Annotated in this window: 54 protein-coding genes (2 of these 54 cut by a window edge); 23 read left to right on the top strand and 31 right to left on the bottom strand. The window is 73.7% G+C overall.

Translation table 11 applies throughout. The features are described 5' to 3' along the window. The 4 genes in view from ACFYPD_RS12030 to ACFYPD_RS12045 are tightly spaced (at most 25 nt apart) and all read right to left on the bottom strand, a layout consistent with a single transcriptional unit that may run on beyond the window. On the bottom strand, window positions 1-173 hold the 5' portion of the coding sequence (locus tag ACFYPD_RS12030) for a flotillin family protein (RefSeq protein ID WP_387111831.1). Its footprint begins 1,333 nt before the window's first position; 173 of the gene's 1,506 nt are visible here — the first part of the coding sequence; its start codon is at window positions 171-173; the stop codon falls past the left edge of the window. Between the two features lie 25 nt (window positions 174-198). Beyond that, window positions 199-741: a hypothetical protein gene (locus tag ACFYPD_RS12035; RefSeq protein ID WP_387111834.1), complete on the bottom strand. Its 543-nt coding sequence runs from the start codon at window positions 739-741 to the stop codon at window positions 199-201. Between the two features lie 17 nt (window positions 742-758). Next, entirely contained in the window at window positions 759-1,853 is a 1,095-nt protein-coding gene (locus ACFYPD_RS12040) for a TolB family protein (RefSeq protein WP_387111836.1), read from the bottom strand. Then, window positions 1,850-2,359 (bottom strand): SigE family RNA polymerase sigma factor, encoded by a 510-nt coding sequence (locus ACFYPD_RS12045; protein ID WP_387111839.1) that lies wholly within the window; start codon window positions 2,357-2,359, stop codon window positions 1,850-1,852. Before ACFYPD_RS12045 ends, ACFYPD_RS12040 begins: the two co-directional genes overlap by 4 nt. Window positions 2,360-2,429: 70 nt before the next feature. Here ACFYPD_RS12045 and ACFYPD_RS12050 point away from each other — a divergent pair, with 70 nt between their 5' ends. Then, the gene (locus ACFYPD_RS12050) at window positions 2,430-2,909 is read left to right on the top strand and encodes a methylated-DNA--[protein]-cysteine S-methyltransferase (RefSeq protein ID WP_387111842.1); all 480 of its coding nucleotides are present in this window, start codon (window positions 2,430-2,432) and stop codon (window positions 2,907-2,909) included. A 62-nt stretch (window positions 2,910-2,971) separates the two neighbouring features. Here ACFYPD_RS12050 and ACFYPD_RS12055 read toward each other — a convergent pair whose 3' ends face one another. After that, window positions 2,972-4,051: an inositol-3-phosphate synthase gene (locus ACFYPD_RS12055; protein WP_387111845.1), complete on the bottom strand. Its 1,080-nt coding sequence runs from the start codon at window positions 4,049-4,051 to the stop codon at window positions 2,972-2,974. Window positions 4,052-4,074: 23 nt separating this feature from the next. Then, the gene (locus ACFYPD_RS12060) at window positions 4,075-4,713 is read right to left on the bottom strand and encodes a PadR family transcriptional regulator (protein ID WP_387111847.1); all 639 of its coding nucleotides are present in this window, start codon (window positions 4,711-4,713) and stop codon (window positions 4,075-4,077) included. Window positions 4,714-4,886: 173 nt separating this feature from the next. Between ACFYPD_RS12060 and ACFYPD_RS12065 the strand changes: the two genes are divergently transcribed. The 3 genes from ACFYPD_RS12065 (at window position 4,887) to ACFYPD_RS12075 (ending at window position 10,057) form a co-directional block, all read left to right on the top strand. Next, the gene (locus tag ACFYPD_RS12065) at window positions 4,887-5,333 is read left to right on the top strand and encodes a DUF5318 domain-containing protein (protein ID WP_387111850.1); all 447 of its coding nucleotides are present in this window, start codon (window positions 4,887-4,889) and stop codon (window positions 5,331-5,333) included. A 194-nt stretch (window positions 5,334-5,527) separates the two neighbouring features. Beyond that, entirely contained in the window at window positions 5,528-8,374 is a 2,847-nt protein-coding gene (locus ACFYPD_RS12070; RefSeq protein ID WP_387111853.1) for a transglycosylase domain-containing protein, read from the top strand. Window positions 8,375-8,497: 123 nt separating this feature from the next. Then, the gene (locus ACFYPD_RS12075) at window positions 8,498-10,057 is read left to right on the top strand and encodes a glycosyltransferase family 87 protein (protein ID WP_387111855.1); all 1,560 of its coding nucleotides are present in this window, start codon (window positions 8,498-8,500) and stop codon (window positions 10,055-10,057) included. A gap of 13 nt (window positions 10,058-10,070) precedes the next feature. Here ACFYPD_RS12075 and ACFYPD_RS12080 read toward each other — a convergent pair whose 3' ends face one another. Next, entirely contained in the window at window positions 10,071-12,494 is a 2,424-nt protein-coding gene (locus ACFYPD_RS12080) for a hypothetical protein (protein WP_387111858.1), read from the bottom strand. Continuing rightward, window positions 12,491-13,273, bottom strand: coding sequence for a deoxyribonuclease IV (locus ACFYPD_RS12085; protein ID WP_387111860.1), 783 nt, complete (start codon window positions 13,271-13,273; stop codon window positions 12,491-12,493). Before ACFYPD_RS12085 ends, ACFYPD_RS12080 begins: the two co-directional genes overlap by 4 nt. Before the next feature lie 645 nt (window positions 13,274-13,918). Here ACFYPD_RS12085 and rpsF point away from each other — a divergent pair. The 4 genes from rpsF to rplI all read left to right on the top strand — a co-directional run bounded on the left by rpsF (window position 13,919) and on the right by rplI (window position 15,568). Beyond that, window positions 13,919-14,209: a 30S ribosomal protein S6 gene (gene rpsF, locus ACFYPD_RS12090; protein WP_067301247.1), complete on the top strand. Its 291-nt coding sequence runs from the start codon at window positions 13,919-13,921 to the stop codon at window positions 14,207-14,209. A gap of 80 nt (window positions 14,210-14,289) precedes the next feature. Beyond that, window positions 14,290-14,826, top strand: a complete 537-nt coding sequence (locus tag ACFYPD_RS12095; RefSeq protein ID WP_387111863.1) for a single-stranded DNA-binding protein — start codon at window positions 14,290-14,292, stop codon at window positions 14,824-14,826. 41 nt (window positions 14,827-14,867) lie between these two features. Then, the gene (gene rpsR, locus ACFYPD_RS12100; protein WP_007073789.1) at window positions 14,868-15,107 is read left to right on the top strand and encodes a 30S ribosomal protein S18; all 240 of its coding nucleotides are present in this window, start codon (window positions 14,868-14,870) and stop codon (window positions 15,105-15,107) included. 14 nt (window positions 15,108-15,121) lie between these two features. Beyond that, the gene (gene rplI / locus ACFYPD_RS12105) at window positions 15,122-15,568 is read left to right on the top strand and encodes a 50S ribosomal protein L9 (protein WP_387111866.1); all 447 of its coding nucleotides are present in this window, start codon (window positions 15,122-15,124) and stop codon (window positions 15,566-15,568) included. A gap of 84 nt (window positions 15,569-15,652) precedes the next feature. Here the strand turns inward: rplI and ACFYPD_RS12110 are convergent, their stop codons facing one another. After that, window positions 15,653-17,197 carry a hypothetical protein gene (locus ACFYPD_RS12110; protein ID WP_387111868.1) on the bottom strand — a complete coding sequence of 515 codons (1,545 nt, stop codon included), beginning with the start codon at window positions 17,195-17,197 and terminating at the stop codon, window positions 15,653-15,655. Window positions 17,198-17,592: 395 nt separating this feature from the next. Between ACFYPD_RS12110 and dnaB the strand changes: the two genes are divergently transcribed. Then, window positions 17,593-18,996 carry a replicative DNA helicase gene (gene dnaB, locus ACFYPD_RS12115; RefSeq protein ID WP_387111871.1) on the top strand — a complete coding sequence of 468 codons (1,404 nt, stop codon included), beginning with the start codon at window positions 17,593-17,595 and terminating at the stop codon, window positions 18,994-18,996. An 84-nt stretch (window positions 18,997-19,080) separates the two neighbouring features. Here the strand turns inward: dnaB and ACFYPD_RS12120 are convergent, their stop codons facing one another. The 5 genes from ACFYPD_RS12120 to ACFYPD_RS12140 all read right to left on the bottom strand — a co-directional run bounded on the left by ACFYPD_RS12120 (window position 19,081) and on the right by ACFYPD_RS12140 (window position 24,814). Continuing rightward, complete coding sequence (locus tag ACFYPD_RS12120) at window positions 19,081-19,764, bottom strand: maleylpyruvate isomerase N-terminal domain-containing protein (RefSeq protein ID WP_387111873.1); 684 nt, start codon at window positions 19,762-19,764, stop codon at window positions 19,081-19,083. An 82-nt stretch (window positions 19,765-19,846) separates the two neighbouring features. Further along, the gene (locus ACFYPD_RS12125) at window positions 19,847-20,227 is read right to left on the bottom strand and encodes a zf-TFIIB domain-containing protein (RefSeq protein ID WP_387111876.1); all 381 of its coding nucleotides are present in this window, start codon (window positions 20,225-20,227) and stop codon (window positions 19,847-19,849) included. Window positions 20,228-20,250: 23 nt separating this feature from the next. Next, on the bottom strand, window positions 20,251-20,883 hold the full coding sequence (locus ACFYPD_RS12130; RefSeq protein ID WP_387111879.1) for a phosphoribosyltransferase: 633 nt from the start codon (window positions 20,881-20,883) through the stop codon (window positions 20,251-20,253). After that, on the bottom strand, window positions 20,880-22,235 hold the full coding sequence (locus ACFYPD_RS12135) for a glycosyltransferase 87 family protein (protein ID WP_387111882.1): 1,356 nt from the start codon (window positions 22,233-22,235) through the stop codon (window positions 20,880-20,882). The genes ACFYPD_RS12130 and ACFYPD_RS12135 overlap by 4 nt, the downstream gene beginning before the upstream one ends. Before the next feature lie 62 nt (window positions 22,236-22,297). After that, window positions 22,298-24,814 (bottom strand): putative bifunctional diguanylate cyclase/phosphodiesterase, encoded by a 2,517-nt coding sequence (locus ACFYPD_RS12140; RefSeq protein ID WP_387111884.1) that lies wholly within the window; start codon window positions 24,812-24,814, stop codon window positions 22,298-22,300. Between the two features lie 588 nt (window positions 24,815-25,402). On the opposite strand from ACFYPD_RS12140, the gene moaC reads away from it, so the two are divergent. From moaC to ACFYPD_RS12160, 4 genes are all read left to right on the top strand, one after another. Further along, window positions 25,403-25,894 carry a cyclic pyranopterin monophosphate synthase MoaC gene (gene moaC, locus ACFYPD_RS12145; RefSeq protein ID WP_189197574.1) on the top strand — a complete coding sequence of 164 codons (492 nt, stop codon included), beginning with the start codon at window positions 25,403-25,405 and terminating at the stop codon, window positions 25,892-25,894. Next, complete coding sequence (locus ACFYPD_RS12150; RefSeq protein ID WP_387111887.1) at window positions 25,891-26,361, top strand: molybdenum cofactor biosynthesis protein B; 471 nt, start codon at window positions 25,891-25,893, stop codon at window positions 26,359-26,361. The genes moaC and ACFYPD_RS12150 overlap by 4 nt, the downstream gene beginning before the upstream one ends. A gap of 59 nt (window positions 26,362-26,420) precedes the next feature. Further along, on the top strand, window positions 26,421-27,680 hold the full coding sequence (locus ACFYPD_RS12155; RefSeq protein ID WP_387111890.1) for a molybdopterin molybdotransferase MoeA: 1,260 nt from the start codon (window positions 26,421-26,423) through the stop codon (window positions 27,678-27,680). Between the two features lie 94 nt (window positions 27,681-27,774). Next, complete coding sequence (locus ACFYPD_RS12160) at window positions 27,775-28,194, top strand: molybdenum cofactor biosynthesis protein MoaE (RefSeq protein WP_387112385.1); 420 nt, start codon at window positions 27,775-27,777, stop codon at window positions 28,192-28,194. Window positions 28,195-28,198: 4 nt separating this feature from the next. Here ACFYPD_RS12160 and ACFYPD_RS12165 read toward each other — a convergent pair whose 3' ends face one another. After that, complete coding sequence (locus tag ACFYPD_RS12165; protein ID WP_387111893.1) at window positions 28,199-29,635, bottom strand: glycosyltransferase 87 family protein; 1,437 nt, start codon at window positions 29,633-29,635, stop codon at window positions 28,199-28,201. 204 nt (window positions 29,636-29,839) lie between these two features. Beyond that, entirely contained in the window at window positions 29,840-30,385 is a 546-nt protein-coding gene (locus ACFYPD_RS12170; RefSeq protein ID WP_151464465.1) for a DoxX family protein, read from the bottom strand. 135 nt (window positions 30,386-30,520) lie between these two features. Here ACFYPD_RS12170 and ACFYPD_RS12175 point away from each other — a divergent pair, with 135 nt between their 5' ends. After that, the gene (locus tag ACFYPD_RS12175) at window positions 30,521-31,066 is read left to right on the top strand and encodes a GNAT family N-acetyltransferase (RefSeq protein ID WP_387111896.1); all 546 of its coding nucleotides are present in this window, start codon (window positions 30,521-30,523) and stop codon (window positions 31,064-31,066) included. A gap of 7 nt (window positions 31,067-31,073) precedes the next feature. Here the strand turns inward: ACFYPD_RS12175 and ACFYPD_RS12180 are convergent, their stop codons facing one another. Both ACFYPD_RS12180 and ACFYPD_RS12185 read right to left on the bottom strand, forming a co-directional pair. After that, window positions 31,074-32,309, bottom strand: coding sequence for an AAA family ATPase (locus ACFYPD_RS12180; RefSeq protein ID WP_387111899.1), 1,236 nt, complete (start codon window positions 32,307-32,309; stop codon window positions 31,074-31,076). A 134-nt stretch (window positions 32,310-32,443) separates the two neighbouring features. Beyond that, window positions 32,444-33,241, bottom strand: coding sequence for a flagellar basal body protein FliL (locus tag ACFYPD_RS12185; RefSeq protein ID WP_387111902.1), 798 nt, complete (start codon window positions 33,239-33,241; stop codon window positions 32,444-32,446). A gap of 86 nt (window positions 33,242-33,327) precedes the next feature. Here ACFYPD_RS12185 and ACFYPD_RS12190 point away from each other — a divergent pair, with 86 nt between their 5' ends. Together ACFYPD_RS12190 and ACFYPD_RS12195 are read left to right on the top strand one after the other, a co-directional pair. Next, complete coding sequence (locus ACFYPD_RS12190) at window positions 33,328-34,335, top strand: EamA family transporter (RefSeq protein WP_387111905.1); 1,008 nt, start codon at window positions 33,328-33,330, stop codon at window positions 34,333-34,335. 11 nt (window positions 34,336-34,346) lie between these two features. Continuing rightward, window positions 34,347-34,985, top strand: a complete 639-nt coding sequence (locus ACFYPD_RS12195; protein WP_387111908.1) for a prepilin peptidase — start codon at window positions 34,347-34,349, stop codon at window positions 34,983-34,985. A 24-nt stretch (window positions 34,986-35,009) separates the two neighbouring features. Here ACFYPD_RS12195 and ACFYPD_RS12200 read toward each other — a convergent pair whose 3' ends face one another. From ACFYPD_RS12200 to ACFYPD_RS12220, 5 genes are all read right to left on the bottom strand, one after another. Continuing rightward, a complete protein-coding gene (locus ACFYPD_RS12200; RefSeq protein ID WP_387111910.1) occupies window positions 35,010-38,207 on the bottom strand; it encodes a UvrD-helicase domain-containing protein in 3,198 nt (1,065 codons plus the stop codon). A 94-nt stretch (window positions 38,208-38,301) separates the two neighbouring features. Next, window positions 38,302-39,681, bottom strand: a complete 1,380-nt coding sequence (locus ACFYPD_RS12205) for a metallophosphoesterase (protein ID WP_387111912.1) — start codon at window positions 39,679-39,681, stop codon at window positions 38,302-38,304. Between the two features lie 11 nt (window positions 39,682-39,692). Continuing rightward, the gene (locus tag ACFYPD_RS12210) at window positions 39,693-39,938 is read right to left on the bottom strand and encodes a MoaD/ThiS family protein (protein ID WP_387111915.1); all 246 of its coding nucleotides are present in this window, start codon (window positions 39,936-39,938) and stop codon (window positions 39,693-39,695) included. Window positions 39,939-39,941: 3 nt separating this feature from the next. Continuing rightward, window positions 39,942-40,958 (bottom strand): GTP 3',8-cyclase MoaA, encoded by a 1,017-nt coding sequence (moaA, locus tag ACFYPD_RS12215; protein ID WP_387111918.1) that lies wholly within the window; start codon window positions 40,956-40,958, stop codon window positions 39,942-39,944. Further along, window positions 40,955-41,869, bottom strand: a complete 915-nt coding sequence (locus tag ACFYPD_RS12220; RefSeq protein WP_387111921.1) for a fructosamine kinase family protein — start codon at window positions 41,867-41,869, stop codon at window positions 40,955-40,957. The genes moaA and ACFYPD_RS12220 overlap by 4 nt, the downstream gene beginning before the upstream one ends. 162 nt (window positions 41,870-42,031) lie before the next feature. On the opposite strand from ACFYPD_RS12220, the gene ACFYPD_RS12225 reads away from it, so the two are divergent. Beyond that, the gene (locus tag ACFYPD_RS12225) at window positions 42,032-43,210 is read left to right on the top strand and encodes a DUF4192 domain-containing protein (protein WP_387111924.1); all 1,179 of its coding nucleotides are present in this window, start codon (window positions 42,032-42,034) and stop codon (window positions 43,208-43,210) included. A 74-nt stretch (window positions 43,211-43,284) separates the two neighbouring features. Here the strand turns inward: ACFYPD_RS12225 and fdhD are convergent, their stop codons facing one another. Continuing rightward, window positions 43,285-44,139, bottom strand: coding sequence for a formate dehydrogenase accessory sulfurtransferase FdhD (fdhD, locus tag ACFYPD_RS12230; RefSeq protein ID WP_387111927.1), 855 nt, complete (start codon window positions 44,137-44,139; stop codon window positions 43,285-43,287). A gap of 66 nt (window positions 44,140-44,205) precedes the next feature. Between fdhD and ACFYPD_RS12235 the strand changes: the two genes are divergently transcribed. The 3 genes from ACFYPD_RS12235 to ACFYPD_RS12245 all read left to right on the top strand — a co-directional run bounded on the left by ACFYPD_RS12235 (window position 44,206) and on the right by ACFYPD_RS12245 (window position 46,247). Then, window positions 44,206-44,805, top strand: a complete 600-nt coding sequence (locus ACFYPD_RS12235) for a molybdenum cofactor guanylyltransferase (protein WP_387111929.1) — start codon at window positions 44,206-44,208, stop codon at window positions 44,803-44,805. Further along, window positions 44,802-45,059: a DUF6457 domain-containing protein gene (locus tag ACFYPD_RS12240; RefSeq protein ID WP_387111932.1), complete on the top strand. Its 258-nt coding sequence runs from the start codon at window positions 44,802-44,804 to the stop codon at window positions 45,057-45,059. Before ACFYPD_RS12235 ends, ACFYPD_RS12240 begins: the two co-directional genes overlap by 4 nt. An 87-nt stretch (window positions 45,060-45,146) precedes the next feature. Then, the gene (locus ACFYPD_RS12245; RefSeq protein ID WP_387111934.1) at window positions 45,147-46,247 is read left to right on the top strand and encodes a hypothetical protein; all 1,101 of its coding nucleotides are present in this window, start codon (window positions 45,147-45,149) and stop codon (window positions 46,245-46,247) included. Between the two features lie 31 nt (window positions 46,248-46,278). Here the strand turns inward: ACFYPD_RS12245 and ACFYPD_RS12250 are convergent, their stop codons facing one another. Both ACFYPD_RS12250 and ACFYPD_RS12255 read right to left on the bottom strand, forming a co-directional pair. After that, entirely contained in the window at window positions 46,279-47,235 is a 957-nt protein-coding gene (locus ACFYPD_RS12250; protein ID WP_387111936.1) for a zinc-binding dehydrogenase, read from the bottom strand. A 64-nt stretch (window positions 47,236-47,299) separates the two neighbouring features. Beyond that, the gene (locus ACFYPD_RS12255) at window positions 47,300-47,758 is read right to left on the bottom strand and encodes an Lrp/AsnC family transcriptional regulator (RefSeq protein WP_355054572.1); all 459 of its coding nucleotides are present in this window, start codon (window positions 47,756-47,758) and stop codon (window positions 47,300-47,302) included. Window positions 47,759-47,817: 59 nt separating this feature from the next. On the opposite strand from ACFYPD_RS12255, the gene ddaH reads away from it, so the two are divergent. Then, the gene (gene ddaH, locus ACFYPD_RS12260; RefSeq protein WP_387111939.1) at window positions 47,818-48,651 is read left to right on the top strand and encodes a dimethylargininase; all 834 of its coding nucleotides are present in this window, start codon (window positions 47,818-47,820) and stop codon (window positions 48,649-48,651) included. 60 nt (window positions 48,652-48,711) lie between these two features. Here ddaH and ACFYPD_RS12265 read toward each other — a convergent pair whose 3' ends face one another. Next, complete coding sequence (locus ACFYPD_RS12265) at window positions 48,712-49,935, bottom strand: ABC transporter substrate-binding protein (protein ID WP_387111942.1); 1,224 nt, start codon at window positions 49,933-49,935, stop codon at window positions 48,712-48,714. Window positions 49,936-49,984: 49 nt separating this feature from the next. After that, window positions 49,985-50,812 carry an alpha/beta hydrolase family protein gene (locus tag ACFYPD_RS12270; protein ID WP_387111944.1) on the bottom strand — a complete coding sequence of 276 codons (828 nt, stop codon included), beginning with the start codon at window positions 50,810-50,812 and terminating at the stop codon, window positions 49,985-49,987. Between the two features lie 84 nt (window positions 50,813-50,896). Here ACFYPD_RS12270 and ACFYPD_RS12275 point away from each other — a divergent pair, with 84 nt between their 5' ends. Further along, the gene (locus tag ACFYPD_RS12275) at window positions 50,897-51,493 is read left to right on the top strand and encodes a bacterial proteasome activator family protein (protein ID WP_387111947.1); all 597 of its coding nucleotides are present in this window, start codon (window positions 50,897-50,899) and stop codon (window positions 51,491-51,493) included. 30 nt (window positions 51,494-51,523) lie between these two features. On the opposite strand, the gene ACFYPD_RS12280 is transcribed toward ACFYPD_RS12275, so the two are convergent. The 3 genes from ACFYPD_RS12280 to ACFYPD_RS12290 all read right to left on the bottom strand — a co-directional run bounded on the left by ACFYPD_RS12280 (window position 51,524) and on the right by ACFYPD_RS12290 (window position 54,124). Beyond that, window positions 51,524-52,336, bottom strand: coding sequence for an HAD family hydrolase (locus tag ACFYPD_RS12280; protein WP_387111950.1), 813 nt, complete (start codon window positions 52,334-52,336; stop codon window positions 51,524-51,526). Next, on the bottom strand, window positions 52,336-53,157 hold the full coding sequence (locus ACFYPD_RS12285) for an HAD family hydrolase (RefSeq protein WP_387111952.1): 822 nt from the start codon (window positions 53,155-53,157) through the stop codon (window positions 52,336-52,338). The genes ACFYPD_RS12280 and ACFYPD_RS12285 overlap by 1 nt, the downstream gene beginning before the upstream one ends. Window positions 53,158-53,380: 223 nt before the next feature. Beyond that, the gene (locus ACFYPD_RS12290; protein WP_387111955.1) at window positions 53,381-54,124 is read right to left on the bottom strand and encodes a hypothetical protein; all 744 of its coding nucleotides are present in this window, start codon (window positions 54,122-54,124) and stop codon (window positions 53,381-53,383) included. Window positions 54,125-54,242: 118 nt separating this feature from the next. On the opposite strand from ACFYPD_RS12290, the gene ACFYPD_RS12295 reads away from it, so the two are divergent. Beyond that, on the top strand, window positions 54,243-54,393 hold the 5' end (the start) of the coding sequence (locus ACFYPD_RS12295) for an OsmC family protein (protein WP_387111958.1). It continues 278 nt past the right edge of the window; the window shows 151 of its 429 coding nt (coding positions 1-151); the start codon lies at window positions 54,243-54,245; the stop codon falls past the right edge of the window.

Consider the following 54,393-nt stretch of genomic DNA (forward strand, 5'->3'; position numbering starts at 1 on the left):
TGGCCGGACATGTCGGTGGAGCGTCCGCCGTCGGCGGTCTGGGTGGTCCGGCCCTTGCGGCCGGTGACGATGAACGCCTCGTTGGGGCCGGCCACCTTGATCCGGGAGAGCACGAAGAGGACGAGGACGACGGCGAGGAGGACCGCGCCGCCGATGGCGACGAGCAGGGGCATGGGAGTTCCCGTCTGTGCTGGAGTGTCAGTAGGTCTCGACGTGCACGCTGGTCTCGCTGAGCGCTTCGACCACGAAGATCCGTGCGCCGACCGGGATCGGATGGTCGGCGCGGGCGTTGAGTTTGACCGGCTGGCCGGCGAGGCGTACCCGGACCTCGCCGTAGCCGCCGGTGGGTACCGGGGTCACCACCAGGCCGATCGCGCCGACCAGGTGGTCCCGCGTCGGCGTGGCGTCCGTGCGCATGTTGCGGGCCGCGCGGCTGAGCCGGGCCGCCAGCCAGCCGGTGGGCACGGCGGCGAGCACGCCGCCGGCCGCCGCCGCCGCGATCATCCCGGGGGTACGCCCACCGAGCAGCTCGTTGACGATCGCGGCGCCGAAGCCAAACGCCCCGACGAACCCGGCAACCGCCTCCAGCGACACCGGCCCGTCGACGTCCGGATGGCCCAGGTGCAGCACGCCTGACCCGAGCAGGGCGAGCGTCAGCACCCCGACCCCGACCCCGCCGATGATCAGGAAGATGAACGTCCCCGTGGCCACGACCTGCACGGTATCGATGTCGTGCAACATCAACGACCGCTGAACGGTCAGCGCGGAGCGACACTCACCTCAAGATCGACCAGCTGCTTCGGCAGTGGCTGGCGGACCAGCTCCCGCCCGGACGGGTCCGCGAGGACGAAGTCTCCCGTCCCGAACGGTCGGCGGTACAGCAGCCGGTCGTCGGGGAGCCAGACCACCTCGGCGCTCGGCAAGGGGTGCACCACCCGGCCGGTCGCCGTCTCGACCAGTAGCGGCTCCTGCTGCCCTCGGACGACCACCAGCGTTCCGTCGGGCGACCAGGCCCACGGGCCGGCCGGGTCGCCGGGCACGGGGAGCAGCCTGGTGGGCCGGCCGTCGTCGGCGGAGAAGAGCTGGACGCCCCGCCGCTTGTCCCGGACGGCCTCGTTGTGGCCTCCCCCACCCGTCTGCGGCAGCACGACCTCCCGGCCGTCGCGGGTCCAGGTGAAGTCGCAGTAGTCGGTGCAGAAGTACGCCCGCCGATCCACCCGGTAGGTGTGCTTCGTGCCGTCGACCTCCATCACGATGAAGCCCTCGTTGTCGAGCTGGGTCGTGGTGAAGAGTAGCCGGCGGCCGTCCGGTGACCACCGCGGGACGGAGAGCGCCCGGCCCACCACGTACCAGCGGGTCTTTCCGCTGGCCAGGTCGAACAGGCCGACCTCCCGGGGGCGGTCGTCGTCCCGGACCGCGACGAGGGAGCCGGTCGGCGCCGGGAAGATGCCGTCGTAGCGGTCGGTCGCGAAGTAGCGTCCACGGCCGCGATCCAGCAGGAAGCCGTTGCCGGATCCGCCGCTGACCTGCGCCCTGGTCACCACCCAGCCACCTGGTAGCACGAGTGGCTTCGTCGTCCAGTCCGGCCCGGGCGGGGGCAGCAGGGTCGGCGACGGAGTGGCGGTCGCGGGCGGCGTGGCGGGGGGCGGGGCCGCAGCGGGCCGCAGCAGCACGAACGGCAGGGTCACGGCGACGACCGCGACCAGCGCGGCACCGGCCGCGGCCACCCGCCGCCGGCGGCGCAGCCGGCGACCCCGACCGAGCGCCCGGGCGGCCAGGTCCGGCGCGGGGCCGGCGTGGTCCGCCAGCTCGCGTACGGCCGCCCGGAGGGTCTCGTCCTGCGACGTGCTCATCGGGTCACCTCCGCTCGACTGGTCCGCTCGTCCAGCCCCGGCACCAACTGGCGGAGCTTGGCCAGCGCCTTGGCGCTCTGGCTGGCCACCGTGCCGGTCCGGCAACCGAGCAGCGCGGCGGTCTGTTCGACGCTCAGGTCCTCCAGGTAGCGCAGGGTCAGCACGGCCCGCTGCCGGGGCGGCAGCGCCCGCAGCGCGTCCCGCAGCAGCATCCGCAGGTCACTGTCCTCGCCGGTGGCGGCCCGCTCCGGCAGCTCCGCCAGCGGCACCTCCGGGCGCCGCGCGCGGCGCCGCCAGCCGGAGACCTGGTCGTGGTAGAGGATCCGTTTCACGTACGGTTCCGCGTCGCCGCGGATCCGGGGCCAGCGGGCGTACGCCTTGGCCAGCGCGTTCTGGAGCAGGTCCTCCGCCGCGTGCTGGTTCCCGGCCAGCGCGTACGCGACGCGCAGCAGCGCCGCTCCCCGTTCGTTGACGAACGCGGTGAACTCCCCGTCGACCTCTGCCACCGCCCACCTCCGTAGCTCAGACGCCCGGGGCGGGAGGAACTTTGCCTCATGGCGCGGGACAATGGGCGACATGCGTTGGACCGTGCTCGACTCGCCGATCGGGGAGTTCTCCGTCGGCACCGACGCGGACGCCGTCCGCGGGGCGCACTTCGGCAGGGTGGCGTCGGCGACCGAGGAGCCCGGCGACGAGGTCGCCCGGCTGGCGGTGGCCGAGCTGCGGGCGTACTTCGCCGGTGAGCTGACCGGGTTCACCGTGCCGGTGGTGGCGCCACGTGGGTCGGAGTTCGAGCGTGCGGTCTGGCGGGAGATGACCCTCATCCCGTACGGGGAGACGAAGACCTACGGCGAGGTGGCGAAGGCCGTCGGCGATCCGGGGGCGGCCCGGGCGGTCGGGGTGGCCTGCAACCGCAACCCGGTCCCGGTGATCGTGCCCTGCCACCGGATCGTCGGGGCGGGCGGCAAGCTGGTGGGCTTCGGCGGCGGGCTGCCGCGCAAGGTGACCCTGCTGGAACTCGAAGCGGCCGTGGCGCTGCGGCGAGCCTGGTCCTGACGTACGCCGACGAAGAAGGCCGGGTCCGTGCGGACCCGGCCTTCTTCGGTGTGCTCAGCGCGTCAGCGCTCGATCTCGCCGGCGATGAACGCCTCGACGGCGGCGTGCGCGTCGTGGTCGGCGTACTGCTTCGGCGGGGACTTCATGAAGTACGAGGAGGCGGAGAGGATCGGGCCACCGATCTTCCGGTCCAGCGCGATCTTCGCGGCCCGGACGGCGTCGATGATGACACCGGCCGAGTTCGGCGAGTCCCACACCTCGAGCTTGAGCTCGGCGTTGAGCGGGGTGTCACCGAAGGAGCGACCCTCCAGGCGGATGTACGCCCACTTGCGGTCGTCCAGCCACGGCACGTGGTCGGACGGGCCGATGTGCACGTCGCTCTTCTGCATCTCGTGCGGGATCTGGGAGGTCACCGACTGGGTCTTCGAGATCTTCTTCGAGACCAGGCGGTTGCGCTCCAGCATGTTCATGAAGTCCATGTTGCCGCCGAAGTTGAGCTGGTACGTGCGCAGCAGCTCGACCCCGCGGTCCTCGAAGAGCTTCGCCAGGGCGCGGTGCACGATGGTGGCACCGACCTGGCTCTTGATGTCGTCACCGACAATCGGCAGGCCCGCGTCCTCGAACTTCTTCGCCCACTCGGGGTCGGAGGCGATGAAGACCGGCAGGGCGTTCACGAACGCGCAGCCCGCGTCGATCGCGGCCTGGGCGTAGAACTTGTCGGCCTGCTCGGAGCCCACCGGCAGGTAGGAGACGACCACGTCGACCTGCGCGTCACGCAGCGCCTGGGCCACGTCGACCGGCTCGACGTCCGACTCCTCGATGATCTCGCGGTAGTACTGGCCCAGACCGTCGAAGGTCGGGCCGCGCTGCACGGTGATGCCGGTCGGCGGCACATCGCACAGCTTGATGGTGTTGTTTTCGCTGGCCACGATGGCCTCGGCGAGGTCCATGCCCACCTTCTTGGCGTCCACGTCGAACGCCGCGACGAACTTCACGTCGGAGACGTGGTAGTCGCCGAAGGTGACGTGCATGAGACCCGGGACGCGGTCGTTCGGGTCGGCGTTCCGGTAGTACTCCACGCCCTGCACGAGGGACGAGGCGCAGTTACCCACACCGACGATGGCGACGCGGACGGAGCCCATAACGTCTGCCTCCTTCTTCTTCATCACGGCCGCTCTTTCCTGGACTCTCCAGGCGGGGGCGGGCTGTCGTTTTCTCCTCGGCCGCCGGCCGTCCCGGGTTGGGGGACCGTCGGGGCCCGGCCGGAGCGCTCGTTGGCGATGAGCTCCTCCAGCCAGCGGACCTCGCGCTCACAGGCGTCGAGCCCGTGGCGTTGCAGTTCCAGGGTGTACGCGTCGAGCCGCTCGGCTGCCCGGCCGAGCACGTCACGAAGGCCTTCGCGACGCTCCTCGATCTTTCGACGACGACCTTCCAGGATCCGGAGCCGGGTGGCCTGGTCGGTCCGGGCGAAGAACGCGAAGTGCACGCCGAAGCCCGTGTCGTCGTACGTCTCGGGTCCAGCCTGCGCTATGAGCTGGGCGAAGCGTTCCTTGCCCTCGGCGGTAATGGTGTAGACCACCCGACCGCGTCGGCTGGTCAGCGCGGGAACCTCCTCGGCGGTGGCGGGTGTCTCGGCGGCTTCGGTGATCCATCCCGCCGCCTGCAGCCGGCGCAGGGTCGGGTAGAGCGAGCCGTAGCTGATCGCCGCCCGGATCGCGCCGAGCTTGGCGGTCAACTCCTTGCGCAGCTCATAGCCGTGCATCGGAGCCTCCTGCAGGAGACCCAGGATGGCGAGCTCGAGCACGGGCCATCCCTTCTTACCCCTGGCGCGAAGTGGTAACCGCCGCGATGTATCGAACCGATACATCGCACGTTAGCGGAGACGCATGATCAGGGCAAACCTGGATTCTGCGGTTCTGCCGTCACGGATCGTGACCATGGTCGCCTCACCCCGCCGGACCGCGTACCCTTTCCCGCATGCGTACGCAGCGCCAGGTCGTCGACTACTCGCTCCAGAAGCGAGCGGTGCTGCGTGAACTCCTCACCGGGCGGATCGGCACCTACGACGTCTGCGACGCCTCGCCGTACCTGAAGAACGCCGCCCGCTTCCACGGCGAGCCCACCGACGAGCGCTGCCCGATCTGCCGCAGTGAGAACCTCATCCACGTCCACTACATTTACGGCGACGAACTCAAGCAGTCGGCCGGCCAGGCGCGCACCCGGGCGGAGTTGCCGGTGCTGGCCATGACGCTGCGTGAGTTCCAGGTGTTCGTGGTGGAGGTGTGCCCCGGCTGCGACTGGAACCATCTCGTCGAGCAGTTCCTGCTCGGCCGGGACGGGCTGGCCGGCGGCACGGAGGACGCGGTGGAGCGGGAGACCGCGACCGGCTCCACCCCTCGGCGAAGGCGAGAGGCGCAACGGTGAACCTGGCTGTCCCGATCGATCCCGGCCCGACCCCAGGGCGGGACGACCGACAGTCACTAGGTCTGAATGGTCCGAATAGCTCGGATTTGACGCCTGCGCCCCGGCACACCCGGGGTGTAGCGTCTCGTGTTCCATCTCACGGCAACCCGGTGGCGGCGCGCCCGCGCCCCACCGCGACCGGCAGGGTGTGAGGAATGAACTACGGCGATCCCAGTTCTTCGCGTGGGCGGGCCCAGATCCCGGGCCCGAACGGCGAGCCCGGTTCTCCCGGGAGCCCGCACGGGAACGGCTGGTCCTCCGGGTCCGACGGCGCTGCCTCGGCCCGGGCCTCCGTGACGCCGCGCGGCTCCGCGTCCGGTGGCCGGGCCTCGGTCGGCGGCGCGGCCCCGGCACCTCGTGGCGCCGCCGGCTCGGCCTCGGTGGGCCGTGCCGGCCCGGGGCGCGCCTCCGTGCCCGTCTCGCCGGCCCCCGGCGGTGCATCGGGGCGGGCCGGCTCCGGGCGGGCCTCCGTGCCGGTGTCCCCGGCCGGCCCCGCCGGGCGGGCCTCCGTCGGCGCGGCGAGCGTCGGCACGGCCGGGCGGGCGAGCGTCGGTTCGGCGGCAGTGGGTGGCCGGGCCGCGGTGGCCCGCGCCGGGGTGCCCGGCATGGCCGGTGGCGGCCCCGGTGGGCCGGGCGGCCCGACCGGCCCGGGTCGCGGGGGTCGCGGCGGCCGCGGGGACGACCCGGCGTCGCGGGCGCGGGCGAAGAAGCGCCGGCGCATCAACATGATGATCGCCGGGTTCGCCGTCTTCATCATGCTCGCCGGCATGGGCGTGGTCGGCTTCACCTGGTACTCGCAGAAGGTGCTGCTGCCCGAGGACACCATCCCGCCGCTGTCGACCACCATTTACGACAAGACCGGCAAGACGGCCATCGCCAAGATCGGCGACCAGAACCGGCAGCTCGTCACCATCAACCAGATCCCGGAGTACGTCCAGCACGCCGTCGCCGCGGCCGAGGACCGGAACTTCTACCGGCACTCCGGTGTGGACTACAAGGGCATCGCCCGGGCCGCCTGGAACAACATCAGCGGCGGCGACAAGCAGGGCGCCTCGACGATCACCCAGCAGTACGCCCGCAACGCGTTCGACAACCTGAACCAGGACACGTACGGCCGCAAGGTGAAGGAGGCGATCCTCGCCTCCAAGCTGAACGACCGGTACGACAAGAAGACGATCATGCAGCACTACCTGAACGTGATCTACTTCGGTCGGGGCGCGTACGGCATCCAGGCGGCGGCGCAGACGTACTTCAACAAGGACGTCTCCAAGCTGACCGTGGCGGAGGCCGCCGTGCTGGCCGCGTTGATCAAGCAGCCCGAGCCGAGCACCACGCACAAGGGCTACGACCCGGCGATCAACCAGGAAGCCGCGCTGGACCGGTGGAACTACGTCATCAGGGGCATGATCACCGAGAAGTGGCTCGACGCGCCGAACATGCCGCCGCATCCCACCGAGTACCCGACCAAGACGCTCCAGAAGCCGAAGAAGAACAACGGTGGCGGCTTCGGCATCGACACCCCGTACGGCAACGTCGTCAACTACGTCGCGCAGGAGATGCGCGAGATGAACCTCTGCACCGACAACGAGGCCGAGGTCACGCTGAACAAGCCGCTCTGCGCGAAGGCGCTGAGCCGGGGCGGTTACCGGGTCACCACCACCATCGACACCAAGATCCAGGCGGCGGCGCTCGAGGCGGCGCAGCGGGCCAAGAAGGGATCCGAGCTCTACAAGCAGCCGGCGAATTTGATGGCGGCCATGGTGTCGATCGACCCGAGCAACGGCGAGGTGCGGGCCTACTACGGCGGTGACAACGGCACCGGCACCGACTACGCCGGTAAGAACTACGACAACGGCGTCGTCAGCGGCGGCCACTCACCGGGCTCAAGCTTCAAGATCTACACCCTGGCGGCGGCGCTCAAGGCCGGCATCTCCATCAAGTCGCGGTGGAAGGGCTCGGCGTTCACCCCGAAGGACACGAAGTTCAAGGTCAGCAACGCCGGTGCCGACCGGGTCTCCTGTGGCGACTCCTGCACCCTTGAGCTGTCGACGCTGAAGTCGCTGAACGTGCCGTTCTACTACATCACCGAGCAGATCGGCCCGGACAAGGTGCTTGACATGGCCAAGCAGGCCGGCGTCACCACCATGTGGCGCACCGACACCGATCCGGCCAAGGCGTACGACCTCACCAAGGCGGACCCGAAGGATCTGGCCCCCGCGCCGTTCTTCCACGTGATCGGCTACGGCCAGTACCCGATCACGGTCCTCGACCACGCCAACGGTGTCGCCACCTTCGCCAACCAGGGCGTCTACAACAAGGCGCACTTCATCAAGAAGGTGGAGAAGCAGAACCCGAACACCGGCAAGTGGGACCTCGTCGGGTCCCCCAAGCTGAAGTCGCAGCAGCGCATCCCGAAGGACATCGTCGCCGACGTCACCTCGGTGCTGGAGCAGTACCCGGCCAAGTCGTCCCACCGTCCGCTTGACGACGGTCGGAAGGTCGCTGAGAAGACCGGTACCTGGGAACTCAACGAGAAGACCACTGATAACGGTGACGCCTGGATGATCGGCTACACGCCGCAGCTCGCCACCGCCGTCTGGGTCGGTAACAAGGGCGACCGCAAGGCGATCGAGGACAAGGACGGCAACAAGATCAGCGGTGCGAGGATGCCCGGTGCCATCTTCCAGCGCTTCATGAACGACGCGCTGAAGGGCGAGGACAAGCTGGACTTCCCGCCGGCCGCGCACGTCGGCAAGGACGACGCCGGCAACGGCGAGCAGCCGCCGCCGGAGGTGCCGCTGCCTGGTCAGCCGGGCCAGCAGACCTGTGACCCGCTGGGCCTGTTCTGCTCGGACGGCAACAACGGTGGCGGCAACAACGGCGGCGGCAACAACGGCGGCGGCGGCAACACCGGGCCCGGCCTCCCGCCGGGACCGGGCGACACCGGTGGTCGCGGCGGCGGTCTGCTACCGAGCACACCACCGACCCGCCAGACATACTGACGACCACGGCCTCATGAACGGCGGCCGGACCACCCGGTCCGGCCGCCGTCGGCGTTTCGCGTAGCGGAATTTGTGTGCGCGAGACGGGACGGCGGGGCCCGGCGTACGGCAGGATGCCTCTCCATGAGCACCCAGTCGACGGCAGGCATCGACGAGAACGGGTCCGACCCACAACACCAGCTCGGCGCGTCCGCGGCCGCGCGACGACCTGGAGCCGTCGTGGACCACCCGTCCCGCTCGGACGGCTTCGTCCGCGGCGCCGCCGAACTGATCGGCGGCCCGCTGGGCGACCATGCCGTCGCCCTGGACCGGCCCGCCGGCCGGGAGGGCCGGTTCTGGACCGCGGCCCGGATCGTGCTGGCCCTGGTCTGCCTGACGCTGGCCCTGCACTGGGTGCAGAAGTCCCCCTGCCAGGACGGTGCCTGGCAGAACAACGTCCAGTACACCCGGATGTGCTACACGGACGTGCTGGCCCTCTACTACGCCGAGGGACTCAACGAGGGCAAGGTCCCCTACGCCGACCACCCGGTGGAGTATCCGGTGCTGACCGGCTACTTCATGGGCGCGATCGGCCTGCCGGTGCACGCCCTGGGTGTGGACAATCCCGGCATCAACCAGGGGCAGTGGTTCTACAACCTCAACGCGCTGGTGCTCAGCGCGCTCGCCGTCGCCACCGTCGCGGTCATCCTCAGCCTGCGCCGCCGACGACCATGGGACGCCGCCCTCTTCGCGCTCTCGCCGGCCCTGGTGCTCACCGCCACCGTCAACTGGGACCTGCTCGCCGTCGGGCTGGCCGCGTTCGGGCTGCTGGCCTGGGCGCGCCGCCACCCCGCCTCCGCCGGCGTGCTGCTCGGCCTGGCCGGGGCGGCGAAGATGTGGCCGCTCTTCCTGTTCGGCCCGATCCTCGTGCTCGCCCTGCGCGCCGGCCGCCTGCGGGCCGCGCTCACCGCCACGGCCACCGGCGCGGCGGCCCTGATCGCGGTCAACCTGCCGGTGGCGATCCCCTACCGGGAGAACTGGGAGCGCTTCTTCGATTTGAACACCACCCGGCCGATCGACTGGGGCACGCTCTGGTACATCGGCCGCTACCTGGACGGCAGGATCAGCCCCTCCGCGCCCGGTGACCTCGGGCCCTTCGAGTGGCTGAACGCGCACATCTCCGCCCTCAACTGGCTGTCGTACCTGCTCTTCGGGCTCGCCTGCCTCGGCGTGGCAGCGCTGGCGCTGCTCGCACCGCGCCGGCCCCGGCTCGCCCAGCTGGCGTTCCTGGTGGTCGCCGCCTTCCTGATCTTCAGCAAGGTCTGGTCCCAGCAGTTCGTGCTCTGGCTCCTGCCGCTGGCGGTGCTCGCCCGGCCCCGCTGGGGCGCCTTCCTGGCCTGGCAGTTCGCCGAGGTCTGCTACTTCGCCGCCTTCTACGGCGAGCTGCTCGGCGCGGCCACCACCCGGCCGGTGTTCCCCGAGGGCGTCTTCGTGCTGGCCGCCAGCCTGCGCCTGATCACCGTCGCGGTGCTCTGCGGGTTCGTGATCCGGGACATCCTGCGCCCCGAGCGGGACGCGGTGCGGGACACTTACGCGGACGACCCGGACGGCGGGGTGCTCGACGGCACGCAGGACGCGCCCTGGTACCAGCGCTGGCGGCACGGCGCCGCCGCCGACCGCCCCGCCGAGGCGGTCACCGCCTGACCGGTGGAACCGATCAGAGGCGGTAGACCACCGCGTCGCCGACCTCTTCCCGGGTCACGCCCAGCCCGTCGACCGGCCGGTCGAGCATCCCCTCCCACGGGGTGCCGCCGAGCCGGTCGCGGAGCACCACCACGTTCTTCACGCCCAGCCGCCGCAGGTAGTCGACGCTGCCGAAGTCGGGAAAGCTGACCGTGGCGTCGCGGACCTGGGCCTGGGAGTTCGGGGTGAAGCCGCTGCCGCCGTTGACCATCCGCTGGAACCGGTCGGTCGACCAGAGCATCACCGGCTGGTCCAGGTTCTGGCTGCTGGGCAGCACCAGCATGGGCCCGTCCACCGTCCGCATCACCGCCGGTTGCTGTGGCGCCACCGGATGCGGCGTCACGTTCAACCCCTCCACCACGACCAGCAGCAGCGGCACGAGGGTGGCCAGTCGCAGCCACGGGCCCGGCCACGGCGGGACCCGCTCGGCGGCGAGCTCGCGTACGCGGGCGCAGAACGCGGTGACCGCGCCGGCCGCGAGCAGGCCGAGCAGAAGGGTGGTCCAGAGCATCATCCGGCCCGGCGTCCGCAGCCCGTTCCAGCCCGGCAGGTGCTCGAAGAGCGGCACGTAGGTGAACCGGCCGCCGAGGAACCGGGTGCCCATGGCCAACGCCATCGTCAGCAGCACCCCGGCCAGCAGGAAGAGCCGGTGGCGGACCCGCCAGACCGAGAAGAAGAGGCCGCCGGCGGCCAGCGCGTAGAGCACGAAGCCGGGCAGCAACGTCATCTCCGGGTGCCAGGGCAGCACGGCGCGGGCGCCCTCGTGCAGCTCACCCCAGATCCGCGACTCCGCCGGGGCGGTGAAGAACCCGCTGGCTGGCGGCGAGTAGAGCTGGATCTCGCCCAGCGTCCGCGCCGCGTTCGGGTGCAGCTCGGCGACCTTGAAGTACGGCACGGCCAGCAGCGCGCCCACCGCGGCGAAGACCAGCCCGCCGAGCAGGTCGGCGAGGAACAGCCGCCAGCCGAACGGGCGCTTCACCCAGCGTCGCCGGACGAACCAGACGACCGCCGAGACCAGCACGACACCGGCCAGCAGGTACGCGAACGGCAGCCCGATGCCGAAGCCGAGGCTGAGCTGCCAGGCGGCCACCAGCCAGCCCGCGAACGCCCAGCCGGCGTGCCGGCGCCGCGGCCGGTAGCCGTGCCGCAGCGACCAGCCGTGGCCGCGGGCGAGCATGGCCAGCGCCAGCGGGATGCCGCCGTTGGAAAGAATGTGCAGGTGCCCGGCCTGGGCCAGCAGCCACGGGGCGTACGCGTAGCTCGCCCCGGCCACCGCGCCGCCGATCCGCCCCGCGCCGAGCTGCCGCGCCAGCGCGTACGCCCCGAAGGTGGCGAGGGCGTGCGCCAGCACGAACATGATGTTGTAGCGCAGCAGGGCGTCCTCGGGGCCGACCCCGATCATGCCGGCCGGGGCGTACCCGAGCAGAGTGTCGGAGAAGGCGAAGCTCCCCGACTCGGGGAAGAACGTGTTCGAGTTCCACAGCTGCGCCGGGTCGGTCAGCAGGATGTGGCCGGACCAGGCCAGCTGCCAGGACTGGAGGCTCGGGTCCCAGTAGTCCTGCGGCAGCGTGTAGCGCGGGTAGCGCAGCGTGGGCCAGGTCATCAGCACGGCCAGCGCCAGCGAGGCGACGGCGGCCAGGGTCCACTCGTGCACCAGGGCGCGGCCGACCGTGCGGACCACCCGGCGGGGCCGGCTGAGCACGGGATCGGGCGCGGGACCGAACGCCGTCCAGGGATCGGCCGGCTTGTCCCCGTCCTTGCCGTCGGCCCCGGTCTCGCCGTCCTTTCCCGCCGTGCCTGGCGCGGCCTCGCCGTCGATCTCGGCCCGGCTTTCGGGTCCGCTCTCGCCGGTCCCGGTGTCGGTCCCGGCCCTGTCGGTCCCGCTCTTGTCGGTCCCGGCCCTGTCGGTCCCGCTCTTGTCGGTCCCGGCCCTGTCGGTCCCGCTCTTGTCGGTCCCGGTCTCGTCGGTCCCGGCCTTTCCCGTCCCGGCCTTGGCGCTGCTTCCGGCCTTGTCGCGGTTCCTGGCCTTGCGGCCGGTCCTGGCCTTGCCGTTGGGTCGGGCCGCGTCGTCGGCTCGGGCCGCGCCGTCCGTTCCGGCCACCTCGGCGGCGTCCCCGGCGACCGTGCCAGTGCCGCCGGCGGTGGCGGTCGCGGCGGTCTCCGCCGCGGCGGCGCCCTCGGCGCGGTCACCGTTCCGGCCCACCTCGGCGGCCGGCGGCGGCGCGTCCCCCGGCCCGGTCGAGGTCGCCTCCGATGCACCGCCCGCCGTGGCGCCCTTCTTCCGACCCCGTCGACGGACGGTCGCCTTCGGCTTCGCGCCGGACGCGCTGTCGCCCGTGGCCGCGGCCGGGTCGCTGTCGGCCCGGCCGCCGGTCGCGTCGGACTGCTCGGTGGTCATGCCGTCGGACCCAGCTGCCCGCGCAGGAACGCGATGTCGGCCGCCTGACCCTCGGTGCCGCCGGGGGTCTCCACGATCACCGGCGCGCCCGCCGCCCGGATCACCGCGACCACCAGCTCCGGGTCGATGGTGCCGCCGGTGAGGTTGTCGTGCCGGTCCTGGCCGGAGTTGAACGTGCCCTTGGAGTTGTTCGCGTGGATCAGGTCGATCCGGCCGGTGATCGCCTTCACCCGGTCGACCAGCCCGAGCAGCTCCTCGCCCCCGGCGTGCGCGTGGCAGGTGTCGAGGCAGAAACCCACCTCGTAGTCGCCGAGCGCGTCCCAGAGCCGGGCCAGCGCGTCCAGGTGCCGGGCGCAGGCGTTGTCGCCGCCGGCGGTGTTCTCGATCAGGATCGGGAGCGGGAAGCCGCCGGAGTCCGCCGCGTACGCGAAGGTCTTCCGCCAGTTGTCGAAGCCGACGCCGAGGTCGTCGCCGGCGTTGACGTGGCCGCCGTGCACGATCAGCCCCTTGGCGCCGACCGTGGCCGCGGCGGCGGCGTGGCCGAGCAGCAGTTTGCGGCTGGGGATGCGGATCCGGTTGTTCAGCGTGGCCACGTTGATGACGTACGGCGCGTGCACGTAGAGGTCGACGTCGGCGGCCCGCAGGCGCTCGGCGTCCTCCCGCGGCTTCGGGGCCTTCCAGCCCTGGGGGTCGGCGAGGAAGAACTGCACCGCCTCGGCGTCCCGGGCGGCCGCCTCGGCCAGCGGGTCGGTCGGATCGACGTGGGCTCCGATTCGCATGCAGGGCAGCCTACGTCGCGCCCCTGACGAGCGGGGCTCCCGCGCGCGGGGGTTCCGTGGTACGGATCGCGTCACCACCCGGCCCGGTGGTCGTTGTCCGAGGTGGGATCGATGGTCGACGCTCCGGCCGGACGCGGGTCCACAGCGCGTACGACGAAGCGGAGGCCCCCGGCAACGGGACGCCCCGCCGTGCGGCCCGGCACGACGGGGCGGGATCCGGCTCGTCAGACCCGAAGGCTGGCCCTGGAGCCAGTCCGGCGAATTCCTCCATTTCCCCCAAGAGGTGACGAGAGCCGTTGTATGGTCAGACCAGGTAACAACACGATAAAGCTCCGCGGGGCGTCCTCGATCCAACCTCATCGGTGTGGTCGTTCCTCCCCAGGTCCCACCCAAGGAATGCGGACGGGACGCCCCGCGGCCCCGTGGACAGGGGTCCACCTTCCGGCACGCGACGCCGGAGGTGGGCCCCTGTCGCCGCGTCCGGACGCCGAGGGCGACCGGCCCGGGCATGATCGTCCGGACCGGGTATCCTGGTCCGGTTGTCCGCGTCCGGCCGGGTTCCCCCGGTACCGGCACGGGCCACGACGCACGACCTCCTGCCACGGAAGGACCGTGGCCGCTTAGCCCACAGGAGGTGAGCACGTCTTGCGTCATTACGAAGTCATGGTGATCCTCGACTCCAGCCTCGAGGAGCGCACCGTCGCCCCGTCGCTCGACACGTACCTGAACGTGATCCGGACCGCGGGTGGCTCGGTGGAGAAGACCGACGTGTGGGGCCGCAGGCGCCTCGCGTACGAGATCAACAAGAAGGCCGAGGGCATCTACGCCGTCATCGACCTCCAGGCGACGCCGGAGGCCGTGGCTGAGCTGGACCGTCAGCTCCGACTCAACGAGTCGGTGCTGCGCACCAAGGTCATTCGCCCGGAGATGCGCTGAGCATCTAGACCCGGCACGTCCGGATCAAGCCTCATCGACGCTGTCGGAGGGCTCTGAGAGCCTGTAGGGCACAGAGATGAGTGCGCGAGGAGATGGTCATGGCAGGAGACACCACCATCACGGTCATCGGCAACCTGACCGATGACCCCGAGTTGCGGTTCACCCCCTCCGGGGCGGCGGTCGCCAAGTTCCGGGTCGCCTCGACGCCCCGCTTCATGGACAAGGCGTCCAACGAGTGGAAGGACGGCGAGCCGCTGTTCCTCTCGTGCACGGTCTGGCGGCAGGCCGCCGAGAACGTCGCCGAGTCGCTGCAGCGCGGCGCCCGGGTGATCGTGTCCGGCCGGCTGCGTCAGCGGTCGTACGAGACGCGCGAGGGTGAGAAGCGCACCGTCATCGAGCTGGAGGTCGACGAGATCGGCCCGTCGCTGCGCTACGCCACGGCGAAGGTGCAGAAGATGTCCCGCTCCGGCGGCGGCGGAGGCGGCTTCGGTGGTGGCGGTGGTGGCGGCCAGGGTGGCGGCGGAGGCAACTTCGACGACCCCTGGGCCTCGGCTGCACCTGCTCCCTCGCGCGGTGGTTCGGGCGGCGGAAACTTCGACGAGGAGCCCCCGTTCTAATGGCGCCGAGCGCCCGCGATCGCAAACCAGGAGCAAGATCAATGGCCAAGGCTGCGGCACTTCGCAAGCCGAAGAAGAAGGTGAACCCGCTCGACAAGGACGGGATCACCTACATCGACTACAAGGACACCGCGCTGCTGCGCAAGTTCATCTCCGACCGCGGCAAGATCCGCGCTCGGCGGGTGACCGGCGTGACCTCGCAGCAGCAGCGGCAGATCGCCCGTGCGGTCAAGAACGCCCGCGAGATGGCGCTCCTGCCGTACACGGCCACGGCCCGCTGAGAGGAGGCACCGACATGAAGATCATCCTGACTCAGGAGGTGTCCGGCCTCGGTGCCCCGGGCGACATCGTCGAGGTTAAGGACGGCTACGGCCGTAACTACCTGCTGCCGCAGGGCTTCGCGATCGCCTGGACCAAGGGCGCGGAGAAGCAGGTCACGGTCATCCAGCGGGCCCGCGCGGCCCGCGAGATCCGCGACCTCGACCACGCCAACGAGGTCAAGGCCCAGATCGAGGGTCTGAAGGTCAGCCTGAAGGCCCGCGCCGGCGACGGCGGGCGGCTCTTCGGCTCGGTCACCCCGGCCGAGATCGTCGACGCCGTCAAGGCGGCCGGTGGTCCGACCCTGGACCGTCGTCGGCTGGAGCTGTCCAGCCACATCAAGTCGCTCGGCGCCTACCCGGTCAGCATCCGGCTGCACCCTGAGGTGACCGCCAAGTTCGACCTGAACGTGGTCAAGGGCTGACACCCGAGAGCACGACGGAAGGGCCCGCACCGACACCCGGTGCGGGCCCTTCCGCATGTCGGGGGGTGGACGCCGGTCGCGGCGTCACCCGATCGGCTGGCCCGTCACCGCGCTGATCACCACGGTGGAGAGCCCGCCGCCCACCACGGCCGACGCCAGCGCCACCGTCGCCGACCGCCACGTCGTGCCGACCCGACGCAGCACCACCGCCACCACGAGACTGCTCAGCAGCGCCAGCCCGAACCGCGGCGCCCCCGCCACCAACGAGGCGATGGCGTGTGCACGTGGCGAGTCACAACCGCCCCCGGTGATGTCGGTGACGCACCCCGCCGGGGGCTGGCCATCGAGGAACAGCAACCCGACGACGAGCAGCAACGCCGGCACCACGTAGCAGGCGGCCGTGTAGAACAGCGACCGCAGCGGCCCACCCGGATCCGGGTCGAGCAGGTCGTCCTCCAGCGGGCGGCCCCACGACCCGCCGCCGACCGTCTCCACCCGCCGTCGCAGCGTCGACGCCCCGGCCCGCCCTGCCACCACCGGCTCCACCGGCCGGCGGCGGGGCGCCGGACGCGGCGCGGTGGAGGCGACCATCGGCGACCGCGGGGCCGACGGCGGCGTCTCCGTCCAGCGGGGATCGTCACCGGCCAGCCGCGTCCCGGACCAGAACGCCTCGGCCCGCTCCGGCGACGCCCAGCCCTCCCGGGCCGGTAGCGGCGGCGCCGTCCGGTCCCAGTGGTCGACCTCCGCGTACCGGTCTCCGGCGCCGGTCTCCCGGACCCGGTCCCACGGGCCGGGGTCGGCCTGCCGGTCCCACTGGCCGGTGTCGGTGAAGCGGTCCCACTGGCCCGTGTGTTCCGTGCGGTCCCAGCGGCTCTCCGCCTGATCCCACCGGCTGGCGGTGGCGGAACGCCCCCACGCGTGCACGCCCGACGCGTCCCACGGGTCGACCGCCGGCTGTTCCGCCGGGTCCGGCTCGGCCGCCCGGCCGCGCTCCCACGGGTCCACGGCCGGCCGCGACCACGAATCCGCCGCCGCGCGCCGGCTCCGCCGGGTCGGCCGCTCGGCGTCCCACCGGTCACCGTCGTCGCCCGACTCGGGCGCCTCCTCCAGCCCCGACCAGGTCACCTGCGGCCGCCGTGTCGCCGCGCGACGCGGCCGGCTCCGCGGGGCCACCCCGGAAACCGGCTCGCCCTCGATCCCGTCGGCCCGCCGGCTCCCGACATAGCCCTGACCCTGCGGGGTGTCCAGAGTCCACTCGGCGGTGTGCTCGGACACCGGGCCGGCGCCGATGGCCCGCAGGTCGCGGCGGTCGTCGTCGCGGCGCCAGTCGGTCTCCGCCCGCCAGCCCCCACCCGAGTACGGCGGCTCGACGTCCTCGTCGTCGTCGCGAGCGGCGTGCCGACCCCCGCCGTCGGCCCGACGGATCCCGGATTCCAGCGCCCACCGGGGAAGATAGGCGTCGACGGGCTCGCCCTGGCCGCGCTCGACGGCGCGCCGACGGCTCGGCGTGCGGTAGCTCTCGGGGGTGGACGACTCGACCGGGAGCGGACCGGCGGGAGCGTCCCAGGAGGCGCTCGGCCGGCGCTCGCGCGGGCTGCCCTCCCCGCTTCCCCAGTCCCGGTTTCTCACGGCGGGAGAGTGACCCTTCTCAACCGAAAATGCAATCCGCTGTCCAGGTGTAGCCGTTCGCAGAGATAGTACGGGACGAACGGCGCCCAAGCTCGACCCGAAATCTTCCGTCCACAGGGTGGGGATCGCGAAACCCCAGGTCAACGTCGAGCGCGCCCAAATTCCCCATCACTTATCCACACCCTGTGCACACCCTGCGCACATGCCTGCCCACCGGCGTCCACAGGTTGTCCCGAGGCTCGTCCACCGGTGCTGTTGAGCGGCTGACCTCGGGTTCCGTATCGTGGTCCCCCGACCGTCCGGGCGATGGCCCCCGATCGACCGGAGGGTCGTCGGAACTTGTCACACCCTGGCGGTAGAGCTGGATCCGATCCGACGCAGCAAGGGGGGAACCCGTGTCGGTCACCGACGAGACGCGCTCGGAGCGGGCCGGGGGGCCACCGCCCGCGCCGGCGCAGCGGGACGGCCAGTTCGAGAAGACCCCGCCCCAGGACGTGGCCGCCGAGCAGTGCGTCCTCGGCGGGATGCTGCTCTCCAAGGACGCCATCGCGGACGTCGTCGAGATTCTCAAGTCGAACGACTTCTACCGCCCGGTGCACGCGACCGTCTTCGACGCGATCCTCGACATCTACGGTCGCGGTGAGCCGGCCGACCCGATCACCGTGGCCGCCGCGCTCGCCGACTCCGGCGACCTGGCCCGGATCGGCGGCGCGCCCTACCTGCACACGCTGATCGCCAGCGTCCCGACCGCCGCCAACGCGGCCTACTACGCCCGGATCGTCGGCGAGCGGGCGGTGCTGCGCCGGCTGGTCGAGGTCGGCACCCGGATCGTCCAGCTCGGCTACGGCACCGGCCAGGGCGGCAGCCGGGACGTCGACGACGTCGTCGACCTCGCCCAGCAGGCCGTCTACGAGGTGACCGAGAAGCGGGTCAGCGAGGACTTCGCCGTCCTGGCCGACATGCTCCAGCCGACGCTCGACGAGATCGAGGCGGTTGGCGCGCAGGGCGGGGTGATGACCGGTGTGCCGACCGGCTTCAGCGACCTCGACCGCCTGCTCAACGGCCTCCACCCCGGGCAGCTCATCATCGTGGCCGGCCGGCCTGGTTTGGGCAAATCGACCGCGTCTATGGACTTTGCCCGAAATGCTGCTATTCGGGCCAACCAGGCGGCGGCGATCTTCTCCCTGGAAATGAGCAAGGTCGAGATCGTCATGCGACTCCTCTCGGCCGAGGCGCGCGTGCCGCTGCACGTGCTGCGTAGCGGCCAGCTCTCCGACGACGACTGGACCAAGCTGGCCCGCTGCATGGGCGAGATCAGCGAGGCGCCGCTCTTCGTCGACGACACGCCGAGCATGAACCTCATGGAGATCCGGGCCAAGGCGCGGCGACTCAAGCAGAAGCACGACCTCAAGCTGATCGTGGTGGACTACCTCCAGCTGATGACCTCGCCGAAGCGCACCGAGAGCCGGCAGCAGGAGGTCGCGGACCTGTCCCGTGGCCTGAAGCTGCTGGCCAAGGAGGTCGAGTGCCCGGTGATCGCGGTCAGCCAGCTGAACCGTGGTCCCGAACAGCGCACCGACAAGCGACCCCAGCTGTCCGATCTGCGGGAATCCGGCTCGATCGAACAGGATGCCGACGTCGTCATTCTGTTGCATCGCGACGACTACTACGACAAGGAGTCGCCGCGCGCCGGGGAGGCGGACCTGATCGTTGCCAAGCACAGAAATGGACCGACTGACACGATCACGGTTGCCGCCCAATTGCATCTTTCGCGATTTGTCGACATGGCCATCGTCTGACCACGCCGGCTGGTCGCCTCTCCTGCTCGCGGAACGATTGCCGCCCGCCTACCTGCTGCTTGACCGCCGTGCCGAATGAAGCCGTCAGCCGAGCAGGGGGAACCAGCCGGCGGCCTCGCCCAACTCCAGCCGGTCGCGGTCGGTGAGCGGCACCCGGCCGGTGGCCTTGAGCAGGTAGTCCCGGTCGTCCCAGCCGGTCGGCCGGACAGCCTCGTCGCTGAGCAGCCCGTCCACCGTGGCCACCGCCACCCGGGTGGGGGCCTCCGCCGGGAGCGGGGCGTCGGGCAGGTCCACCACCAGGTCGAGGTGGTGGATGACCGCCTCGGTGATCAGGGTGGCGAGGAAATCGGGTACCCGCAGCACGTGCCCCTGCGTGGTCACGTGCCCGTCGGGATCGGCGGCGGCGGCCGCCCGGACGGCGGCGGGCGCGGTGTCGGACCAGATCCGCACCACCCCGCTGGGCCGGTCGAAGGCGGCGGCGGAGCGGCGCGCCCACCAGGCGTGCTTCACGCTCGCCTCGTCGTCGCCGCCGGGCGTGAACGCCCGCCAGTAGCTGACGTCGTCGACATCGGCCGGGCCGGATGCCGGGCTGGCGAGGGCGACCAGCGCCCGTTGCGCGTCGCAGAGCACGTGGAAGAGCAGGTCGGCGACGAGCCAGCCCCGGCAGCGGGTGGGCCGTTGCAGGCCGGCGTCGTCGAGTCGGGTGACGACGGCGGTGATGCCGTCGTACGCCTGCGCCAGCGCCTCGTGCGGCCGGATCGCGCTCATGCCGTGCAGCCTGCCACGGCGTGGCGGAGTCGGCACGACGGTGACGCCGGGCCGGTGGGTCGCCGGCCCGGCGTGGCGAGGGTCAGTCGAACAGTTCGCCGAGGAAGCCGCCGTGCTTCTTCTTGCGGCGGTAGTGGCCGTGGTAGCCGTAGTGCTGCTGGCCGTACGCGGGCTGCGCGTAGCCGTGGCCGGGCGGCGGCGGAGGCGGCGGGACGGCGCCGTAGCCGGGCTGGTGGGGAGCGGCGGCGGGCGGTGGCGGCGGGGGCGGGGTGTAGCCGCCTCCGGCCGGCGCGGCCTGCCGCGCGCCGTGCTGCTGGTTCCAGTTCGCCTCGGCCTCGAACAGCTTCTCGAGCTCGCCGCGGTCGAGGAAGATGCCGCGGCATTCGCCGCACTGGTCGATGATCACTCCGCTGCGCTCGTACTGGCGCATCTCTCCATGGCATTTGGGACAGGTGAGCTGCATGACACCGAAGGTACCCGGTGGAATCACGCGGTGGCGGTGAGCGCCTGTGTCACCTCGTCGTCGGCGACCTCGTGGAAGTCGTCGTAGTAGGCCCCGACGGCCATGAAGTCGGGCGGCACCTGGGGGCAGATCACCTGGTCGGCCTCGGCGGCGAGCATCTCGTACGCCTGGTCGGAGCCGACCGGGACGGCCACCACCACGCGGGCGGCGCCCAGGTGCCGGGCCACCTGCACGGCGGCGCGGGCGGTGGCGCCGGTTGCCAGCCCGTCGTCGACGATGACGGCGATGCGCCCGGCCAGGTCGAGCTGCGGGCGGGCACCCCGGTAGAGCTGCTCGCGGCGGTCCAGTTCAATCTGCTCGCGCCGGCGTACCTCGGCGCGTTCGTCCGCGTCGATCCGGTCGGCGACCATGTCGTTGAGCACCTGCACCCCGCCGGGGCCGAGCGCGCCGTACGCCACCTCGGGGGCCAAGGGCATGCCGAGCTTGCGGACCACCAGCACGTCCAGCGGCGCGCCGAGCCGTTCGGCGATCACCTGGGCGACGGGCACGCCGCCGCGGACCAGCCCGAGGACGATGACGTCGGGTCGCCCGGTGAGGTCGCCGAGCTGGTCGGCGAGCATGCGTCCCGCCTCGGCCCGGTCGCGGTAGGTGGTCATGCCTCAGGTCTACGCCCTCCGGCCGGGCCGCGCCGGCCAGTTGCCCGGAAAGGCGGTCCGGGAGCGACCTCGGGGCGGTGCTCCGCGAGCGCGAGGGCGGGGGCGAGGACCAGCAGGGCGATCGGGTAGAGCAGGTAGCCGAATCGGGTCGAGGGCATCAGCAGGATCGCGGCGAGCAGCCCGTACCCGCAGATCAAGGCTGTGGCGGCGGCGGTGCGCGGCGGGCGGCGCAGCAGCCGGGCGGCGATCGCGACCCCGACGGCGGCCAGCAGCGCGGCGGCGACCAGCCGGCCGGCGGGCAGCGCGCTCGCGATCAGGTGGCCGGGGAACGGGGACTGCGCGGGGCTGGTCACGAGGCCGTGCCCGAGCGGGAAGCGCAGCACGTTCTCCACCAGGGCGTCGCGGTCGACCAGCAGCACGGGGAGCAGCGCGAGGACCGGCAGGCCGAGGGCCCCCACGGCGGTGCGCAGGCCGGCCCGGCGGGTGGCGGCCCAGCAGACCAGCACGACCGCCACCGGCCAGGCGAACAGCTTCAACGCGCCGGCCGCGCCCACCGCGAGCCCTGCGCGGCCGGGCCGGCCGGCGGCGGCGAGGGCGAGGGCGAGGAGGCAGAGCGCGAGTACGGGGAGGTCGTCGCCGCCGGTGGCCAGGGTGAGCGCGCAGATCGGCAGGACGGTGGCCGCCTGCGCGGCACGCAGCACGGCGGCGGCGGGCCGGGGTGCGGTGGAGCGGGCGGTGGTCCGCACGGTGCTCACGGCGGCGGCCAGCGCCAGCGCGGTGACCAGGGCGAACCAGACCCGCGCGTCGGTCCACCAGACGTCGACGGCGGCCCGGGGCAGCCCGAACAGCGCCATCCCGGGCTGGTAGGGGGTGTAGCCGAGCAGTTGCTCGCCGGGGGGCAGGGCGGCGATCGCGTCGTGCCCGAGGTAGGGGGTGCCGTGCTCGGCGAGCCGCGCGCCGGCGTGCTCGACCACGACCACCTCCTCCTGCGCCCGGTCGGTCCGGCCGCCGGCCCGCTGGATGCTCTGGGCGACCACCGGCAGCAGGGCGGTGCTGGCCCAGGCGAAGCCGGTGACCGCCCAGCGGGCGGGCAGCCCGGCGAGGGGGGTGCCGGGATGCCGGCGTCGGGTCAGGAGTTGGACGGTCGCGGCGAGCGCCGCCAGGGCGTAGCCGATGGTGGCGAGGGTGCCCCAGGCGCGGTGCGGCAGCAGCGTGGAGGTGGCGGCGGTGACCGCGGCGAACAGCGCGGAGACGGCGTAGAGGCCCACGTCGAGGGCGAGGCCGCCGGCGGCGGTGTCGATCGCCTGCCAGCGGCGGAAGGCGGGGGCGGTCCGGTCGGCGTCGGCGGTCACGCGGGCCAGTCTGGCAGACCGGGACCGCGTCCCGGCCTGCGGATCTTGGCCGACGCCGATGGTCAGGAGGTGGCGGTGCGGCTGCGACCACCGCCGGCGCGGCGGCCGGGCAGGCGGATCACCGCGCCCGCGTCGTGCAGCGGCGGCGCGAGGGCGCCCGGCCGCCCACCGGCGCCCCGCTGGAGGGCGGCGAGGAGCGTGCCGGACGGCAGTGGCCGGGCGAACAGGTGGCCCTGCCCGGCGGCACAGCCCAGCTCCCAGAGCGCCCGCCGCTGCGGCTCGCTCTCCACGCCCTCGGCCACCACGGTCAGGTCGAGGCTGCGGCCCAGGTCCAGCGTGGAGCGGATCACCGCGGCGGCCTCGGTGGCGCTCTCCATCGCGGTGACGAAGCTCCGGTCGATCTTCAGTTCGTGCACCGGGATCCGGGAGAGCAGCGAGAGCGAGGAGTAGCCGGTGCCGAAGTCGTCCAGGGCCAGTCGTACGCCGGAGTCGCGGAGCCGGCTGAGCACCCGGTCGACCACGTCGAGCTGGCTGAGCGTCAGCGTTTCGGTCAGCTCCAGCACCAGCCGGTCCGGCGGCAGGTCGTGCGCCCGCAGCCGGGCCAGCACCGCCCCGGGGAAGCGGGCGTCGAGGAGGCTGCGCGGCGACACGTTCACCGAGACCGGCAGGTCGAAGCCGGCGTCCCGCCAGGAGCCGGCGGCGATCAGCGCCTGGTCGAGGATCGCCTCGGCGAACGCGGGCAGCAGCCCGGAGCGCTCGACCGCCTCCAGGAAGCGCAGCGGGTCGATCATGCCGTGTGTCGGGTGGTGCCAGCGCGCCAGCGCCTCCGCGCCGATCACCTCGCCGCTGCCCAGGTCGACGATCGGCTGGAAGTTGACGGTGAACTCGTGGTCGGCGACCGCCCGGGGCAGCTCACCGCCGAGGGTGAGCCGGCCCAGGTCGGCGGTGTCGCGGGTCGGGGCGTACGTGGCGATCCGCTGGCCGGCCCGCTTGGCCTGGTACATCGCCACGTCGGCGCGGCGTAGCAGCTCGGGCATCCCCCCGCTGGCCGGGGCGACCGCGATGCCGCCGCTGGCCTCCACGCTGATCCGCATGCCGTCCAGGTCGAGCGGCTCGTGCAGCGCGGTCAGCAGCGCCTCGGCCCGGTGCGCGGCCACCGCCGGGGCGGGCAGGCCACGCAGCAGCACGGCGAACTCGTCGCCGCCGAGGCGGGCCACCAGGTCGTCCGGGCGGGCCGCGCCGCGCAGCCGGTCGGCGACCTGCGTCAGCACCCGGTCACCGGCGCCGTGCCCGAGGGTGTCGTTGACCTCCTTGAAGTGGTTGAGGTCGATCAGCACCAGGGCGGTGACGCCGTCGGCGTGCCGGTTGGTGAGCTGCTCGGTGCCCTCGTCGAGCAGGTGCCGCCGGTTCGAGAGCCCGGTGAGCGCGTCGTGGGTGGCGGCGTACGCGTGCTCGTCGGCGATCCGGGCCAGCTCGGCGTACGCCTGGGCGTTGCGCACGGCGGTGCAGAGCGCCGAGGCGAAGGTGCGCAGGGTGTACTGCTCGCGCTCGGACAGCTCGACCGGCCCGGCGAACCGCAGGCGCAGCACGCCGATGTCGGCGTTCTGGTCGTGCCCTTCGAGGCGCGTGGTGAGCACCGAGCCCTCGATCGCGCTGGGTGTGCCGGCCGGTCCCCGGAGGGTGATGGCGCCGCCGGCCCCCCGGACCAGGCGCCCCTCCTCGCGCAGCTCGATGTCGACCTCGTCGGCGGAGAAGAGTTCGGTGGCCTGGGTGACCGCGGTGGTGAGCACCTGGTCGAGATCGACCACGTTCAGCGCGTCGGTGGTGCGGGCAAGGCGCTGCCAGGCCTCCCGCTCGGCCCGGCTGCGCACCCGGCTGGAGTTGGCCAGGTGCAGGCTCAGGACGAGGGGCGGGACGACCACCAGGAAGGTCGGGTTGATCCGGAGGATGAGCAGGGTGGACAGGACCACCGAGAAGCGGGCGAGCACACTCGCCAACCGGAGGTCGAGCTGCTGCCGGAAGCGGTTGAGGATCGGCGTTCCGGTGGCGAACGCGAGGACCGGGAACATGAGCAGCTCGTCCAGCACCACGACCGTCAGGTAGGCCAGCACCAGGGCGGGCAGGGAGCGGCTGATCGACCCGGACCACGGCCAGGTCCAGCCGGCGGCGACCAGCACCAGTCCGCCGGCGGCGGCCAGCGTCATCTCCTTGGCGATGCCGAAGGCCAGTTTGATGGCGGGCAGCCGGGTGATCGTGCGGGCGATCGCGACGCCCAGGCCGGTGGCGACGATCACCCACGGCACGGGGGCGACGGCCAGCCCGATGACCGTCGCGGCGTCCGTCCAGGAGATGCCGTGGGTGGTGGCGCGGATGCGGATCCGGACATTGACGGTCGCCGCGACGGCGACAAAGAACGTGAGTGCGGCGGCCCGGGTGAGGTTGGGCTCGGTCACCAGGCCGCGGCTGTCAATCAGTCGGAGGCTGACCAGCGTCGAGACCCCGGCGGCAAACACGACGAGACCGACTAGCAGCAGCAGCCGCCGATCGGTCCCATTGTCGCGTGCAAGGGTGCGAGTCACGTAATGGCCTCCACCGCGCCCATCCCGTAGCGGTGCGTGCACCCGTACTGTACGGCGCGCTCAAGCGGCCGGGTAGGCCCTCACAGCCAGTCGTTGCCGCGCATCTGCTCTACCCTTCGCTCGATCCTGCGGAGCCGTTGTCGCCGACCCCCACCGACGCAGGACAGCTTATGGCGTTTAGGCCGAGTTGGTAACATTAGATGTCCATATGCGCAGAATGCGCGAATGACGCCGCCTCTTGTCACTCACTGTCTTTGCCTGAAGACTGAACGCATATTCGGGGCGACGTTCCAATGGGATTATCGAGTCCCCCATGCGCGATGTCTCTAGTCGTTCGGGCACTGGGTTGCATCACACGCCGCAGATCCACGGACCGGAAAAATGTCGTCGCTCTCTGATATCTTTTGAAGTCGTGCGGTGGATCGCGCACTATCTTCCGTTAAGACGTCTTCCGCATATATTGGCGGGAAATGCAATGGTATTCAATTCGGCACTGCGGAGGAAAGGCTTTGGCGGAGGTCCGGCGCCCGTCCCGCCGAGGGCACCGAAGCGGGCGTCCGGTCGTACCGGACGGATAGGCTCGCGGCCGTGACCGAACCCGCGCAGCTCACCCACGTCGACCCGGCCGGCGCGGCCCGGATGGTCGACGTCTCCGCCAAGCCGGTCTCCGGCCGGCTCGCGGTCGCCGCCGGCCGGCTCCGCACCACCGCCGAGGTGGTGGAGTTGCTGCGCCGCGACGGCCTGCCCAAGGGCGACGCCCTGGCCGTCGGCCGGCTCGCCGGGATCATGGGGGCGAAGCGGACCCCCGACCTGATCCCGCTCTGCCACCCGATCGCCCTGCACGGCGTCACGGTCGACCTGCGCCTCACCGACGACACGGTCGAGATCACCGCCACGGCGAGGACCGCCGACCGGACGGGGGTCGAGATGGAGGCGCTCACCGCGGTGGCCGTCGCCGGGCTCGCCCTGGTCGACATGGTCAAGGCGGTCGACCCGGCGGCCTCCGTGGACGCGGTCCGGGTGCTGCGCAAGGAGGGCGGCAAGACCGGCGAGTGGGTCCGGCCGGAGGACCGGCCGTGATCCGGGCCCGGGTGATCGTCGCCTCCAACCGGGCGGCCGCCGGGGTCTACGCGGACACCAGCGGCCCGCTGCTCGTCGCCGGCCTGCGGGAACTGGGCTGCGAGGTCGAGGAGCCGGTCGTGGTGCCCGACGGCGAGCCGGTCGGCGCGGCGCTGCGGGCGGCCCGCGACGAGGGCGTCGACGTGGTGCTGACCAGCGGCGGGACGGGCGTCACCCCGACCGACCGCACCCCCGAGGTGACCCGCGCCCTGCTCGACTACGAGATCCCCGGCATCGCCGAGGCGATCCGGGCGCACAGCCGCGACGCGGTGCCGACGGCCGCGCTGTCGCGCGGGCTGGCCGGGGTGGCCGGTCGGATGCTGGTGGTCAACCTGCCCGGGTCGCGGGGCGGGGCGAAGGACGGGTTGGCGGTCCTCGGGCCGATCCTGCGGCACACCGTCGACCAGCTCCGCGGCGGCGACCACTGACGAGGTTTCGCGAAGCGCCCCGGGGCCGTCGGCGGCCCGGCCGGGGATAGGCTCGGCCGATGAGCACGGAAGCCGCAGCCGCCACGGTCGAGGTCGCCGCGCCGCCGCCGGCCGGGTGGGACGAGGCCCGCTCCCGGGTGTACGCGGTGGGTCTCGCCGCCGCGCTCCCCACGGTCGGCCGGCCGCTCGCCGACGCCGACGGACACACCCTGGCCGAGCCGCTGACGACGCGTACCGACCTGCCCGCGTTCCCGACCTCCAGCGTGGACGGCTGGGCGGTGCGCGGGGACGGCCCGTGGCGGGTGGTCGGCCGGGTGCTCGCCGGGCAGACCCCGTCCCCGCTGGAGGCCGCCGGCAGCACGGTGGAGATCGCCACCGGTGCGATGGTCCCCGAGGGCACGACGGCGATCCTGCGGATCGAGGAGTCGACCCGGACCGCCGACGGCCGGGTGGCCGGCACGCCCCGCCCCGCGCCGGAGTGGCGGGAGCCGGGCGAGGAGGCGTACGCGGGGGAGGAGCTGCTGCCCGCCGGCACGCCCGTCGACCCGGCGGTGATCGGCCTGGCCGCCTCCTGCGGGCACGACACCCTGCGGGTCCGCCGCCGGCCCCGCGCCGCGCTGCTGGTCTTCGGCGACGAGCTGCTGACCGCTGGTCCGCCGGGGGCCGGCCGGGTCCGGGACGCGCTCGGCCCGGCCGTGCCCTCCTGGCTGCGCCGGTACGGCTGCCAGGTGCGCCCCGCCGACGTGGTCGGTCCGGTGGCCGACACCCTCCCCGCCCACGTGGCCGCGCTGCGCGCCGCGCTCGCCGACGCCGACCTGGTCTGCACCACCGGCGGCACCATGCACGGCCCGGTCGACCACCTGCACCCGACGCTGGAGACGCTCGGCGCCGACTACGTGGTGAACACCGTGGCGGTCCGGCCGGGCTTCCCGATGCTGCTGGCCCGGCTGGTCGACGGCGACGGCCGGGTCCGCTTCGTGGCCGGTCTGCCGGGCAACCCGCAGTCCGCGGTCGTCGCGCTGGTCTCGCTGGTCGCGCCGCTGCTCGCCGGCCTGCAGGGCCGGCCGATGCCGGTGCTGCCGCAGGTCACCCTGGCCGAGCCGGTCCCCGGGCGGGGCGACCACACCCACCTCGCCCTCGTGCGGTGGGACCGGGTGGCCGGCACCGTGCACCCGGTCCGCCACGTCGGCTCGGCGATGCTGCGCGGCCTGGCCGGCGCGGACGGCTTCGCGGTGATCCGGCCGGGCACCAGCGGCGCGGCGGGCGACCGCGTGCCGCTCGTACCGCTGCCGCTGACCCCCGGGGAGCGGGCATGGTGAGTGCGCGGAGTGAGCCGGTGTTGCGAGCCCCGCAGTCGCGAACCCGGGCGGAACAGTGAGCGCGAGCCCGGAGGTGGCGAACCAGGGTGGAACGGTGAGCGTGGTGCTCGGCGCGGTGACCGAGCGGCCGCTGGACCTGGCCGCGCACGAGGCGGCGGTCGCGGACCGCCGGGCCGGCGCGGTGGTCTCGTTCCAGGGCGTGGTCCGCGACCACGACCACGGCCGCACGGTCACCCTGCTGGAGTACGAGGGCCACCCGACCGCCGAGGCCGTGCTGCGCGAGGTGGCGGCCGAGATCGCCGCCGACCCCGAGGTGTACGCGGTCGCCGTGTCGCACCGGATCGGCCCGCTGGAGATCGGCGACGTGGCCCTGGTGGCGGCGGTCAGCACCGCCCACCGGGCGGCGGCCTTCGCGGCCTGCGCGCGGCTGGTCGACGAGGTGAAGGCGCGGCTGCCGATCTGGAAGCGGCAGGTGTTCGCCGACGGCACCGAGGAGTGGGTGAACTGCCCCTGACTCCTCAGCGCCGGGCCGCGGGCTGAACCGCGCGGGCGAGCCGGTCGTGATAGAACGCGGGCTCCGCGCCGGGGCGCCAGGGCAGCGCCGCGACCAGCACGATCAGGGCGACGGCCAGGGAGTTCTCCATCAGCGCGCCGAACAGGCCGTCCTGGTAGTGCGACACCTCGGGGAGTTGGTGCTCGTACGGCCAGATCGGCGAGATCAGGAAGAGCAGGTAGAGCCCGAGCGCGCCGACCCCGTGCCGGAGCCCGGTGAGGGTCGGGTACCAGATCGGCGGGCGCAGCGCCGGCACCCCCGTGGCCGGTGGCGTGCCGGTGCCCCGGGGCAGCAGGCCGCGGCTGGCCTCGCGCCGGCGTACGGCGGCGTCGGCCAGCACGATGATCGCCGGGATGACCCAGACCAGGTGGTGCGACCAGGAGATCGGGCTGATCACGTTGGCGGTGAGCCCGACCAGCGTGAACGCGGTCAGCTCGTCGCCGTCGGCGCGCGCACTGGCCGCCCGGGACAGCCCGAGCGCCAGCATCAGCACCGCGAAGGCCAGCCAGAGCAGGCCGGGCGTCTCGATCGAGTCGTAGAGCCGGGCCAGCAGGCCGGCGAGCGACTGGTTGGCGGTCATGTCCGCCGCGCCGACCCGCTCGGTCTGCCAGAGCACGTCGGTGAAGTACGTCCGCGATTCCGCGCCGACCAGCCCGAACGTCGCCATGGTCACGCCGATGGTCGTGGCGACCGCGGTCAGCGCGGCCCGCCACTGCCGGGTGATCACCAGATATGCCAGGAACAGCGCCGGGGTGAGCTTGACCGCGGTGGCCAGTCCGATGCCGACCCCGGCCCAGGTGCCGCTGTAGACGAACCGGGCCAGCGCCGAGTCGGCGGTCTCGTAGTGGGTGCCGCGCCTGGCCCGCCAGCGCAGGCCGACCAGGTCCGCCATGATCAGCGCGAAGAGCAGCAGGTTGACCTGGCCGTAGCCGAGGGTCTCCCGGGACGGCTCGATGGCCACGGCCAGCGGGGTGGCGATGCCGACGGTGAACCAGAGCGACCAGCCCAGCCGGTCGACGATGGGGCGCAGCAGCGCGGCCAGCACGACGGCGAGCGCGGCGATGCTGGCCAGGACGTTGAGCCAGCCGGCGGCGTCGACCGGCAGCCAGGACATCGGCAGCATGGCGAGGCCGGCGAACGGCGGGTAGGTGAAGCCCAGGGTGGTGGAGGGGGCGATGAAGTCGTACAGTTCGTTGCCGCTCGCCCACCACACCACGGCACCGTGGTAGATCTTCATGTCGAAGAAGTTGTACGGCCGCCCGAAGGCGCCGATGGCGAGCCACGCGGCGTAGGCGACGGCGGCCACGGTGCCGGTCCGCACGACGGTTCGGCGATCGATCCCCCGCGTGGCCCGCTGGAGGGGAGCGAGGCGGCCCATCCGTCTACCGACTGTCGTCGGCATGGCGTGGCCACCCCCGTACCAAGGTCGTCCTGCCCGTCCAGGTCCAGCACGGAGCCTAGAACGGCGCCTCACGTTGCTGCCTCCCGCGTTACGCGACCGTGTCCGATCCCACACGTGTTTTTGACATTTCCACCGCGTTAACGGGTCTCGGGCGGTTCAGGTGATTGGTGGCCTTGCGGGGGGTGGAGGCCGTATTGATGCAGGTCAGCCGGGGATTCGGCGGGCGGTGGCCGCCGAGCGTACGGCGATCTTCGCCTCCCGGCGGGCGGTACGGACCGCGCGCTTCACGGAGCGGCGCGAGTGGTTGATCCGGTGGCCGGTGCGCCAGCGGAGCCCCGGCTTGCCCTCGGTGTCGGCGGCGGCGAGGAGGAGACCCCCGAAGAGCCCGAGGTTCTTCAGGAAGTGGATCTGGTTGTTGTTCCGCGCCGCCGGGTCGTCGTTGTTCCAGAAGGGATGGCCGGCCGCGGTGGTCGGCACGAGGGTGGCGGCGAGGACGAGCGCGGCCGGCCGGGTGAACCTGCCGGTCGCCAGCATCAGCCCGGCGACCAACTGGGTGGCCGAGTTGGCCCGGACCAGGGTCGCCGTGTCGGTGGGGATGCGGGGGTTGATGTTCTGGAGCAGCGGCGTGACCTTGTCGGTGATCGGCTGCGCGGCCGGGACCAGCCGTCCCGGATTCCGCAGGTTGCGGGCGCCGCTGACCACGAAGATGCCGCTCAACATGACGCGGGCGAGGGAGCGCACGGGCTTCATGGCTCAGTCATACCCTGTCGCGGCCCCCGCCACCCCTGCAACACCCGAAAGGGATCGGCCGACATGGACGTCCGGAGAGTACCGATTTCAGCGACCGTCGCGGATGGACCGGCTCTGGGCGGTAAGGTCGCGCGGGTGACGACCCTGCGACTCCGACCCGAGGACCCGGCGGACGAGGAGCCGGTCGCCCGGGTGCTGGCCACCGCTTTCGCCCGCCCCGACGTGGCCACCCCGCCCGAGGTGGGGCTGGTCGAGGACCTGCGGCGCAGCGACGCCTGGATCCCGGAGCTGGCCATCGTCGCCGAGTACGGCGGTGAGGTGGTGGGCTACGCGCTGCTCACCCGGGTGCGGGTGCGCACCGACGGTGGCGCGTGGCCGGCGCTGGCGCTCGGCCCGGTTGCGGTGGCCCCGCACCGGCAGCGGATCGGGCACGGCGGCGCGGCCGTGCAGGCCGCCCTCGACGCCGCGACCGAGCTGGGCGAGCGGCTCGTGGTGGTGCTGGGCGACCCGGCGTACTACCGCCGGTTCGGGTTCGGCCGGGCGGACCGGCTGGGGCTGACCAGCCCGTGGTCGGGCCTGGGTGAGCCGTGGCAGGCGCTGGTGCTGCCGCCGTCCACCAGCGACGAGCCGCCGCCCCCGGCCGGGGAGGTCGTCTTCCCGCCGCCCTGGTCGAAGGTCTGATCCGCGGTCAGGCCGGCTGGGTGCGCAGGTAGCGGCCGAAGTGCGGGACGGTGAAGGCGACCGTGCCCCGCTCGCCCGAGTAGATCAGGCCCTTCTTGATCAGCGCGTCCCGGGCCGGCGAGAGGCTGGCCGGCTTGCGACCGAGCGCCCGCGCGATCTCCGCGGTGGGCACCGCCGCGTCCATGTCGTCGCGGCCGCCCTCCTCCCCGTCCACCAGCGCGAGCGTCGCCATGGCACGCATGTACTCGCGCTCGGCCGGCGTGGCCCGCTCGAACCGCGAGCCGAAGAAGCCCACCGCCAGCTCCGCCTCCGCCTCGGGCGCGGCGACCCGGACGTCCGCGGCGGTGACCGGCGAGCGGGGCGCATGGTCCCAGGTGGCCTTCCCGTACGCCTGGACGAAGTACGGGTAGCCGCCGGACTTCTCGTAGAGCAGGTCGAGGGCCTTCTGCTCGTACTCGACCTCCTCCCGCTCGGCCGGGGCGCAGAGCGCCTGGTCGGCGGCGATCCGGTCGAGCCGGTCGATCCGCTGGTAGCGGAAGAGCCGCTCGGAGTACGACTTCGCGGCGCTCAGCACGGCCGGCAGGTGCGGCAGCCCGGCGCCCACCACGATCAGCGTCGCGCCGAGCTGGGACAGCTCGTGGCAGGCGGCGCAGAGCGCGGAGACGTCCTCCGCGCCGAGGTCCTGCATCTCGTCGATGAAGATCGCGACGCCGGTGCCCACGTCGGTGGCCACCGCGGCGGCGTCGGTGAGCAGCTCGACCAGGTCGATCTCAATGTCGCCGGAGTCGGCCCGGCCGCTGCTGGCCGGCACGTCGATGCCGGGCTGCCAGCGGTCGCGCAGCTTCGGGGCGGCACCGCCGCGCCCGGCCGGGGCGGCGCGCTGGGCGAACGCCTTCAGCACCCCGAGGAAGGCGTCGATCCGGTCGGGGGCGCGGTGTCGGGGGGCCAGCTCGCGGACCGCCATGTGCAGCGCGGCGGCGACCGGCCGGCGCAGCGACTGGTCGGGCCGGGCCTCGATCTTGCCGGTGCCCCACAGGTGATTGATGGCCTGCGAGCGCAGGGTGTTGAGCAGGACGGTCTTGCCGACGCCGCGCAGCCCGGTCAGCATCAGGCTGCGTTCCGGCCGGCCGCGGGCGATCCGCTCCAGCACCACGTCGAAGACGTCCAGCTCCCGCCCCCGCCCGGCGAGTTCGGGCGGGCGCTGACCGGCGCCGGGGGCGTACGGGTTGCGGACCGGATCCACGAATCGCACAGTATCGGGCCGTCTAGCGGCGGGGCTAGACATGCGTAGATGCGACTACCGCGTGTCGGGTGTCGAGACAAAACTAGGGCTGTCTAGCGTGGATGCTAGACAGCCCTAGTTTTGGCTACCGGGTCCTACCGGCGCTTGAGGCAGAGCACGAAGTCAAGGGTGTCGAGCCGGCTGTCGAAGAAGTACCAGTCGGTGTAGCCCTCGACCTTGGCGCACTTCGACTCGGCGTCCTTCTTGCCGCTGGTCGACCCGTCGATGCGGCGCAGCACCTGGTAGGTCTTCGCGGCGCACTCGGTGATCACCAGCTTCGGCTCGGCGGAGCCGCCCTCGTTGGCGACGCACTGGCCCGCCTTCACGAAGCGCGGGTCGGTCGAGGAGGCCGGGGCCGGCGGGGTGGTGGGCGCCTCGGCCGGCGCGCTCGCGGCCCCGGTCGGGCCGGCCGGTGCAGAGGTGGCGGCCGTCCCGCCCGTGCTCGCGTCGTCCCGGCCGAGCATCCAGTAGGCCCCCGCGCCGCCGAGCAGCAGCACCGCCAGCACGACCAGGACCACGAGCAGCGGCCCCTTGCCGCGCTTCGGCGGCGTCGGCTCGGCGTACGGCGGCTGGCTGCCGTAGCCCGGATCCGCCGGGTAGCCCTGGTAGGGCGGGGCGGCCGGCGGCGGGCCGGCGTTCCAGGCGGGGGCCGGCTCGTAGCGCTGGGTCGACTGGTCGTAGCGCTGGGCGGGCGGCTCGTAGTGCGGGCCGGGTGGCTCGTAGTGCGGGGCGGGCGGCTCGTACTGCCGGGTCGGCGGCTCGCCCCAGTCGCCCTGCTGCCCGCCGTAGCCCGGGTCGTAGCGCGGATCGGCCGGCGGAGCGTAGCCGTCGTCGGGGCGCCGTCCACCCCACGGCTCGGGGGAGCCGCCGCCCGGTGGTCCGAAGTTCGACATGAACGCCCTCCTGCGTACGCCAGTGCTGAGAGGCCGGCCACCAACAGGGGACGCCGACGCCGTGGTCACCGTAGCGTGGTCCACCGATGAGCTCACGCCCCACGAGTGCGACGCCCGCCGTCGACCACGCTGCCCCCCCGGCCCGGCCCGCCCTGATCTGGACGGCGCTGGTCCTGGTCTACGTGCTCTGGGGCTCGACGTACCTGGGCATCCGGGTCGCGGTCGAGTCCCTGCCGCCGCTCACCTCCGCCGCGATGCGGTTCGCCGCCGCCGCGGCGGTGCTCGCTCTGGTGCTGCGGCTGCGCCGCGGGCCGGGGGCGCTCCGCGTCGATTGGCGGCAGCTCGGCTCGGCCGCGCTGGTCGGGGTGCTGCTGCTGGCCGGCGGCAACGGCCTCGTGGTGCTCGCCGAGTCCGGCCCGGAGGGGACCGCGCTGCCCTCCGGCATTGCCGCACTGCTGGTGGCCACCGTCCCGCTCCTCGTGGTGCTGCTGCGGACGGTCGGCGGCGACCGGCCCCGGCCGTGGACCTTCGCCGGCGTCGCCCTCGGCTTCGTCGGTCTCGTGCTGCTCGTCCTGCCGAGCGGTGGGTCGGGGAGTGTGCCGCTGGCCGGCGCGCTGACCGTCGTGGCGGGGGCGGTCAGCTGGTCGGTCGGCTCCTACCTCTCCGGCCGGATCCGGATGCCGGACAACCCGTTCGTGGCCACCGTCTACGAGATGGTCGGCGGCGCGGTGGCGCTCGCCGTGATCGCCACCGTCCGGGGCGAGCTGCACGGCTTCTCCCCAGCCCAGGTGACCGGCCGCTCCTGGGCGGCGCTGGCCTACCTCATGGTGGCCGGCTCGCTGGTCGCCTTCACCGCGTACGTCTGGCTGCTGGCCCACGCCCCGATCTCCCTGGTCTCCACCTACGCGTACGTGAACCCGGCGGTCGCGGTGGCGCTCGGCGCGCTGTTCGTCGCCGAGCCGGTGACCGCGCAGGTGCTGCTCGGCGGCGCGGTGATCGTGGCCGGCGTCGCCGTGGTGGTGAGCACCGAGCGTCCGCGCCGGCCGGCGGCACGACCCGTCGACGGGGCAGCCGCGGAGCCGGCCCGCCGGTAACGTTCCGGCCCGTGTCGGCCGGGCTGGTGACGGGTGCCGCGCTCCTCGGCGCGCTGGCCGGCGGGGCCGCGGTTCCGCTGGCCCGGCTTTGTGGCGCGCCGACCGTTGCCGACCAGGGCAGCCGCGGCAGCAGGCTCGGGCTGACCCTGGCCGGAGCGTTGGTCTTCGGCGGGCTCGCCGCCGCGCGAGGCCGCGACCCGGCGTTGCCGGCGATCCTGGCGGTGGCGGCGGTCGGGCTGGTGCTCGCCCTCGTGGACCTCGACTGCCTGCGACTGCCCGACCCGCTGGTGGCCGCTGCGGCGGCAGCGGGCGGGCTCGGCCTGGTCGGGGCGGCGCTGGCCGCCGGCACACCCGGCCGGCTGCTGGCCGCCCTGGCGGGCGCCGCCGTCTCCCTCGCCGGCTACGTGCTGCTCGCCCTGCTCCCCCGGTCGCAGCTCGGCTTCGGCGACGTCAAGCTCGCCACCGCGCTCGGCCTGCCGCTCGGCTGGCTCGGCTGGCCGACCCTGGGCCTCGGGCTGCTCCTTCCGCACCTGCTGAACGGGGTGATCGTCGTCGCCCTGCTCGCCGCCCGCCGGGTCCGCCGGGACACCGCCGTCCCGTTCGGCCCGGCGATCCTCACCGGCGCCTGGCTGGCGGTCCTGCTCGCGTGACCGTTCCGCTCGCCACGCCGCCGTTCAGATCAGGCGGAGCTGGCGGTCGCGGGGGCGGCGGGGTTCGGTGTCGCCGAAGCGCTCGAACAGGCCCGGGTCGATCACGTCGAGGAACGGGGACGGGCGGCACTCGCGTTCCGACCCGTGCCGCGTACGCCGCGCCGCGTGGCTCACGTAGAGCCGGTCCTGGGCCCGGGTCAGCCCGACGAAGAAGAGCCGCCGTTCCTCGGCCACCGCGTCGTCGTCCGGTTCCTGCCCGGGCCAGCGCAGCGGCAGCAGCCCGTCCTCGGCGCCGACCAGGAAGACCGCCGGGAACTCCAGCCCCTTCGCCGCGTGCAGGGTGAGCAGGGTGACCGCCTCGGCGCGCGGGTCGAGGGCGTCCACCTCCGCGCCGGTCGCCAGTTGGGAGAGGAACAGCCCGAGGTCGTCGCCGCAGCGCCGGGCCAGCGGGGTGAGCAGGTCGACCGCGGTGCGGACGTCCTCGGGGCGTACCGCGCCGGAGCCGTCGAGGGTCGGCACGGCGAAGCGCTCCGCCAGCAGTTGACCGGCCAGCCGTACGCGGGCGGTCAGAGAACCGTCGAGCCCGGCGTGCCGCAACTCGCGGGCGATGGCGCTCACTCCCGGCCGGTCGCGCAGGCGGTCGTGCGAGCGCTTCTGCACGGGGATGTTCGCCCGGGCCAGCGCGTCCACGATCGGCGCGGCCTGCGAGTCGGTGCGGTAGAGCACCGCGATGTCGGAGAAGGACAGCGAGGTGGCCCGCCCGTCGATCCGACCCGAGTCGAGCGAACGGTGGGAGAGGCCGCCGACCAGGTCGTCGATGGTGCGTACCAGGAAATCGGCCTCGTCCGCGACGGAGGTCGCGGCGTAGCGACCGACCAGCGGGGCCTCCGGGTCGAGCCGGGCCGGGTCGAGGCGGCGGCCGCGGACCAGCGACGACGGCGCGATGGCCTGCACGGCGGCAGCAAGGATCGGCGCCGACGAGCGGTAGTTACGGTTCAGCCGGACCAGTCGGGCGTCGGTGAAGTCCTGGGAGAAGCGCAGGAAGTAGCCGACGTCCGCGCCCCGGAACGAGTAGATCGCCTGGTCGGGGTCGCCGATCGCGCAGAGGTTGCCGTCGGCGGGGCTGAGCAGCCGGAGCAGGTCGTACTGGACGGCGTCGACGTCCTGGTACTCGTCGACGAAAATCCACTTCCAGCGCTCGCGGTACTCCCGCACCAGCTTCCGGTCGGCCCTCAGCAGCGCCACCGGCAGGGTGAGCAGCTCGTCCAGGTCGACCAGGTCCCGCTTCCGCAGCAGCGCGGCGTACCGCTCGTCGTCCTCGCCGGCCTCCGCGCGGGCCGCGGCCCGCTCGGCGTCGTCGGCGATCCGGAAGTCCGCCGGCAACCCCGCGGCCTGCGCGTTCTCCCGCAGGATGGTCAGGCCCAGCGAGTGGAAGGTGCCGACGGTGACGTCCTCGGCCACCGGGCCGAGCAGCCCGTCCAGCCGGTGCCGCAGCTCCTCCGCGGCCCGCCGGGTGAAGGTGATCGCCAGGCACTGCTCCGGGAAGACGTTCAGCTCCGCGCAGAGGTACGCGATCCGGTGGGTCAGCGTCCGGGTCTTGCCGGTCCCCGGTCCGGCCACGATGAGCAGCGGGCCGCCCGGCGCCGAGGCGGCCACCCGCTGCATCGCGTCGAGCCGGTCCAGCAGCCCCGTGCCGACCTCCTCCATCCCGGCGAGCATCGGCTCGAACGGCTCGTGCGGGGAGGGCGCCGGCGCGATCGGTGGTGGGGGCGGCGTTGCGGGCTTGCGCTTCGGCTCGGCCTTGGCCGCCGCCGGGCGCCGGGCCTTGGGCTTCGGCGCCGGCTCCGCGGGCTTCCGCTGCGCGGGCACGGCCACGGGTACGTCGAAGAGCGTGTCCTGGCCGGCGCCCCCGCTCGACGACCCCAGCTCGGCCGGGTCGAAGAGGGTGATCACGCCGTACTCGCCGTCGTAGCCGGGGACCCGGCGCACCTCGCCGCGGCGCAGCCGGCCGATGCCCTCGGCCAGCAGCTCACCTCCGACCCGGCCGATCTCGTCCAGCGGGGTACGGGTGAGGATGTCCAGCTCCGGGCCGAGCGCGGCGACCAGCTCGTGGAGCTTCCCCTCGACCTTCTTGGAGCGGGCGCCCACCTTGTTCAGCTCGCCGAGGATCTCGGCCAGCGGCACCAGGTGGGTCACCTCCCGGGCGTGCGCCGGCCGGTGCCCCTCGGGCCGGTCGGCCAACTCCGCCACCCGGCTCAGTACGCCCACCGTCAGCGGCTTCCCGCACTCCGGGCAGCGCCCGCCGGCCTCCCGGGTGCGCTCCGGGGACCAGTTCACCCCGCAGAGCCGGTGCCCGTCGGCGTGGTACTTGCCCTCCTCCGGGAAGAACTCGATGGTGCCGGCCAGCCCGTCGCCGGTGCGCAGCGCCTCGCGGATGGCGAAGTAGTCGCGGGCCGAGTCGAGGACGGTGGCCTCCCGGGCCAGCGCCGGAGGTGAGTGCGCGTCCGAGTTCGACACCAGCTGGTAGCGGTCCAGGCTGCCGACCCGCCAGTTCATCTCGGGGTCGGAGGAGAGGCCGGTCTCCACTGCGAAGATGTGCTCGGCCAGGTCGGCGTAGCAGTCGGCGATGGCGTCGAAGCCGGACTTCGAGCCGAGCGCGGAGAACCAGGGCGTCCAGATGTGCGCCGGCACCAGGAAGCCGTCCGGGCTGGCCTCCAGGGTGATCTCCAGCAGGTCGCGGGAGTCCAGCCCGAGGATCGGCCGGCCGTCCGAGCCCAGGTTGCCGATCCGCCCCAGCGCGGCGTTGAACCGGGCCACCGCGTCCAGGTCCGGCAGGTAGATCAGGTGGTGCACCTTCCGGGTCCGGTCGTCCCGCTTGTAGATCGTGGAAATCTCCACGCTGAGCATGAACCGGACCGGGTCCGCCTCCGCCGCGCTGGCCAGCCGCGGCGGCAGCCGCCGGGCGATGTCCCGCTCCGCCTCGGGGCTCAGCCGGTAGAGGCCGGGCTCGGCCGGGTGCAGGGTCTCGCGCAGGTGGTCGTACCAGGCGGGGTGGGTGAAGTCGCCGGTGCCGAGCACGCCGATGCCCTTGCGTCGGGCCCACCAGCCGAGGTTCGGCAGGGTCAGGTCACGGCTGCACGCGCGCGAGTACTTCGAGTGGATGTGCAGATCCGCGACGAACGGCGGGAGGCCACCGGGGGGTACGGCGCTGAACGGAGGCACGCCGCATCCTGTCACGCCCGGTCCCCCGGCCGCCCGCCGCCACGCGTACGCGTGACGTGAGCAATGCGGTGCTGGACCGGGCTGCCGGGACGCGCTATGGGGCGCGCAGCTCGACCAGGGTCACCTGCGGCGGCGCGCCCACCCGGACCGGCGGGCCCCAGAAGCCGGCGCCGTTGGTCACGTAGACCTTGGTGCCGTCCACCTCGCCCAGACCGGAGACCACCGGCTGCTGGAGCTTCACCAGCAGGTTGAACGGCGCCATCTGGCCGCCGTGGGTGTGCCCGGAGAGCTGGAGGTCCACGCCGAACTTCGCCGCCTCGTGCGCGGCCACCGGCTGGTGGGCCAGCAGCACCACGGGGCGGCCCGGGTCGCGGTCGCCGAGGGCGGCGGCGTAGTCGGCGGGGGCGGCCAGCCCGGTGCCGGTGGCCGTGACGTCGTTGACCCCGGCCAGGTCGAGCACGCCGCCCCGGGCCCGGATCTCCTGGCGCTCGTTCTGGAGCACCCGCAGGCCGAGCCGGTCCACCTCGCGCACCCACTCCTCCACCCCGGAGTAGTACTCGTGGTTGCCGGTGACGAAGAAGCTGCCGTAACGGGAGCGCAGGTCGCGCAGCGGTTCCGCGGCCGTGCCCAACTCGGCCACCGAGCCGTCGACCAGGTCGCCGACGACCGCCACCAGGTCGGCGTCAAGCTTGTTGATCATCGCGACGATCCGCTCGGTGTGCGACCGGCCGCGCAGCGGCCCGAGGTGGATGTCCGAGACGGTGGCGATGCGCAGCCGGTCCATGGCGCGGGGCAGCCTGGCCAGCGGGATCTGCACCCGGTCCAGTCGGGGCGGTCCCATCGCGGTGCCGACGCCGTACCCGGTGACGCCCGCGGCGGTGAGCCCGGCGAAGATGGCGGCCCCCCGGGCCAGCAGCAACCGGCGGGACGGGTCGTGGTCCGGCGGGCCCCCGGCGGGGCTGCCGCCGTCCTGCGGAGCGCCGGCCGGCGGCTCGGCGGACCCGGCGGGCTCCGCCACCGCCACGGGCGACGGCTCCGCCAGCGCGACGGGTGACGTGGACGCGGGGCCGGCCGTCGCCGGTTCGGCGACGCCGGCGGCAGAGGCGTCCGCGCGGTTGGTGCCGCCCGCCGGCACCGGCGACGGCGCGATCGCCGCGCCGGTCGCGGCCCGCTCGCGGCGGCGCAGCACCAGCTTCGCCACCGCCATGGGCACTTCCAGCACCAGCAGCAGCACGAGCAGGTAGAACATCAGGGCCAGCCACAGATAGCCCGGCCAGGCCAGCCAGTCGGAGCCGCTGCGGGTGCCCGCCATGGTCGCCGGCACCAGCAGCGCCAGCAGCAGCGCGACCACCCCGCCGGCCTTCCGCAGCCGGCCCGGCCGGGTGGTGTCCCGCACCAGCCGCTTCCACAGGTAGAGGTGGATCAGGGCGATGACGAGCACAGCGAAGCCCAGGAACGACGCCATCGCCAACACGGGAGCCTCCCTCAGCCGCCCGCGAAGGGCGGCAGCACGTCGACCGTCGCCCCGGCCGGCAGCGGTGCCTGACGATCATGGCAGGCCACGCCGTCGACCAGGAAACTCGCCGCCTTCAGCACCATGGCCAGCCGCTCGCCGTGCCGCTCGGTCAGCTCGTCGAGGAGCGCGTCGAGCGACCGGCCGGCGGATGTCGTCTCCTCGGCGCGACCGGCCGCGGCCCGCGCGCCGGCGAAGTAGCGGACGGTGAGCTGCACCGGTCAGCCTCCGATCGCCGACATCGGACGGGCGGGTTGCAGGAAGGTGGGGTCGTCGATGCCGTGCCCGGCCCGCTTGCCCCACATCGCGGCACGCCAGCGCCGGGCCAGCTCCTCGTCGTCCGCCCCGGCGCGCAGCGCGGCGCGCAGGTCGGATTCCTCGGTGGCGAAGAGACAGTTGCGGACCTGGCCGTCGGCGGTGAGCCGGGTCCGGTCGCAGTCTCCGCAGAACGGCCGGGTCACGCTGGCGATCACACCGACCCGGGCCGGGCCGCCGTCCACCAGCCAGGTCTCGGCCGGGGCCGCGCCCCGCTCGCCGGGGTCGGCGGTCAACGTGAACTCGGCGCGCAGGGCGGCGAGGATCTCGTCGGCGACGACCATGGTCGACCGGTCCCAGCCGTGCTGGGCGTCCAGCGGCATCTGCTCGATGAACCGCAGCTGGTAGCCGTGGGTCAGGGCGAAGCGGAGCAGCGCGGGTGCCTCGTCGTCGTTGATCCCGCGCATCAGCACGGCGTTGACCTTCACCGGGGTCAGCCCGGCGGCCGCCGCGCCGGCAAGCCCGGCCAGCACGTCGGCGTGCCGGTCCCGCCGGGTCAGCCCGGCGAACCGCTCCCGGTCCAGGGTGTCCAGCGAGACGTTTACCCGGTCCAGCCCGGCGGCGCGCAGGGTGGGCGCGAGGCGGTCCAGACCGATGCCGTTGGTGGTCAGTGAGATGCGTGGGCGGGGCTCCAGAGCAGCCACCGCCGCGACGATGCGGGCCAGGCCGGGCCGGATCAGCGGCTCGCCGCCGGTGAAGCGGACCTCGGTGACGCCGAGCCGGTGCACCGCCACCCGGATCAGCCGGACGATCTCGTCGTCGTCGAGCAGTTGCGGCCCGGCCAGCCAGGGCAGCCCCTCGGCGGGCATGCAGTAGGTGCAGCGCAGGTTGCACTTGTCGGTCAGCGAGACCCGGAGGTCCCGGGCGACCCGGCCGTAGCGGTCGACGAGGACCCCGTCGGTCGTCGTCGGGGCGGCGGTCACCCGTCGACCGTAGCGCGTCCGGTGCCGCGCAGCGCGGCGCGGGCGACGGAGTCCACCGCTGCCCGGTACGCGGCCCCGAACAGCGCGGTGTGCACCAGCAACAGGTGGAGCTGGTGCAGCGGCACCCGCTCCCGCCAACCGTCGGCCAGCGGCCACGCCTCCCGGTAGGCGGCCGTGATCCGGTCGAGGTGCGGCGGGCCGCCGAAGAGGGCGAGCTGGGCCAGGTCGGTCTCCCGGTGGCCGCCGTGGGCGGCGGGGTCCACCAGCCAGACCCGGTCGTCGAGGCCCCAGAGCAGGTTGCCGGGCCAGAGGTCGCCGTGGATCCGGGCCGGCGGCTCGTCGCCGCCGAACTCGGCGATCCGGTCGATCAGCTCCTCGACCGGGCCGACCTCCGCGGTGGTGAGCGCGCCGTTGTCGACCGACATCCGCAGGTAGGGCTGCAGCCGCCGCCGGGCGAACCACTCCGACCACGGGCCCGGGTCGGGCGTGTTGTCCTGCGGGAGCGCGCCGATGAACCCGGGCCACTCGGCGCCGAGGGCGGGGGCCCCGGCGCGGTGCAGCCCGGCCAGCTCGCGGCCGAACAACTCGGCACCCTCCGGCGTCGGCTCGCCGGTCTCGACCCAGTCGAGCGCCAGCAGCTCCGGCAGCGCCACCACCACCTCCGGTACGGCGACCGTGCCGGCCTCGCGCAGCCAGCGCAGCCCGGCGGCCTCGGCGGTGAAGAAGCCGTCGGGCGCGGCCCGCTCGGCGTGCTCCGGCCAGGTCTTGGCGAAGACCGAGTGCCCGTCGTCCAGCGTGAGCCGGGACGCGGCGCAGATGTCCCCGCCGGAGACCGGCGTCTCCCGGATCCGTTGGTGGGTCAGGAAGGTCGGCAGGTGCTCCGGGTGTGCCCGCAGGTACGCCAGGTCCATGAGCGCAACGTAGCCGGTCCGGAGGGCCGGTGCGGGCCGTGCGCGGCCCCACGGCGTGCCGGTCCTCGCCGACCTGGCCCGATACTCTCCGTATCTGTGGACAACCCGCGTGTCGTCCACAGGGCCTGTCGCGCCGGCATCGCTGCGCCGCACGCTCCCGGCATGAACTCCATCGAGCGTCCCCGCCTCGCCGTCCGCTCGCCCGCCGACCTCGTCGCCGCCGTGCCGTACCTGCTCGGTTTCCATCCCGCCGACAGCGTCGTGGTGGTGGCGATGCGTGGCCGGCGGGTCGTCTTCGCCGCCCGGAGTGACCTGCCCGAGCCGGGCAGCGACCCGCGCCGGGCCGCCCGGCACCTGGCCGAGGTGGTGGCCCGGCAGCGCACCGACGCCGCCACCGTGCTCGGCTACGGTCCCGCTGCCCGCGTCACCGGCGCGGTCGACGCGGTCGGCGAGGCCCTGGACCAGGCCGGGCTGCTCGTCCTCGACGCGCTCCGGGTGACCGACGGGCGCTGGTGGTCCTACCTCTGCGCCGAGCCGGCCTGCTGCCCGCCCGAGGGCACCCCCTACGACGCGGCGGCCAGCCAGGTCAGCGCGGCGGCCGTCTTCGCCGGTCAGGTCGCCCTGCCCGACCGGGCCGCGCTGGCCGCGCAGGTGGCCCCGATCGACGGGCCGGTCAGGGTGGCCATGCGCCGGGCCACCGTCCGGGCCCGCCATCGCCTGATGGAGCTCGCCGGGAAGGCGACCGGACCGACCGGGAAAGCAGCCCGGCCGGCCGGGGATGCCGGACTCGCCGGGGAGGCAGCCCGGCTGGCCGGGGATGCCGGTCGGACCGGGGTGGCGGCCGGGCTTGCTGAGGAGGCGGCCGGGCGGGCCGGAGAGGCGGTCGGGAACGCGCCGGTGGACGGCCGCGCGGTCCGCTCGGCGGGGGTGGCGGCGGTGCGCACCGCGTTCCGGCGGCACCGGCGCGGTGAGCGGCTCGGCGATGACGAGGTGGCCTGGTTGACGGTGCTCCTCACCCACCTCCCGGTCCGCGACCACGCGTGGTCCCGCACCGACGGTCGGGACGCCGACATCAGCCTCTGGACGGATGTGCTGTGCCGGGCCGAGCCGGAGCTGATCGCCGCCCCAGGGTGCCTGCTGGCCTTCGCCGCCTGGCGGGCCGGTCACGGCGCGCTGGCCGCCGTCGCCCTGGAACGGGTGCTGGCCGCCCATCCCGGCTACTCGCTCGCCGTGCTCCTCGACGACGCGCTGCGCCGCGGGCTGGCCCCGTCCGAGCTCGACGGCTGGCCCGCGACCGCCGGCCCGCTGGTGCTCCGCCGCCGCCGGCGCCGCCCCCAATGACCGCAGGAACAGGCCGCTCAGCGCCGCGAGGACGCCGGTGACCGCGCACGCGATGCGCCTCGCCGGTGACCGGGTCAGCCGGGCACGCGCTGCGCCCCGGTGTAGACGTTCATGGTCCCGCCGCGCAGGAAGCCGACCAGCGTCATTCCGGCCTCCTCGGCCAGGTCGGCGGCGAGCGTGCTGGGCGCGGAGACCGCGGCGAGCAGCGGCACCCCGGCCATCCACGCCTTCTGGGTCAGCTCGAAGCTCGCCCGGCCGGAGACCAGCAGCACGTGCCCGGCCAGCGGCAGCCGGCGTTCCCGGACGGCCCAGCCGACCACCTTGTCCACCGCGTTGTGCCGGCCGACGTCCTCGCGCAGCACCACCAGCTCGCCGTCGGCGGTGAAGAGCCCCGCCGCGTGCAGGCCCCCGGTGCGGTCGAAGGCGCGCTGGGCGGCGCGCAGCCGGTCGGGCAGCCCGGCGAGCAGCTCGGCGGTCACCGTCAGCGGATCCTCGCGCACGTCGAACTGCGAGCGGGTCCGGACGGAGTCGATGCTCGCCTTGCCGCAGACCCCGCACGAGCTGGTGGTGTAGAAGTTCCGGGACGGATCGGTGACGGGCTCGGGCACGTCGGGGGCCAGCACCACGTCGACCACGTTGTACGTGTTGGGGGTCTCCGCCCCGGCGCAGAGCTGCGCGGTGCGCACGTCGTCGGCCGACCGGATCAGCCCCTCGGTGAGGAGGAAGCCGATCGCCAGGTCCAGGTCGTCGCCGGGGGTGCGCATGGTCACCGCGAGCGGCTTGCGCCGGCCGGGTCCCGCCGGGCCGACCCGGATCTCCAGCGGCTCCTCCACCGCCAGGGTGTCCTGCCGGCGTATCCGCGCCCGCCCGTCGGCCGCCGCGTCGAGGTCGATCCGGAGCACGCCCCGCCGGTCAGTCGCCCGTCCCATGCCGCCCATCCTGCCCCGCGCCCCTGGCGACCCGCACGGCGACGCCGCCGCGGTTACCGTGGGCCGGTGACGGCGTACGCGGCGGTGGTGCTCTCGGGCGGCGCGGCCCGCCGGATGGGTGGGGTGGACAAGCCGGCCCGGCCGGTCGGCGGCCGGCCCATGCTGCACCGGGTGCTGGCGGCGGTGGCCGACGCGGGCGCGCGGATCGTGGTCGGCCCGGCCGGCCCGGTGCCCGAGGGGGTCCGGGTGACCCGCGAGGAGCCTCCCGGCGGCGGCCCGGTGGCGGGGACCGCCGCGGGTCTGGCCCTGCTCGATCCCGGCACCACCACCGTCGCGCTGCTCGCGGCGGACCTGCCGCTGCTCACCGCCGCGGCGGTGGCCGAGCTGCGGGGCGCCCTCGACGGCTCGGCCGCCGGGGTGGCCTGCTACGTCGACGGCGACGGCCGCCGGCAGCATCTCTGCGCGGTGTGGCGGGTGGGCGCGCTCCGGGCCGCCCTGGACCGGCTCGCCGCCGAGCGCGGCGGCACGGTCGACGGGGCGCCGGTGCGCGGGCTGCTCGCCGGCACGACCGTACGGGAGGTGTCCTGGTCCGGGTCCGGGCCGCCACCCTGGTTCGACTGCGACACTGACGAGGACGTACGGCGGGCCGAGGAGTGGACGAGATGACGGCGATGGACGACTGGGTCACGGCGGCCTGCGCCGAGCTGGGGCTGGACCCGGCCGAGGTGCCGGTGCCGACCGTGCTCGACCTGGCCAGGGACGTGGCGCACCAGGTGCTGCGGCCGGGGGCGCCGGTCACCGCGTACCTCCTGGGGGTGGCCGTGGGGCGCGGCGCGGACCCGGCCGCGGCGGCCGCCCGGCTCGGCGCGTTGGCCGGCACGTGGCCCGTGGAGCTGGACGGGTCCGCCCCCGGCGAGTAGCGCCTCCGGTCGGCTGTCCGATGCCGGTCGGGGTGATTGGACCCCCATCGTCCGTGGGTAGGGTGGCGAGGACGGACGGAGGCGATCATGACGGCAGACCACCCCTCGGCGCCGGCTGGTGAGCCCGCCGGCGCGGCGCCGGAGCAGCACGAGTCGATCCTGCTGGACGAGCCGACCACGGCCGACCTGCGGGCCAAGGTGACCGAGGCCTGGCGGGAGTTCGCCCGCGCGCTGGCCGATCGGCTGCGCGGGCTGCCCGCCGGCGCGCACCTGGAGGTCACCCTCGACCCGACCGCCTCCGGCACCGGGGACGCCGTCTACTCGGTGAGCGTGGACGCCGGCGAGGAGAGCCGCCTCTCGGCGCGGGCGGTCGGCAACGCGACCCTGCCGCAGGGCTACCGGCTGGACCGGGCCGCGGTGGCCGACATGATCGCGCTCGGCTGGTCCCCGCCCGGGGTGGTGGCGGGCTCCGGTGAGCAGTTCGGCCTGGACTGCGTCGCCGACGAGGCCGTCCGGTTGTCGGCCGTGCTGTCCCGGACGCTGCGCGACGTCTACGGCGCCCCGCACCCCGCCTTCCTGGTCTACCTGGTGCACGACGCCGAGGGGGAGCCGCTGCCGGAGGAGCCGCTCGGCACCGCGCGCAGCGAGTTCGGCCCGGACCGCGACGTGGAGGCCGACCTCGACGAGGCGCTGGCGGCCGCCGCCACCGCCCAGGCCGGCGAGAACGACGTGCTGGCCCTGGAGGAGCGGGTGCGCACGGTCGTCTCCACGATGCTGAAGTCCAAGGCCGACCAGGTGCAGGTCGACTCGGACGGCGACATCAACATCCGCGCCGGCTCGGCGATGGTCTTCGTCCGGGTCCGGGACAACCCGCCCCTGGTCGACGTCTTCTCCCCGGTGCTCACCGAGGTCGAGCCGACCGAGCGTCTCTACGTGAAGCTCTCCGAGCTGACTAACCGGATGCCGATCGGCCGGCTCTACTGCGCCGACGACACGGTGTGGGCCTCGATCCCGGTGTTCGGCCGCAACTTCCAGGCCACCCACCTGATGCTCGCCGTGCAGGTGATGACGGGGCTGGCCGACGAGCTGGACGACCGGCTGCACGGGGAGTTCGGCGGCAAGCGCTTCTTCGGTGAGGGGGACAAGCCGGCGCGCCCGCAGGAGCACCGCACCGGCATGTACCTCTGACGGCGGCGGCGGGGGGCGGGGCCAGGCGGCGTCAGGGGACGTCGAGGAGGGTCTTGCCGACCGTGGCCCGGGACTGGATGGCGGCGTGCGCGTCGGCGGCCCGCTCCAGCGGGAAACGCTGCCCGATCAGCGGCCGGAGCCGGCCGGCGGCCCCCTCGGCGAGCGCCTGTTCGGTGAGGGCGCGCAGCTCGTCGGGCGTGCCGCCGGGGCGGACCAGGGTCACCCCGCGAGCGGCGGCCTCCGGCTCGGGCAGGTCCGCCCAGGCGCCGCCGGCCAGCCCGAAGCTGACCATCCGCCCGCCCCGGTCGAGCAGGTCGAAGGCCGCCCGGGCGAGCGATCCACCCACCCCGTCGAAGACCACGTCCACGCCGCCGACGGCCGCCCGGACCCGGTCGGCCCAGTCCGGCTCGCGGTAGTCGACCACCGGGTCGAGGCCGCGCTCGCGGAGCAGGGCGACCTTGCGGGGACCGCCGGCCGCGGCGACCACCCGGGCGCCGGCCGCGGTGGCGACCTGGGTGAGCAGTCCGCCCACCCCGCCGGCCGCCGCCTCGACCAACACCCGCTCGCCGGGCCGCAGCCCGGCCGCCCGCGCCAGCATGAGCGCGGTCCGGCCGTCGGCGAGCAGCGCCACGGCCGCGTCCAGCGGCAGCCCGTCCGGTACGGGGATCGGCATGCCCTGGTCCACCGCCACGCGCTCGGCGTACCCGCCGGCGCCGCCGGTGGTGCTGACCACCCGCCGGCCGAGCAGCGCCGGGTCCACCCCGGGGCCGACCTCGGCGATCGTCCCGCCGACGCCGTTGCCCGGTATCACCGGCAGCGCCGCGGTGAACGGGCCGAACCCGGTGGCCCGGAACATCGTCTCGACGAAGGTGATGTTCGCGTGCGCCACCTCGACGAGGACCTGTCCCGGGCCGGGCACCGGATCCGGCGCCGGTCCGGGGACCAGCACCTCCGGCCCGCCGAACTCCCGTAGCCACACCGCCCGCACGTCGCCTCCCGCTGTCGTCCTCGGAACGTCCCGGTCCAGTTGACGACCTGAAGCGCGGTTGAGGTCAAGCCGAGGAGGGGCCGACGCCGGGGGACTCGACCAGCCGGGAGAGGACGATGGTGCTGCGGGACGAGGTGACGAAGGACTCGGCCCGCAACCGCTCCAGCGCCTCCTCCAGGTGTGAGATGTCGGCGGCCCGCAGGTGCACCAGCGCGTCCGCCTCGCCGGAGACCGTGTACGCGCCGACCACCTCGGGATGGCGGCGGGCGGCGGCGCCGATCTGGGCCGGGGTGGTCCGGCCGGCGCAGAACAGCTCGACGAACGCCTCCGTGGTCCACCCGACGGCGGCCGGGTCGACGACCGCCGTGAAGCCCCGGATGACCCCCGCCGATCGGAGTCGGTCGACCCGGCGCTTGACGGCGGGGGCGGAGAGTGACACCCGCGTGCCGATGTCCGCGTACGAGGCGCGGGCATCCGCCACGAGCAACGCAATGATTCGCTGGTCGACCGCGTCTATCTGCAACGTTCCGCCTCTGGGAAGCAATGGTTGTGGCTGTTACCAAAGTTGTACCGTACCTACTCTTGGTGACCGTGAACCAGCAGCGAGTCCCGCGAAAGCGGACATATCTCATGTGCTCGCCCGAGCACTTCGCGGTCGAGTACGCGATCAACCCGTGGATGGACGTGACCGCCCCGGTCGACGCGGAGCTGGCGGTCAAGCAGTGGGACCGCCTGCGCGAAACCCTGGTCGGCCTCGGCCACGAGGTGCACCTGCTCACGCCCGGGCGCGGGCTGCCGGACATGGTCTTCGCCGCCAACGGCGCGTTCGTGGTGGACGGCACGGTCTACGGCGCCCAGTTCAAGCACGAGCAGCGGGCCGCCGAGGCCGCCGTGCACCGGGCGTTCTACGAGGAGAACGGCTGGCGGTTCATGGCGCCGAGCGAGACCAACGAGGGCGAGGGCGACTTCGCCTACCTGCCGGAGGCGCACGGCGGGCTGGTCCTCGCGGGCCACGGCTTCCGCACCGAACTGGCCGCGCACGCCGAGGCGCAGGAGGCGCTCGGTCGACCGGTGGTCTCGCTGCGCCTGGTCGACCCGCGCTTCTACCACCTGGACGTGGCCCTCGCCTCGATCGACGACGAGAACATCGTCTACTACCCGGGCGCCTTCTCGTCGGCCAGCCAGAAGGTGCTCACCCAGCTCTTCCCCGACGCGGTGGTCGCGGACGACGACGACGCCCTGGCCTTCGGCCTCAACCTGGTCAGCGACGGGCTCAACGTGGTGCTGAACAGTGAGGCGACCCGGCTGGCCGGCAAGCTCAAGACGGCCGGCTACCACCCGGTCCCGGTCGAGCTGGCCGAGCTGAAGAAGGGCGGCGGCAGCGTGAAGTGCTGCATCGCCGAGCTGCGCCACTGACGCACGGGAACGGGCGGCCTCCCCTCGGGGAGACCGCCCGTTTCGCGTACGTGGGGTGGATCAGCCGAGCGTGGCCAGCTCGTTGATCACGACGTTGGCGAGCATCCGGCCGTCGAGCTGGACCTGGCGCAGGTACCACTTCTGCTGCGGAGTGCGCGACTGGTTGAACTGCCAGGCGCCACGCGGGCTGTCGATCTGGCCGATCTTGCCGAGCGCCAGGTTGACCTGCTGCGGGGTCGGGTTCTCACCGACCAGCCGGATCGCCTTGTCCAGCACCTGCGCGGCGTCGTACGAGGCCATCGCGTAGGTGGTGGGGGAGACGTTGTACGTCTTGCGGTACGCCGAGGCGAACACCCGGTTGGCGGTGTTGTTCAGGTCGGCCGAGTAGTTCAGCGCGGTCTGGATGCCGTGCTTCTCGATCAGCCCCCGCTCCTCGCCCTTCTCGCCGTCGTCGAGCTGGCCGAGCACGGTGCCCTCGGTGAGGAAGCCCGGCGCGTAGATCGGGCCCTTGTATCCCTCGGCGTAGAGCTGCTTGACGAACTGGACCGCCTGCGCCCCGGCGTAGTGGCAGAAGACCGCGTCGGGCCGGCGGCCCAGGGCCCTGGCGATCGGGCCGGTGTAGACCCCCTTGCCCGGGTTGGGGTAGTCGGGGGTGAAGATCGGGTCATCGCTCAGCCGGCGGCCGCCCTGCTCGTAGCCGCGCCGGAGGCCGTCGATGACGTCCCGGCTGCTCTGGCCCTGGGTGCCGAAGATGGCGATCCGGCTGGACGCGTCGAGCGTCTGCCGCAGGTACTGCCCGAGCGCCTCGCCCGGCTCGTTCAGCACGTAGGAGGTGCGCCAGATGTAGACGACGCTCTGCAGGCTGATGGGGGAGGCGTTGGAGCCGACCAGCGGCATCCGCGCCTGCTCGACCGCGTCCCGGATGCCCAACATCACGGCGGAGCTGACCACGCCGGTGAGCGCCAGCACGCCCTCCTTGACCAGCCGGTCGACGGCGGCCTGGCCGGTCTTGGCGGTGTCGCCCTCCTCGGCCGGCACCAGCGTCACCGGGTGGCCGCCGAGTTGCCCCTCGTTGAGGGTGAGGAACATCTGGAACCCGTTGGTGATCTCGTCCCCGATGACCTTGTTCGGGCCGCTGCCCGGGACGATCAGCCCGATCTTGATCGGGCTGCCGGGCTTGGCCTCGTCCACGGTGTCGGTCCCGGAGCCGCAGCCCGCCGCCAGCCCGGTGGTACCCAGTGCGGCCAGCAGTTGTAGGGCCCGCCTGCGGTTCATCTGCGACACCGATTTCCTTTCCGATGGAGCGGCCAGGGTGCAACGCCCCCTCGGCGTTCTACCTGCTCCGCGACGCTGCGTCAATGCCAGGAAGATCATCGTGAAGCGACCGCAACGCGGCGACCACCCGCGGCCAGGCCGCCGAGTCCGGGGCGATTAGCCCGAAATGCTCACATTCGGGCAGTTCAATGAGCGTGGCGGGACTGCCGGCGGCCCGGGCGGCCGCCACCCAGGACCGGCTGATGGCGATCGGGACCTGCTGGTCGAGAAGCCCGTGCAGGACTACTGTGCGTGCCCGTATCGGCACCAACGACGATGGATCCGTGGCCGCGTACCGGTCCGGGACGTCGGCCGGGCCGCCGCCGAGCAGCGCGGCCACCGCGCCGGAGTCCAGGTCCAGCCGGTACGCCTCGGCGAGGTCCGCGACCGGCGCCAGCGCGAGCACGCCGCCGACGGTGGCCGGGGCGTGCGCGGCCACGTAGAGCGCCAGGTGCCCGCCGGCCGAGTGGCCGACGACGATCGGTGGGGCGGACGCCACCAGGCCGGGCAGCGCGGCCGCGGCCAACCCGGGCAGCGCCGCCACCCCGGCCAGCACGTCGGTGAGGGTGTGCGGCCAGCCCCCGCCCGGCTGGCCGGTGCGCCGGTACTCCACCTGGGCGACCGGGTGGCCGAGCGCGGCCAGCGCCGCCGCCATCGGGCCGGTGTGGGTGCGGTCGTACTCGGCCCGCCAGAAGCCGCCGTGCACCACGACCACCAGCCGGCGGGGCGGCCCGCCGCCGGCCGGCCGGCGCAGGTCGGCACACTGGTCCGGGTGGTCGCCGTAGGTGACGGTGGCGTCCGGCGGCGGGGCCGGCCGGGTCAGCACGGCACGCGGGTCTGCGGGCATGACGGCGACGGTAGCGCGCCCCGGCCGGGTGGTTCCGGCCCGGCAGCCGGTCCGGGCGCGTGCGCGTGGTGGCGGTGGGTAAAGATGGGTCCCATGACCGAAGCGCGCTTCGCCGGACAGGACGACGACGAACAGGGCAACGATGGCATCCCCGGCACCGTGGTGGTGGTCGGGCCGGACGGCCGGCCGGTCGGCACCGTGCAGACCGACGAGGGCCAGGGTGAGGATCCGACCCGCCTGGTCGAGCAGCCCGCCAAGGTGATGCGGATCGGCAGCATGATCAAGCAGCTGCTGGAGGAGGTCAAGGCGGCGCCCCTCGACGACGCCAGCCGGCACCGGATGCGCGAGATCCACGAGCGCTCGATCGTCGAGCTGAAGGAGGGCCTCGCCCCCGAGCTGCGCGAGGAGCTGGAGCGGATCTCGCTGCCCTTCACCGAGGACCAGGCGCCCAGCGAGGGCGAGCTGCGGATCGCCCACGCCCAGCTGGTCGGCTGGCTGGAGGGGCTGTTCCACGGCATCCAGGCCGCGCTGGTCGCCCAGCAGATGGCCGCCCGCGTCCAGCTGGAGCAGATGCGCTCCGGCCGGCAGGCGCTGCCCAGCGGCCCGGGTGGCGGGATGGTGCCGGGCATGCCGGGCATGCCGCAGGGCAACGAGGGCCACGCGCCCGGCCAGTACCTCTGACCGGCCGGGGCGCGAGGGCGCCCCGGCCGCTCAGGCCACCCCGAAGACCTGTTCGAGATACGCGGCCACGCCGTCGGCGGTGTTCGGCCCGGTCACCTCGTCGGCGATCGCCAGGACGGCCGGGTGCGCGTTGGCGACCGCCACCGCCCGGCCGGCCCAGGTCAGCATCGGCAGGTCGTTCGGCATGTCGCCGAAGGCCAGCACGTCCCGCTCGTCGATGCCGAGTCGCGCCGCGTACCAGGCGAGGCCGGCCGCCTTGGTCACCCCGGCGGCGGAGATCTCCACCAGCCCGCTGTACGACGAGTGGGTCGCCTCGGCCAGCCCCTGAAGGGCGCCGGCCACCACCCGGACGAACACGTCCGGGTCCTGCTCCCCGGCCCGGGCCAGCAGCTTCACGGCCGGGACGGCGAGCAGCTCCTCCGGCGACTCGATGGCCCGGATCGCATCGGCGTCGGCGTCCCAGCGCAGCGGGTAGTGCGCCTCGTGCCGCATCTGCCGGCTGTCCACGATCTCCACCGCGAGGCTCACCCCGGGCACCTCGGCCCGGAGCCGCCGGGCCACCTCGGCCAGCAGGTCGGGGGCGAGCGGGTCGGCGCGGAGCACCTCGTCGGTGACCGGGTCGTACACCACCGCGCCGTTCGCGCAGATCGCCGGCAGCGGCTCGGCGAGCTGGTCGTACACGAGCTGGAGCCAGCGGATGGGACGGCCGGTGACCAGCACGACCGGCGTGCCCGCCGCGGAGATCCGGGCCAGCACCTCCGCCGTGCGCGGGCTGAGCGTCCGGTCGTCCCGGAGCAGCGTGCCGTCGATGTCGCTCGCGACGAGCCGAGGTGCCTCTCCCATCACCGGGAGAGTAGTCGGTCCAGGTAGACCGCGACGCCGTCGTCGTCGTTGCGCAGGGTGATCTCGTCGGCCGCGGCCCGCACCTCCGGGTGCGCGTTGGCCACCGCCACGCGGCCCCAGCCGGCCCACTCGAACATCGGCAGGTCGTTCGGCTGGTCGCCGAAGACCAGCACCTCGGCCGGGTCGACGCCGAGCCGCTCGGCGACCACGCTGAGCCCGGTGGACTTGTCCACCCCGGGCGGGCAGATCTCGACGAAGCCGAGCCCGGCCTGGGTGAGCGAGGCCAGTTCGGCCGGGACGATCCGGCGGGCCACCGCCAGCAGCTCGTCCACGTGGTGGTCGGCGGTCCGCGCGAACGCCTTGAGCACGTCGCAGGAGAGGCACTCCGCGCGGCTGCGCGCCTCGAACCGCTCGGGGTAGGGCCAGCTCGGGTGGTAGTCGCCCCAGAGCGGCGCGTCGGGCTCGTCCGACGCCTCCACCATCACGGTGAGCGGGCCGACGGCGGCCTCCAGGTCGGCCACGATCCGGGCCAGCACGCTGCCCGGCAGGCGCTCGTCGCGCAGCACCAGCGGCCCCGCCGGATCGCTCTGGTCGACCACCCGACCCCCGCCGGCCATCACCAGGAAGTCGGCGGCGCGGATGTCGTTGCGGGTCAGCTCGGTCAGGCGGGGCCCCCGGCCGGTGGCGCCGACCACCGGGATCCCCGCGGCCCGCACCCGGTCGAGCACCTCGTGGGTGTAGGCGGAGACGGTCTCGTCGCTGCGGACGAGCGTGCCGTCGAGGTCGGTGGCGATCAGCTTGGGCAGTCCCGGGCGGGTCATGGTTCCTCCTTCGCCCGCCGCCGTCGCGTCGGCCGTCCAGGTCCTCGGTGCCGCGGCCACCGGACGGCGGGCAGCAACCGTATCTCGCGGAACGGGTCGCAACCATGGCTTTTCGGCGAATCGGACACCAACCCGCGGCGGCCGTCCGGTGTCCCTCGCGGCTCGCCCCGCAGGGCGGCAGGCGGGTGGTCCGGGGCGGCTGAAGGACCTGGCCGCCGCCCGGTCAGCGGGGCGGTTCGGGCCGGGCGAAGGGCGTGGTGGGCTGCACGCTCAGGTCGGTCGGGCCCGGCGGCAGCTCGTCCTCGGTCGCCCGGCGCCGGCCCCGGCCGGACCAGCCGTCCGGTGCCCCGGCGGCCGGCTCCGCCCGGGGCTCATCCACTCGACCGGCCGGCGCGGCGCCGGTCCGGCCGGCCAGGTGCAGCGCGGCGGCCAGCAGCACGGTGGCGAGGAAGGCGGTGACCAGGCCGCGCCCGTGCTCCACCTGCAACCGCTGCTCGGTGGGGAAGAAGAGGGCGCGGCGGCTCAGCTCCTGCAGCGAGAAGGCGGTCGCGATCAGCACGGCCAGCAGGGCCGCCGCGAGGCCGAGACCGGCGAGCCGGGCATGCTGCCGCACCGCCGGCGCGCCGCGCAGCGCCAGGGCCACGGCGACCGCCAGGCCGAGCAGACCCACCAGGTACGCCACCCCGAAGCCGCCCACCTCCGCGACCCCGCTCGGAAGCCGGACCGTGCTGCTCCCGTCCGGGCCCTCGTTGGGCACGGTCATCACCAGCCACTCGCCGATCAGCGAGGCGACCGCGGCCACCGCGCCGAGGCCGGCGAGCACCGGCGGGAGGCGATGGTCCCGGCCCAGGCCGGCGAGCGAGCGCCCCACCCGGCCGGGCGGAGCTGGTTCGGCGTCGCCCCACTCCACGACGGCGGTGCCGTCGGACCGGTTGTCCTGCCTGGGGATGGGGAGATCCTGGGACATCGGCCACCTTCCCGTACGCGGGCCTGCCCCGAATCATGACACGGCCGGCACGCGGTGACAGGGACCGCAAGCGCACAGCCCGGTGCGGGGCGGGCCGCTTTCCGTTAGCGTCGGTGCCATGCCTATCCGTACCGCTTCCGCTCGTTGGCAGGGCAACCTCACCGAGGGGTCCGGCACCGTCCGCACCGGCAAGGGCGGCCTGACCGGCAACTACTCCTTCAAGTCCCGCTTCGAGGAGGGCGAGGGCACCAACCCCGAGGAGCTGATCG

The organism is Micromonospora sp. NPDC005299, from assembly GCF_042872345.1.
Taxonomy (GTDB): domain Bacteria; phylum Actinomycetota; class Actinomycetes; order Mycobacteriales; family Micromonosporaceae; genus Micromonospora.

What these genes read in the sequence shown, in the direction of transcription:
- ACFYPD_RS12130 (WP_387111879.1), bottom strand. Translation starts at nt 20,883, where the DNA reads ATGACCACCTACCGCGACCGGGCCGAGGCGGGACGCATGCTCGCCGAC.
- ACFYPD_RS12285 (WP_387111952.1), bottom strand. Translation starts at nt 53,157, where the DNA reads ATGACCCGCCCGGGACTGCCCAAGCTGATCGCCACCGACCTCGACGGC.
- ACFYPD_RS12050 (WP_387111842.1), top strand. Translation starts at nt 2,430, where the DNA reads ATGCGTTGGACCGTGCTCGACTCGCCGATCGGGGAGTTCTCCGTCGGC.
- ACFYPD_RS12055 (WP_387111845.1), bottom strand. Translation starts at nt 4,051, where the DNA reads ATGGGCTCCGTCCGCGTCGCCATCGTCGGTGTGGGTAACTGCGCCTCG.
- ACFYPD_RS12070 (WP_387111853.1), top strand. Translation starts at nt 5,528, where the DNA reads ATGAACTACGGCGATCCCAGTTCTTCGCGTGGGCGGGCCCAGATCCCG.
- ACFYPD_RS12190 (WP_387111905.1), top strand. Translation starts at nt 33,328, where the DNA reads ATGAGCTCACGCCCCACGAGTGCGACGCCCGCCGTCGACCACGCTGCC.
- rpsR (WP_007073789.1), top strand. Translation starts at nt 14,868, where the DNA reads ATGGCCAAGGCTGCGGCACTTCGCAAGCCGAAGAAGAAGGTGAACCCG.
- rplI (WP_387111866.1), top strand. Translation starts at nt 15,122, where the DNA reads ATGAAGATCATCCTGACTCAGGAGGTGTCCGGCCTCGGTGCCCCGGGC.
- ACFYPD_RS12170 (WP_151464465.1), bottom strand. Translation starts at nt 30,385, where the DNA reads ATGAAGCCCGTGCGCTCCCTCGCCCGCGTCATGTTGAGCGGCATCTTC.
- ACFYPD_RS12040 (WP_387111836.1), bottom strand. Translation starts at nt 1,853, where the DNA reads ATGAGCACGTCGCAGGACGAGACCCTCCGGGCGGCCGTACGCGAGCTG.
- ACFYPD_RS12075 (WP_387111855.1), top strand. Translation starts at nt 8,498, where the DNA reads ATGAGCACCCAGTCGACGGCAGGCATCGACGAGAACGGGTCCGACCCA.
- ACFYPD_RS12035 (WP_387111834.1), bottom strand. Translation starts at nt 741, where the DNA reads ATGTTGCACGACATCGATACCGTGCAGGTCGTGGCCACGGGGACGTTC.
- ACFYPD_RS12280 (WP_387111950.1), bottom strand. Translation starts at nt 52,336, where the DNA reads ATGGGAGAGGCACCTCGGCTCGTCGCGAGCGACATCGACGGCACGCTG.
- ACFYPD_RS12065 (WP_387111850.1), top strand. Translation starts at nt 4,887, where the DNA reads ATGCGTACGCAGCGCCAGGTCGTCGACTACTCGCTCCAGAAGCGAGCG.
- ACFYPD_RS12245 (WP_387111934.1), top strand. Translation starts at nt 45,147, where the DNA reads ATGACGGCAGACCACCCCTCGGCGCCGGCTGGTGAGCCCGCCGGCGCG.
- fdhD (WP_387111927.1), bottom strand. Translation starts at nt 44,139, where the DNA reads ATGGGACGGGCGACTGACCGGCGGGGCGTGCTCCGGATCGACCTCGAC.
- ACFYPD_RS12240 (WP_387111932.1), top strand. Translation starts at nt 44,802, where the DNA reads ATGACGGCGATGGACGACTGGGTCACGGCGGCCTGCGCCGAGCTGGGG.
- ACFYPD_RS12165 (WP_387111893.1), bottom strand. Translation starts at nt 29,635, where the DNA reads ATGCCGACGACAGTCGGTAGACGGATGGGCCGCCTCGCTCCCCTCCAG.
- ACFYPD_RS12080 (WP_387111858.1), bottom strand. Translation starts at nt 12,494, where the DNA reads ATGACCACCGAGCAGTCCGACGCGACCGGCGGCCGGGCCGACAGCGAC.
- ACFYPD_RS12270 (WP_387111944.1), bottom strand. Translation starts at nt 50,812, where the DNA reads ATGCCCGCAGACCCGCGTGCCGTGCTGACCCGGCCGGCCCCGCCGCCG.
- ACFYPD_RS12225 (WP_387111924.1), top strand. Translation starts at nt 42,032, where the DNA reads ATGAACTCCATCGAGCGTCCCCGCCTCGCCGTCCGCTCGCCCGCCGAC.
- ACFYPD_RS12125 (WP_387111876.1), bottom strand. Translation starts at nt 20,227, where the DNA reads ATGCAGCTCACCTGTCCCAAATGCCATGGAGAGATGCGCCAGTACGAG.
- ACFYPD_RS12085 (WP_387111860.1), bottom strand. Translation starts at nt 13,273, where the DNA reads ATGCGAATCGGAGCCCACGTCGATCCGACCGACCCGCTGGCCGAGGCG.
- ACFYPD_RS12275 (WP_387111947.1), top strand. Translation starts at nt 50,897, where the DNA reads ATGGGTCCCATGACCGAAGCGCGCTTCGCCGGACAGGACGACGACGAA.
- ACFYPD_RS12290 (WP_387111955.1), bottom strand. Translation starts at nt 54,124, where the DNA reads ATGTCCCAGGATCTCCCCATCCCCAGGCAGGACAACCGGTCCGACGGC.
- ACFYPD_RS12220 (WP_387111921.1), bottom strand. Translation starts at nt 41,869, where the DNA reads ATGGACCTGGCGTACCTGCGGGCACACCCGGAGCACCTGCCGACCTTC.
- ACFYPD_RS12155 (WP_387111890.1), top strand. Translation starts at nt 26,421, where the DNA reads ATGAGCACGGAAGCCGCAGCCGCCACGGTCGAGGTCGCCGCGCCGCCG.
- ACFYPD_RS12120 (WP_387111873.1), bottom strand. Translation starts at nt 19,764, where the DNA reads ATGAGCGCGATCCGGCCGCACGAGGCGCTGGCGCAGGCGTACGACGGC.
- ACFYPD_RS12185 (WP_387111902.1), bottom strand. Translation starts at nt 33,241, where the DNA reads ATGTCGAACTTCGGACCACCGGGCGGCGGCTCCCCCGAGCCGTGGGGT.